The 57,671-nt window shown below is 74.0% G+C and carries 44 protein-coding genes (1 of these 44 running past the window's edge); 22 read left to right on the top strand and 22 right to left on the bottom strand.

All coding sequences use genetic code 11. From position 1 onward, the window contains the following. The 6 genes in view from kdpA to ABZ234_RS20090 are tightly spaced (at most 53 nt apart) and all read left to right on the top strand, a layout consistent with a single transcriptional unit that may run on beyond the window. Window positions 1–1,634, top strand: partial view of a potassium-transporting ATPase subunit KdpA gene (gene kdpA, locus ABZ234_RS20115; protein ID WP_355013084.1) — the 3' portion only. 37 nt of this gene lie to the left of the window's left edge; the window shows 1,634 of its 1,671 coding nt (coding positions 38–1,671); its start codon lies off the left edge, out of view; its stop codon occupies window positions 1,632–1,634. Window positions 1,635–1,640: 6 nt separating this feature from the next. Further along, window positions 1,641–3,803, top strand: a complete 2,163-nt coding sequence (kdpB, locus tag ABZ234_RS20110; protein ID WP_355013083.1) for a potassium-transporting ATPase subunit KdpB — start codon at window positions 1,641–1,643, stop codon at window positions 3,801–3,803. Between the two features lie 24 nt (window positions 3,804–3,827). Continuing rightward, the gene (gene kdpC / locus ABZ234_RS20105; protein ID WP_355013082.1) at window positions 3,828–4,448 is read left to right on the top strand and encodes a potassium-transporting ATPase subunit KdpC; all 621 of its coding nucleotides are present in this window, start codon (window positions 3,828–3,830) and stop codon (window positions 4,446–4,448) included. Beyond that, the gene (locus ABZ234_RS20100) at window positions 4,445–6,946 is read left to right on the top strand and encodes an ATP-binding protein (RefSeq protein ID WP_355013081.1); all 2,502 of its coding nucleotides are present in this window, start codon (window positions 4,445–4,447) and stop codon (window positions 6,944–6,946) included. The genes kdpC and ABZ234_RS20100 overlap by 4 nt, the downstream gene beginning before the upstream one ends. Next, on the top strand, window positions 6,943–7,650 hold the full coding sequence (locus ABZ234_RS20095; RefSeq protein WP_267944574.1) for a response regulator transcription factor: 708 nt from the start codon (window positions 6,943–6,945) through the stop codon (window positions 7,648–7,650). Before ABZ234_RS20100 ends, ABZ234_RS20095 begins: the two co-directional genes overlap by 4 nt. A gap of 53 nt (window positions 7,651–7,703) precedes the next feature. Next, window positions 7,704–9,068, top strand: a complete 1,365-nt coding sequence (locus tag ABZ234_RS20090) for a potassium transporter TrkG (protein WP_355013080.1) — start codon at window positions 7,704–7,706, stop codon at window positions 9,066–9,068. A gap of 119 nt (window positions 9,069–9,187) precedes the next feature. Here ABZ234_RS20090 and ABZ234_RS20085 read toward each other — a convergent pair whose 3' ends face one another. From ABZ234_RS20085 to ABZ234_RS20075, 3 genes are all read right to left on the bottom strand, one after another. Continuing rightward, window positions 9,188–10,546: an FAD-dependent oxidoreductase gene (locus ABZ234_RS20085; RefSeq protein ID WP_355013079.1), complete on the bottom strand. Its 1,359-nt coding sequence runs from the start codon at window positions 10,544–10,546 to the stop codon at window positions 9,188–9,190. A gap of 174 nt (window positions 10,547–10,720) precedes the next feature. Continuing rightward, window positions 10,721–11,776, bottom strand: coding sequence for an aminotransferase class V-fold PLP-dependent enzyme (locus ABZ234_RS20080; RefSeq protein WP_355013078.1), 1,056 nt, complete (start codon window positions 11,774–11,776; stop codon window positions 10,721–10,723). Window positions 11,777–11,890: 114 nt separating this feature from the next. Continuing rightward, window positions 11,891–12,430 (bottom strand): MarR family winged helix-turn-helix transcriptional regulator, encoded by a 540-nt coding sequence (locus ABZ234_RS20075; RefSeq protein WP_267944570.1) that lies wholly within the window; start codon window positions 12,428–12,430, stop codon window positions 11,891–11,893. A gap of 362 nt (window positions 12,431–12,792) precedes the next feature. On the opposite strand from ABZ234_RS20075, the gene ABZ234_RS20070 reads away from it, so the two are divergent. The 5 genes from ABZ234_RS20070 to fahA all read left to right on the top strand — a co-directional run bounded on the left by ABZ234_RS20070 (window position 12,793) and on the right by fahA (window position 19,066). Further along, on the top strand, window positions 12,793–13,755 hold the full coding sequence (locus ABZ234_RS20070; protein WP_267944569.1) for an MBL fold metallo-hydrolase: 963 nt from the start codon (window positions 12,793–12,795) through the stop codon (window positions 13,753–13,755). A 101-nt stretch (window positions 13,756–13,856) separates the two neighbouring features. Beyond that, window positions 13,857–15,554: an FAD-dependent monooxygenase gene (locus ABZ234_RS20065; protein WP_355013077.1), complete on the top strand. Its 1,698-nt coding sequence runs from the start codon at window positions 13,857–13,859 to the stop codon at window positions 15,552–15,554. Between the two features lie 144 nt (window positions 15,555–15,698). Next, the gene (locus tag ABZ234_RS20060; RefSeq protein WP_355013076.1) at window positions 15,699–16,907 is read left to right on the top strand and encodes a cupin domain-containing protein; all 1,209 of its coding nucleotides are present in this window, start codon (window positions 15,699–15,701) and stop codon (window positions 16,905–16,907) included. Then, window positions 16,904–17,773 carry a hypothetical protein gene (locus ABZ234_RS20055; protein ID WP_355013075.1) on the top strand — a complete coding sequence of 290 codons (870 nt, stop codon included), beginning with the start codon at window positions 16,904–16,906 and terminating at the stop codon, window positions 17,771–17,773. Before ABZ234_RS20060 ends, ABZ234_RS20055 begins: the two co-directional genes overlap by 4 nt. Window positions 17,774–17,851: 78 nt before the next feature. Then, on the top strand, window positions 17,852–19,066 hold the full coding sequence (gene fahA / locus ABZ234_RS20050) for a fumarylacetoacetase (protein WP_355013074.1): 1,215 nt from the start codon (window positions 17,852–17,854) through the stop codon (window positions 19,064–19,066). Window positions 19,067–19,129: 63 nt separating this feature from the next. Here the strand turns inward: fahA and ABZ234_RS20045 are convergent, their stop codons facing one another. Then, window positions 19,130–22,372: an NACHT domain-containing protein gene (locus ABZ234_RS20045; protein WP_355013073.1), complete on the bottom strand. Its 3,243-nt coding sequence runs from the start codon at window positions 22,370–22,372 to the stop codon at window positions 19,130–19,132. A 202-nt stretch (window positions 22,373–22,574) separates the two neighbouring features. Between ABZ234_RS20045 and ABZ234_RS20040 the strand changes: the two genes are divergently transcribed. Beyond that, window positions 22,575–23,198 (top strand): HAD-IA family hydrolase, encoded by a 624-nt coding sequence (locus tag ABZ234_RS20040; protein WP_355013072.1) that lies wholly within the window; start codon window positions 22,575–22,577, stop codon window positions 23,196–23,198. Between the two features lie 61 nt (window positions 23,199–23,259). Here the strand turns inward: ABZ234_RS20040 and ABZ234_RS20035 are convergent, their stop codons facing one another. The 5 genes from ABZ234_RS20035 to ABZ234_RS20015 form a co-directional block, all read right to left on the bottom strand. Beyond that, complete coding sequence (locus ABZ234_RS20035) at window positions 23,260–24,597, bottom strand: MFS transporter (RefSeq protein WP_267944562.1); 1,338 nt, start codon at window positions 24,595–24,597, stop codon at window positions 23,260–23,262. 309 nt (window positions 24,598–24,906) lie between these two features. Continuing rightward, complete coding sequence (locus ABZ234_RS20030; RefSeq protein ID WP_267944561.1) at window positions 24,907–25,563, bottom strand: nucleoside/nucleotide kinase family protein; 657 nt, start codon at window positions 25,561–25,563, stop codon at window positions 24,907–24,909. Window positions 25,564–25,623: 60 nt separating this feature from the next. Beyond that, complete coding sequence (locus tag ABZ234_RS20025; protein ID WP_355013071.1) at window positions 25,624–26,241, bottom strand: TetR/AcrR family transcriptional regulator; 618 nt, start codon at window positions 26,239–26,241, stop codon at window positions 25,624–25,626. Beyond that, complete coding sequence (locus ABZ234_RS20020) at window positions 26,204–26,887, bottom strand: hypothetical protein (RefSeq protein WP_344176060.1); 684 nt, start codon at window positions 26,885–26,887, stop codon at window positions 26,204–26,206. Before ABZ234_RS20020 ends, ABZ234_RS20025 begins: the two co-directional genes overlap by 38 nt. A 142-nt stretch (window positions 26,888–27,029) precedes the next feature. After that, window positions 27,030–27,566 carry an NUDIX hydrolase family protein gene (locus ABZ234_RS20015; RefSeq protein WP_267944558.1) on the bottom strand — a complete coding sequence of 179 codons (537 nt, stop codon included), beginning with the start codon at window positions 27,564–27,566 and terminating at the stop codon, window positions 27,030–27,032. 451 nt (window positions 27,567–28,017) lie between these two features. Between ABZ234_RS20015 and ABZ234_RS20010 the strand changes: the two genes are divergently transcribed. Further along, window positions 28,018–28,377, top strand: coding sequence for an STAS domain-containing protein (locus ABZ234_RS20010; RefSeq protein ID WP_267944557.1), 360 nt, complete (start codon window positions 28,018–28,020; stop codon window positions 28,375–28,377). Window positions 28,378–28,431: 54 nt separating this feature from the next. On the opposite strand, the gene ABZ234_RS20005 is transcribed toward ABZ234_RS20010, so the two are convergent. Together ABZ234_RS20005 and ABZ234_RS20000 are read right to left on the bottom strand one after the other, a co-directional pair. Then, a complete protein-coding gene (locus ABZ234_RS20005) occupies window positions 28,432–30,303 on the bottom strand; it encodes a PH domain-containing protein (protein ID WP_355013070.1) in 1,872 nt (623 codons plus the stop codon). Further along, window positions 30,300–30,797: a PH domain-containing protein gene (locus ABZ234_RS20000; RefSeq protein ID WP_267944555.1), complete on the bottom strand. Its 498-nt coding sequence runs from the start codon at window positions 30,795–30,797 to the stop codon at window positions 30,300–30,302. Before ABZ234_RS20000 ends, ABZ234_RS20005 begins: the two co-directional genes overlap by 4 nt. A 105-nt stretch (window positions 30,798–30,902) precedes the next feature. Here ABZ234_RS20000 and ABZ234_RS19995 point away from each other — a divergent pair, with 105 nt between their 5' ends. After that, window positions 30,903–31,811 (top strand): SPFH domain-containing protein, encoded by a 909-nt coding sequence (locus ABZ234_RS19995; RefSeq protein WP_267944554.1) that lies wholly within the window; start codon window positions 30,903–30,905, stop codon window positions 31,809–31,811. Window positions 31,812–31,828: 17 nt separating this feature from the next. Further along, complete coding sequence (locus ABZ234_RS19990) at window positions 31,829–32,089, top strand: hypothetical protein (RefSeq protein ID WP_355013069.1); 261 nt, start codon at window positions 31,829–31,831, stop codon at window positions 32,087–32,089. A gap of 79 nt (window positions 32,090–32,168) precedes the next feature. Here the strand turns inward: ABZ234_RS19990 and ABZ234_RS19985 are convergent, their stop codons facing one another. The 3 genes from ABZ234_RS19985 to ABZ234_RS19975 form a co-directional block, all read right to left on the bottom strand. Next, a complete protein-coding gene (locus ABZ234_RS19985; RefSeq protein WP_355013068.1) occupies window positions 32,169–32,780 on the bottom strand; it encodes a Uma2 family endonuclease in 612 nt (203 codons plus the stop codon). Between the two features lie 168 nt (window positions 32,781–32,948). Continuing rightward, window positions 32,949–34,613, bottom strand: coding sequence for an FAD-binding dehydrogenase (locus ABZ234_RS19980; RefSeq protein ID WP_355013067.1), 1,665 nt, complete (start codon window positions 34,611–34,613; stop codon window positions 32,949–32,951). Between the two features lie 195 nt (window positions 34,614–34,808). Then, window positions 34,809–35,903, bottom strand: a complete 1,095-nt coding sequence (locus ABZ234_RS19975) for a zinc-binding dehydrogenase (RefSeq protein ID WP_344176069.1) — start codon at window positions 35,901–35,903, stop codon at window positions 34,809–34,811. A 205-nt stretch (window positions 35,904–36,108) separates the two neighbouring features. Between ABZ234_RS19975 and ABZ234_RS19970 the strand changes: the two genes are divergently transcribed. The 3 genes from ABZ234_RS19970 (at window position 36,109) to ABZ234_RS19960 (ending at window position 38,984) form a co-directional block, all read left to right on the top strand. Next, the gene (locus ABZ234_RS19970) at window positions 36,109–37,086 is read left to right on the top strand and encodes a Ku protein (RefSeq protein WP_355013066.1); all 978 of its coding nucleotides are present in this window, start codon (window positions 36,109–36,111) and stop codon (window positions 37,084–37,086) included. 229 nt (window positions 37,087–37,315) lie between these two features. Beyond that, the gene (gene ddaH / locus ABZ234_RS19965; protein ID WP_267944548.1) at window positions 37,316–38,152 is read left to right on the top strand and encodes a dimethylargininase; all 837 of its coding nucleotides are present in this window, start codon (window positions 37,316–37,318) and stop codon (window positions 38,150–38,152) included. A gap of 205 nt (window positions 38,153–38,357) precedes the next feature. Beyond that, entirely contained in the window at window positions 38,358–38,984 is a 627-nt protein-coding gene (locus ABZ234_RS19960; protein WP_344176074.1) for a TetR/AcrR family transcriptional regulator, read from the top strand. 45 nt (window positions 38,985–39,029) lie between these two features. On the opposite strand, the gene ABZ234_RS19955 is transcribed toward ABZ234_RS19960, so the two are convergent. From ABZ234_RS19955 to ABZ234_RS19940, 4 genes are all read right to left on the bottom strand, one after another. Continuing rightward, a complete protein-coding gene (locus tag ABZ234_RS19955) occupies window positions 39,030–40,472 on the bottom strand; it encodes an aminobutyraldehyde dehydrogenase (protein ID WP_355013065.1) in 1,443 nt (480 codons plus the stop codon). A gap of 112 nt (window positions 40,473–40,584) precedes the next feature. Next, entirely contained in the window at window positions 40,585–42,210 is a 1,626-nt protein-coding gene (locus ABZ234_RS19950; RefSeq protein WP_355013064.1) for a thiamine pyrophosphate-binding protein, read from the bottom strand. Window positions 42,211–42,214: 4 nt separating this feature from the next. After that, window positions 42,215–43,168 carry an agmatinase gene (gene speB / locus ABZ234_RS19945; protein WP_267944544.1) on the bottom strand — a complete coding sequence of 318 codons (954 nt, stop codon included), beginning with the start codon at window positions 43,166–43,168 and terminating at the stop codon, window positions 42,215–42,217. Window positions 43,169–43,240: 72 nt separating this feature from the next. Next, window positions 43,241–44,749: a sodium:solute symporter gene (locus tag ABZ234_RS19940; RefSeq protein ID WP_352985304.1), complete on the bottom strand. Its 1,509-nt coding sequence runs from the start codon at window positions 44,747–44,749 to the stop codon at window positions 43,241–43,243. 248 nt (window positions 44,750–44,997) lie between these two features. On the opposite strand from ABZ234_RS19940, the gene ABZ234_RS19935 reads away from it, so the two are divergent. Then, window positions 44,998–46,593, top strand: coding sequence for a PucR family transcriptional regulator (locus ABZ234_RS19935; protein ID WP_355013063.1), 1,596 nt, complete (start codon window positions 44,998–45,000; stop codon window positions 46,591–46,593). 367 nt (window positions 46,594–46,960) lie between these two features. Then, window positions 46,961–48,280 (top strand): helix-turn-helix domain-containing protein, encoded by a 1,320-nt coding sequence (locus tag ABZ234_RS19930; RefSeq protein ID WP_267944541.1) that lies wholly within the window; start codon window positions 46,961–46,963, stop codon window positions 48,278–48,280. A gap of 298 nt (window positions 48,281–48,578) precedes the next feature. On the opposite strand, the gene ABZ234_RS19925 is transcribed toward ABZ234_RS19930, so the two are convergent. Continuing rightward, window positions 48,579–49,190: a hypothetical protein gene (locus ABZ234_RS19925; protein WP_355013062.1), complete on the bottom strand. Its 612-nt coding sequence runs from the start codon at window positions 49,188–49,190 to the stop codon at window positions 48,579–48,581. A 560-nt stretch (window positions 49,191–49,750) separates the two neighbouring features. Between ABZ234_RS19925 and ABZ234_RS19920 the strand changes: the two genes are divergently transcribed. Further along, window positions 49,751–50,983, top strand: a complete 1,233-nt coding sequence (locus ABZ234_RS19920) for a PLP-dependent aminotransferase family protein (RefSeq protein WP_267950402.1) — start codon at window positions 49,751–49,753, stop codon at window positions 50,981–50,983. Window positions 50,984–51,039: 56 nt separating this feature from the next. Then, on the top strand, window positions 51,040–51,990 hold the full coding sequence (locus ABZ234_RS19915; protein WP_344176088.1) for a D-alanine--D-alanine ligase: 951 nt from the start codon (window positions 51,040–51,042) through the stop codon (window positions 51,988–51,990). 226 nt (window positions 51,991–52,216) lie between these two features. Here ABZ234_RS19915 and ABZ234_RS19910 read toward each other — a convergent pair whose 3' ends face one another. From ABZ234_RS19910 to ABZ234_RS19900, 3 genes are all read right to left on the bottom strand, one after another. After that, window positions 52,217–53,215 carry an FAD binding domain-containing protein gene (locus tag ABZ234_RS19910; RefSeq protein WP_355013061.1) on the bottom strand — a complete coding sequence of 333 codons (999 nt, stop codon included), beginning with the start codon at window positions 53,213–53,215 and terminating at the stop codon, window positions 52,217–52,219. Next, complete coding sequence (locus ABZ234_RS19905; protein WP_355013060.1) at window positions 53,212–55,863, bottom strand: molybdopterin-dependent oxidoreductase; 2,652 nt, start codon at window positions 55,861–55,863, stop codon at window positions 53,212–53,214. Before ABZ234_RS19905 ends, ABZ234_RS19910 begins: the two co-directional genes overlap by 4 nt. 237 nt (window positions 55,864–56,100) lie before the next feature. Then, on the bottom strand, window positions 56,101–57,543 hold the full coding sequence (locus ABZ234_RS19900; RefSeq protein WP_267944536.1) for an NCS2 family permease: 1,443 nt from the start codon (window positions 57,541–57,543) through the stop codon (window positions 56,101–56,103). Between the last annotated feature and the right edge of the window lie 128 nt (window positions 57,544–57,671).

Genomic DNA, 57,671 nt, shown 5'->3' with positions numbered 1-57,671 from the left:
TCGCGCTGGTCCTCGCCCTGCTGTACCGGCCCCTCGGCGAGTACATGGCGCGCGTCTTCACCTCCCCCCGCGACCTCGCGGTCGAGCGGGGCTTCTACCGGCTCATCGGAGTGGACCCGGCGTCCGGGCAGTCGTGGCAGGCGTACCTGCGCGGGGTGCTCGCCTTCTCCGCGGTCGGCCTGCTGTTCCTGTACCTGCTCCAGCGGCTCCAGGCGTTCCTGCCCCTCTCCCTCGGGCTGCCGCCCGTCTCCGAGGGGCTCGCGTTCAGCACCGCGGCGTCGTTCGTGACGAACACCAACTGGCAGTCGTACTCGCCGGAAGCGACCGTGGGCCACCTCGTGCAGTTCGGCGGGCTGGCCGTCCAGAACTTCGTCTCGGCCGCCGCGGGCCTCGCGGTCGCCGTCGCCCTGGTCCGCGGACTGGCGCGCCGCCGGTCGGGCACGATCGGCAACTTCTGGGTCGACCTCACCCGTGGAACGCTGCGCATCCTCCTGCCGATCTCCCTGGTCGCGGCCGTGGTCCTGATCGCGGGCGGTGTCGTCCAGAACCTCGGCGGCCCCACCGAGGTCCGGACCCTCGCCGGCGCGACGCAGACGATCCCCGGCGGGACGGCGGCCTCCCAGGAGGCGGTCAAGCTCCTGGGCACGAACGGCGGCGGCTACTTCAACGCGAACTCCGCGCACCCGTTCGAGAACCCCTCGCCGTGGACCAACCTGTTCGAGATCGTCCTCATGCTGGCGATCCCGTTCTCGCTGCCGCGCACCTTCGGCCGGATGGTCGGCGACCACCGGCAGGGCTACGCCGTCCTCGCCGCCATGGCGGCGATCTTCGTGGTCTCCCTCACCGCCCTCACCGCCCTGGAGCTGAACGGCGCCGGAGCGGCGCCCGAGGCCGCCGGAGCGGCGCTGGAGGGCAAGGAGCAGCGGTTCGGCGTCATCGCCTCCGCCCTGTTCGGCTCGGCGAGCACCCTGACCTCGACCGGCGCGGTCAACTCGATGTTCGACTCCTACACCGCCCTCGGCGGCATGGTGCCGATGGTCAACATGATGCTCGGCGAGGTCGCGCCCGGCGGTGTCGGCTCCGGCCTCTACGGGATGCTGGTGCTCGCCCTCCTGGCCGTCTTCGTCGGGGGCCTCCTGGTCGGCCGCACCCCGGAGTACCTCGGCAAGAAAATCGGTCCGCGCGAGATCAAGCTCGCCAGCCTGTACATCCTCGTCTCCCCGACCCTGGTCCTCGCGGGGACGGCGCTCAGCTTCGCCGTGCCCGCCGTCCGCGCCGGCGTGGAGGCGACGTCGATCCTCAACCCCGGCCTCCACGGCCTGTCCGAGGTGCTGTACGCGTTCACGTCGGCGTCCAACAACAACGGCTCGGCCTTCGCCGGGCTGACCGCGGACACGCCCTGGTTCAACACCGCGCTGGGCATCGCCATGCTGCTGGGACGGTTCGTCCCGATCGTGTTCGTCCTCGCCCTGGCCGGCGCACTCGCGGCCCAGGACAAGGCGCCCGCGACCGGCGGCACCCTGCCCACCCACAGACCGCAGTTCGTCGGCCTGCTGATCGGCGTCACCGTCGTGGTGACCGCCCTGACCTACTTCCCCGTGCTCGCGCTGGGCCCCCTGGCGGAAGGACTGTAACCGACCATGACCACGACAACCCGCACACCCGTCGCCGAGGCGCCGCCGAGCGCCGACCCCGCGACCGGAGACCGCCGCAGGGCGTTCGGACCGGCCCAGATCGCCGCCGCGCTCCCCGGGGCGCTGCGCAAGCTCGACCCGCGGATCATGTACCGCAACCCCGTCATGTTCGTCGTCGAGGTCGGGGCCGCGCTCACCACGGCCATGGCGGTCGCCGAACCGTTCCTCGGAGGCCCCGAGGCGTCCGGGGGCTCGCCGATCCCGGCGGGCTTCACCTGGGCGATCGCCGGCTGCCTCTGGCTGACCGTGGTCTTCGCCAACCTGGCCGAGTCCGTGGCCGAGGGCAGGGGCAGGGCCCAGGCCGACAGCCTGCGCAGGACCCGGACCAGTACCGCGGCGAACCTGGTGGTCGGCTACGACCCGGAGGCCGACCCCTCCGCGGAGGACACCGGGACACGCCCCGTTTCCTCGGCCGATCTCAGCCCCGGGGACGTCGTGGCCGTCTCGGCGGGAGAACCGGTCCCCGGCGACGGCGACATCGTCTGGGGCATCGCCTCGGTGGACGAGTCGGCGATCACCGGGGAGTCCGCGCCCGTGGTGCGCGAGTCCGGCGGCGACCGCAGCGCCGTCACCGGCGGCACCCGCGTGCTCTCGGACCGGATCGTCGTCCGCATCACGTCCAGGCCGGGGGAGACCTTCGTCGACAGGATGATCGCCCTGGTCGAGGGCGCCGAGCGGCAGAAGACCCCCAACGAGATCGCGCTCAACATCCTGTTGGCGAGCCTGTCGGTCGTCTTCGTGGTCGTCGCCCTCACCCTGCACCCGATCGCCTCCTACGCCGGGGCGCCGGTCAGCGTCCCCGTCCTGGTCGCGCTGCTCGTGTGCCTGATCCCCACCACCATCGGCGCCCTGCTGTCCGCCATCGGCATCGCCGGCATGGACCGCCTCGTGCAGCACAACGTGCTGGCCATGTCCGGCCGCGCCGTCGAGGCCGCCGGCGACGTGACCACCCTGCTGCTGGACAAGACCGGCACCATCACCCACGGCAACCGGCGGGCCAGCGAGTTCGTGCCCCTGGAGGGCGTGCGGAAGCCGGACCTGGTCCGCTCCGCGGCGCTGGCCTCCCTGGCCGACCCCACCCCCGAGGGCACCTCCGTGGTGGAACTCGCCCGCGCCGAGGGGGTGGTGGTGGACGCCGCGTCACCCGGCGAGGTCGTCCCCTTCACCGCCCAGACCCGGATGAGCGGTGTCGACCTGCCCGACGGCACCCTGATCCGCAAGGGCGCGGGCTCGGCGGTGCTCGCCTGGGTCCGGGAGACGGGCCCCGTGGGCCCCGTCGTCCGCACGGAGCTGGAGGACCGGGTCGGACGGATCTCCGACAGCGGGGGCACACCGCTGGTCGTGGCGGTGCGCAGGCCCTCGGGACACACCGCCGTACTGGGCGTGATCCACCTCAAGGACGTGGTCAAGGAGGGCATCGCCGAACGCTTCGCGCAACTCCGTGAGATGGGCATCCGCACCGTGATGGTCACCGGGGACAACCCCCTGACGGCGAAGGCGATCGCCGCCGAGGCCGGGGTGGACGACTTCCTCGCCGAGGCCACCCCGGAGCAGAAACTCGCCCTCATCCGCAGGGAGCAGCAGGGGGGCGGGCTCGTCGCGATGACCGGGGACGGCACCAACGACGCCCCCGCGCTGGCCCAGGCCGACGTCGGCGTGGCGATGAACACCGGCACCTCGGCGGCCAAGGAGGCCGGGAACATGGTGGACCTGGACTCGGACCCCACCAAGCTCATCGACGTGGTCCGTATCGGCAAGCAGCTGCTCATCACCCGGGGGGCGCTGACCACGTTCTCCGTCGCCAACGACATCGCCAAGTACTTCGCGGTCATCCCGGCCATGTTCGCCGGGGTCTTCCCCGGCCTGGGCGCGCTGAACGTCATGGGCCTGGCCTCTCCCGCGTCCGCGATCATGTCGGCGATCGTCTTCAACGCCGTGATCATCGTGGTCCTCATCCCGCTCGCGCTGCGCGGTGTCCGGTACCGGCCCCTGCGCGCGCCGCAGATCCTCAGCCGCAACCTGCTCGTCTACGGGCTCGGCGGAGTGGCGGCCCCCTTCGCCGGCATCAAACTCATCGACCTCGCCGTCAGCCTTCTTCCCGGTTTCTGACGGCTCCCAAGGGAGACATCCACCATGGGTTCCACACGCGTCCTGATCCGCCACCACGGAACCGCCCTCCGGGCGTTCCTGGTCCTCACCGTCGTCCTGGGCCTGGTCTATCCGCTGGCCGTGACCGGCGTCGGCCGGGTGCTCATGCCGGAACGCGCCGACGGCTCGCTCGTCAGGGCGCAGGACGGCACGGTCGTCGGCTCGTCCCTGATCGGGCAGTCCTTCACCGGCGCCGACGGCGCACCGCTCCCCGAGTGGTTCCAGTCCCGGCCCTCCGCCGCCGGCGACGGACACGACGCCGGGGCCTCCGGCGGGAGCAACCTCGGCCCGGAGAACCCCGACCTCGTGGACACGGTCGGGGAACGGCGGGCGGCGGTCGCGGAGTTCGAGGGGGTCGATCCCGGGAGCGTCCCCGCGGACGCCCTGACCGCCTCGGGTTCCGGTCTGGACCCGCACATCAGCCCCGCGTACGCGCTGCTCCAGGCGCCGCGCGTCGCGGAGGCGCGGGGGGTGCCGGCAGCGGACGTCCAGGACCTGGTCCGGCGTAGTATCGAGCCCCGGGACCTGGGGTTCCTGGGCGAGGAGCGGGTCAACGTCCTGAAGCTGAACCTCGCCGTCGACGGGTGGGGGGCGGAAGGCAGATGAGGAGAGGCCGGCTGAGGGTCTTCCTGGGCGCCGCTCCCGGGGTCGGCAAGACCTACACCATGCTCGAGGAGGGGCGGCGCCTGCGCGAGGAGGGCGGGGACGTCGTGGTCGCCGTCGTCGAGACGCACGGCCGCTGCGGCACGGCGGCGATGGCCGAGGGCGTCGAGGCGGTGCCCCGGACGACGGTGTCCCACCGGGGCGTCGGCCTGGCCGAGATGGACCTGGACGCCGTCCTGGCGCGCCGTCCGGGGACGGCGCTGGTCGACGAGTACGCGCACACCAACGCCCCGGGGGCGCGCCACGAGAAGCGCTGGGAGGACGTGTCGGCGCTGCTGGCGGCCGGGATCGACGTCATCACGACCGTCAACATCCAGCACATCGAGTCCCTCAACGACGTCGTCCAGCGGATCACCGGCGTCCCGCAGCGCGAGACCGTCCCGGATCAGGTGCTGCGCGCCGCCGACCAGATCGAACTGGTCGACCTGGCGCCGCAGGCCCTCCGGGACCGCCTGGCGGCGGGGAACGTCTACCCCGCCGAGCGGATCGACGCCGCCCTGTCCAACTACTTCCGCCTGGGCAACCTCACCGCGCTGCGCGAGCTCGCGCTGCTGTGGCTGGCGGACGAGGTGGACAGCGCGCTGAAGGACTACCGGGCCGAGCACCGCATCGACAGCACGTGGGAGGCCCGGGAGCGCGTCGTCGTCGCCCTGACCGGCGGGCCCGAGGGGGAGACCCTGCTCCGCAGGGGGGCGCGCATCGCCGCGCGCTCCTCCGGGGGCGAGCTCCTGGCCGTGCACGTGAGCAGCCAGGAGGGGCTGCGCGAGGGCCGTCCCGGGGCGCTCGCCGCGCAGCGGGCCCTGACCGAGAAGCTCGGCGGCACCTTCCACCAGGTGGTCGGCGACGGCATCCCCGAGTCCCTCGTCGGGTTCGCCCGCGCGGTGAACGCCACCCAGCTGGTCATCGGCATCAGCCGCCGGGGGCGCCTCGCCACCGCCCTGACCGGCCCCGGCATCGGCGCCACCGTCATCCGCGAGTCCGGCGGCATCGACGTCCACATCGTCAACCACGCGGCGGCCGGGGGACGCTTCGCGCTCCCCCGGCCGGGCGGGGCGCTGACCGCCAGGCGCCGCCTCCTGGGCTTCGCCCTCTCGGTGCTCGGCGGCCCCGTCCTGACCTGGCTGCTCGTCGGCCAGCGCGGCGCCGAGTCCATCGTCGTCGAGGTCCTGGCCTACCAGCTGCTGGTCATCGTCGTCGCGCTCGTCGGGGGCATCTGGCCCGCGCTGTACACCGCCGTCCTGTCGGCGGTCACACTGGACTACTTCTTCATCGAACCGGTGCGGACCATCACGGTCGACGAGCCGGTCCACCTGCTCGCCCTGGTCCTCTACGTCGTCAACGCCTCCCTCGTCAGCTACATCGTCGACCAGGCGGCGCGCCGGTCGCGCTCCGCCCTCCGGGCCGGGGCGGAGTCCGAACTCCTCGCCACGGTCGCGGGCAGCGTCCTGCGGGGCCAGGACGCCCTCCAGGCGCTGGTGGACCGCACCAGGGAGGCGTTCGGGCTGGACGCCGTGCGACTGCGCTCGGGGGAGGACGTCCTGTGCGCGTCCGGGCAGCCCCGGGGAGGGGAGGAGCCCGCCGTCGTGCGGGTCGGCGACCGCGCCTCCCTCGAACTCCACGGCGCCGAGCCTGGCGCCTCCGAGAGGCGGCTCCTCGGCGTGATCGCCGCGCAGATCGACGCGGCCCTCGAACACCAGGACCTGAGCGACACGGCCAGCGAGGTCGGCCCGCTCGCCGAGAACGACCAGGTGCGCAGCGCCCTGCTGTCGGCGGTCAGCCACGACCTGCGCAGACCGCTGACGGCGGCGACCACCGCGGTCAGCAGCCTGCGCTCGTCCGAGGTCAGCTGGTCCCCCGCGGACCGCGACGAGCTGCTCGCCACGGCGGAGGAGAGCCTGACCACGCTGACCGGCCTGGTGACCGACCTCCTCGACGTCAGCCGTATCCAGGCCGGAGCCCTCGTGGTCTCGCTCGCCGCCACCGACGTCGACGAGGTGATCCTGCCGTCCCTGGACGAACTGGACCTCGGTCCCGCCGACGTCGACCTGGACCTGGACCCCGACCTGCCGTGCGTGCGCGCGGACGCGGGCCTGCTGCAGCGGGCCATCGTCAACATCCTCGCCAACGCCGTCCGGTTCTCGCCGGGCGACCGCAGCGCGCGCGTGGCCACGAGCGTGTTCGGGGACACCGTGCAGATCCGCGTCATCGACCACGGGGGCGGCGTCCCGCCCGACCGGCGGGAGCAGCTGTTCGTGCCGTTCCAGCGCCTGGGCGACACCGACAACACCACCGGGCTCGGCCTGGGGCTCAGTCTCTCCAAGGGCTTCGTGGAGGGGATGGGGGGCGGGCTCTCCGCCGAGGACACCCCCGGCGGAGGACTGACGATGGTCATCTCCCTGCCCGTCGCGGACGGACAGGCTTCTGGAAGGACGGACCGGTGAAGATCCTCGTCGCCGACGACGACCCGCAGATCCTCCGGGCACTGCGGGTCACCCTGCGCGCACGCGGCTACGACATCGTCGTCGCCACGAACGGCGCCGACGCCCTCAGGGCCGCCGTCGACCAGCGCCCGGACCTGTACCTGATCGACCTGGGCATGCCCCGCCTGGACGGCGTCGGGGTCATCGAGGGCATCCGGGGGTGGACGAGTGCGCCCATCCTCGTCGTCTCCGGGCGCACCGACTCCGTGGACAAGGTCCGGGCCCTGGACTCCGGTGCGGACGACTACATCACCAAGCCCTTCGCCATCGACGAGCTGCTGGCGCGCGTCCGCGCCCTGACCCGCCGGGGCGTCGGCGGCGACTCGGACCCGGTCGTGCGGGTGGGGGACCTGACCGTCGACCTCTCCGCCAGGACGGTGACCCGGCCCGGCCCCTCCGGCGGGGAGCTCGTCCGGCTGACGCCCACCGAGTGGCGCCTCCTGGAGATCCTCGTCCGCCACTCGGGCAAGCTCGTGACGCGGCAGACGCTCCTCTCCGACATCTGGGGGTCCGACCACGTCCACGACACCGGCTACCTGCGCCTGTACGTCTCCCAGATCCGCAAGAAGATCGAACCGGAGCCGAAGTCGCCGCGCTTCCTGATCACCGAGCCCGGCATGGGATACCGGTTCCTGCAGGGCGGCTCCGACGGCGGGGAGGCGTGAACCCGGGCCCCGGGCGAAGACCTGGACCGCCGCGGCGTCGGGGCCGGACCGGCGTGCGCGCCGGACGACGGCTGCGGGACCTCTCGCAGCGGATCAGCCCGCCGCAGCTCACCGTGCTGACGTTCGCGCTCCTCGTGCTCTGCGGGGCGGGTCTGCTGGCGCTCCCCGCCGCCACCGAGAGCGGGGAACGGACGCCGTTCGCCGCCGCCCTGTTCACCTCCACCTCCGCGGCCAGCGTGACCGGCCTCGCGGTGGTCGACACGGGGGGCCACTGGTCCTTCCTGGGCGAGGGCGTGATCCTGGCGCTCATCCAGGTGGGCGGCTTCGGCATCATGGCCCTGGCGACCGTGCTCACCCTCGTGGTGGGCCGCCACCTGGGCCTGCGCATGGCCGTGCGCACAGGCTCGGAGACCAAGACCCTCACCCTGGGGGAGGTGCGCCGGATCGCCGTCGGCATCCTCACGGTGACCCTCGTCTTCGAGGCGGCCGTCATGGCGGTCCTCACGCTGCGCTGGTGGATCGGGTACGACCTCCCCCTCGGCTCCGCGGCCTACCTGGGCCTCTTCCACGCGGTCTCGTCCTTCAACAACGCCGGCTTCTCGCCCTTCGCCGACAGCCTCATGGGGTACGCCACCGACCCGTGGATCACGGTGCCCGTCGCCGTGGGGGTCGTCGCGGGAGGTCTGGGGTTCCCGGTGTGGGTGGAACTGTGGCGGTTCGCGCGACGCAGGGGTGAGCGGCACACCTGGACGATCCACGCCAGGATCACCCTGTCCGTCACGGGGTGCCTGCTGGCGGTGGGCTTCGCGGCCTTCCTGGCCCTGGAGTGGGACAACCCGGCCACGATGGGCGGGCTGGACCTGCGCGGCAAGCTCCTCACCGGGTTCTTCCAGGCGGTCATGCCGCGCACGGCCGGCTTCAACAGCCTGGACTTCGGTGCCATGAACACCCAGACGCTGCTGGTCACCGACCTCCTGATGTTCGTCGGCGGCGGCAGCGCGGGCACCGCCGGCGGCATCAAGGTGACGACGTTCGCGGTCCTGCTGTTCGTGGTCCTGGCCAACGTGCGCGGAGAGCCCACCGTCCACGTCGGCCACCGCCGCCTGGGCGAGGGCGTCGCCTCCCAGGCGGTCACCGTGGTGCTGCTGTCCCTGTCCCTGGTCCTCGCCGGCACGCTCGCGCTGATGACGATGACCACCTTCACCCTGGACGAGATCCTGTTCGAGACGACGTCGGCCTTCGCCACGGTCGGCCTGTCGACCGGCATCACCGCGGACCTCCCGGTCCCGGGGCAGATGGTGCTCGTCTTCCTGATGTTCGTCGGCAGGATCGGCCCGATCGCCCTGGCGTCGGCCCTGGCGCTGCGGCGCCGGGCGCGCGCCTACGAGCTGCCCGAGGAGCGCCCCATCGTGGGCTGAGGGACCTCCGCGCCCCCACGGGCGGGCGCCGCGGTGGCCCCGCCCCGGCCGCAGCGGCGGCCCCTCCCCGCGCGGGGAGGGGGTCTCCGGCCCCGCGCCCCTCCCCGGGCTCCGGACCCTCAAGCTCCGCGGGCTGTCGGGTCCAGGACCTCGTCGGCCGCGCGGTACCCGCTCCTGACGGCGCCGTCGAGGGTCCCGTTGCACGGGAACACCGCGGTCTCCGTCGCGGCCCAGTGGAGCGGCCCCACCGGAGCGCGCAGGAGGGGGCCGAACTCGGTCAGGAACCCCGGAGGCATCGGGGACTGGTAGGCGCGGCTGTAGGGGTCGGCGTCCGGCAGGGGCTGGCGGAGGGAGACCGGATTCGCCGCCAAGGGGCCGAGCACACCGCTCAGGTTCTCCAGCAGCAGGGCCCGGTGGCGTTCCGGGTCGTCGGCGACGCTCTGGTCGGCGCCCAGGGGATCGGCCTCGCCGAACGTGTAGGTGTGGGCCACCAGGCGTCCCTGGGAGGCCCCGGGCGGGCTGTCGTCGACGGTCCACGCGGGGACGCCCTCGTCGAAGTGCATCTCCCCGGACAGGCCGAACCCGCGCCAGAAGGGTCGCCAGTAGACGATCTCGGTGCGGATGACCTCGGCCTGCGGCCACTGCCTCTGGAGCCGGCGGCGGCTCGCCGGGAGCGGGGGCGCCACCTCCAGGCGGCCGGCGTCGGAGGGCGGGCACGCGACGACCACGCGGTCGGCCGACAGCGACCCCCAGTCGCCCGAGAGCCGCACCCTCCCGTCGCCGTGCTCGATGCGGGAGACGTGGTGGCCGGGCCGGACGGCGTCGCCCGCCCGCGCGGCCAGCCTGCGCACCAGGAGGTCGGCGTCCAGGCGCAGGGGCCGTTCGCCCCTGTCCGGCTCCGGCCCCAGGTGGGCGAGCAGCCACAGCATGCTCATGCGGTCGGCGGGCAGGGCCGCGGCCAGGGTCAGCTGCTCCTCGACCAGTTCGAGCAGGTCCGGGTCGGAGGTGTGCGAGCGCAGCCACCCGCGGACGGTCAGGGCGTCCAGGTGCTCGGCGTCGGCCGAGCGCCAGGGCTCGGCGAAGTCGACCCCCTCGGCGAGCCGGGCGACGCGCCCCAGGATCCACTCGTTGCGGAGCAGGGTCCACCAGGAGGCGCCCAGGGGCATGTGCTCGTCGCTGGCCTCGGTCCCGCCGTCGTCGTCGATGCGCAGGTCGCTCAGCCCGGGGTCGTCGGGCAGCTCGTCGACCGGGACGTCCAGGGCCGCCGCCAGCTCCAGCAGGTCCCGGTCCGACCGCCGCGCGTACATGCTCGCCGGGGGCAGGCCGTCCGTCGGCGGGGACACCGCGGCCGCGCGCCCTCCCGGCGCGGCCCGGCCCTCCAGGACCACCACCGAGCGGACGCCGCCCGCCCTCAGCCGCCACGCCGCGGCCAGTCCCGACAGCCCGGCTCCCACGATGACGACATCGCTGTGCTCCACGGCCCACTCTCTCCTCGTCTCCCGCTTCCCTGTGATGGCTCAACGGTCCCAGGTGCGGTGGAGTGCCGGGCGGCGGCCCCGAGCGGGCCGCCGGCGCCGTACGCGACCGGCCCCGTGCGGCGCGGGGAGGGCGGACGCGCGGGACCGGTGCCGGGGGAGCGGGAGCCCGGGGTCTCAGGAGGTCAGGACCTTGACGAGCCGGTCCACCTCCTCCTCGGTGTTGTACAGGTGGAAGGACACCCTGAGCCGTCCGGCGCGGGTGGACGCGGCGATCCCGGCCTCGGCGACCTTCCGGGACAGGTCCTCGGACACGGCCAGGGACACGATCGCCGACCCGGCCGGCGGGAGGTCCAGTGCCGTGAGCAGCCGGTCGCCGAGTCCGGCGTCGTGTTCGCGGACCGTCTCGAGGCCGACCTCCTCGACCAGCTCCAGGGCGGGCGCCAACCCGACCCACGAGAACCACACGGGGGCCAGGTCCAGGCGCCGCGCCCCGCCGGCGAGCTCCAGGGGGCCTCCGTAGAGGGAGTTCCACGGGTCGGCGGCGGCGTACCAGTTCGCGGCCAGGGGGCCGAGCCCGGCCAGCGCCTCCGCGGTCGCGGTGAGGAAGGCCGAGCCGCGCGGCCCCAGCAGCCACTTGTAGGTGCTGCACACGGTGTAGTCGACCCGCTCCAGGGGGAGGGGCAGCCATCCCGCCTGGGTGGTGTCCAGCATCAGCCGCGCCCCGTGGTGGGCGCAGGCCTCCAGGAGGTCCTCCACCGGGGCGACGGCGCCGTCGGAGGACTGCACCGCCGAGACGGCGACCAGGGCGGTGCCCGGGCCGACCTCGTCGGCCAGCCGGTCCAGGGGCACCTCGCGCACCCGGACGCCGTGCGGCTCCCGGGCGAGGAAGGGGTGGACCACGGAGCTGAACTCGCGGGCGGCGGTCAGGACCTCGGAACCGGGCGGCAGGCTCGCGGCGATCGTCCCGACGAACTGGGAGGCGTGGGAGCCGATGGCCACCCGTTCGACGGGAACGCCCGTGAGGCGGGCATAGGCGCCGCGGGCCGCGGCGATGCCGGGGTCCGCCTCCGCGGGGGAGAACCGTCCGGCGCCCACCGAGCGCAGGTGCCGCTCCAGTGCGAGGAGGGCCGTGCGGGGGGTCAGCCCGTGGGTGGCGGTGTTGAGGTAGGTCGTCTCGGGGGAGAACTGGCTCTGCGCGGAGCGGAGGCGGTCGCGGCCTGTGTTGTGCATGGTCCGATGCTCGCCGTTCGCGGGACGGCGCTCAAGGTCCAATCCGGGTCGGAGCGGACTCCGCCTCGGCCGGGGCCCGCCGGCTCCGGGCGGCCCGGGGCGCAGGCGTGCGGGTCAGTTGCGGAACTTGGCCTTGGCCTCGGTGGACCCGGCCATGAGCTTGTTGAGCAGGCGGACCAGCTCGGTACGCTCCTCGGGTTCGAGGGCGGCGGCCCAGGCGGTCTCGCGCCTGTTGTGCGCGCGGAAGCCGCCGAGGATCGCCCCGTACCCGGCCTCGGTGAGGGTGAGCTGGAGGGCGCGCCGGTCGTGGGTGGCGCGTTCGCGGACGATCAGCCCGTCGCGTTCGAGGGTGTTGAGGAGCGCGGACAGGGCCGCCCGGCTCATGCCGGAGATCTCGGCGGTGGTCTTGGCCTCCATGGGGCCGGCCAGCCACAGCGCGAAGATCACCCGGAACCCCGGCCAGGTGAGACCGCGCGGGCGGTGGACGGAGGACTCCAGGTCGTAGACGACCATGCTCGTGGCCCGGTTGAGGGTCAGGACCATGCGCATGGCGTCGGCGTTGACGGAGGGCAGTTCCTGTTCGGCCTTCCGCACCGCGTAGTCGACGAACGACCAGAAGGTGAGATCGCTTGGGGGGGCGGTGTCGTGGGTCACGGCGCCCAGCCTAACCCCTGGTGCGGCGCGTCCGCGGGCCGGGGAACGCACGCTCCGGCCCCGTGTCGCGGCGGGCCGGAGCGGCGCGCGGGCACGCCGGCGCCCCGGCGGGAGCCCGGGGCGGGACCGGGACCGCGATGCTCCTTCGGCGGGGTGCGCGGTGGTCGTGGGGCGGGTGGGACAGGCGAACGAGCTGGTCGGAGTGGTTCCCCGGGTAGCCTTGGTGTGTGACCTGTATCACTCCACTGGTGGCTCCGCGTCTCTTGGTCCTGTGGCGTGGAGCACGTTAGGGTCATGATCATCAAACCTTTGATCAATTGGGTGGCCGCGGCCATCCTGAGCGAGTGAAGGGTCCTCAGACCATGGCAGCCAAGCCGTTCGCCTCCTCCGCCGACACCGAGGCCAAGCCGCAGACACTGGAGGTCCTGGCCGACGGGGTCTACGCGCTGACCGCGGAGGGCGACCCCAACGTCGGCGCCATCGAGGGCGAGGACTTCGTCGTCGCCTTCGAGGCCCTCGCCACCCCCGCCGCCGCACGCGACTGGCTGAAGGTCCTGCGCGAGCAGACCGACAAGCCGGTCCGCTACCTGGTGCTCTCCCACTACCACGCGGTGCGGGTCCTCGGGGCCAGCGCCTTCGACGCCGAGATCATCCTCACCCACGAGAAGACCCACGAACTCATCCGCGAGCGGGGCGAGGAGGACTGGGCCAGCGAGTTCGGCCGCATGCCCCGCCTGGCCAAGGACGCCGACTCCGTCCCCGGCCTCACCTGGCCCACGCAGACCTTCGCCGACCGCACCACCATCGACCTGGGCGGCGACCGCGGAGAACTCGTCCTGCAGTACTTCGGGCGGGGCCACACCGAGGGCGACATCGTCGCCTGGCTGCCCCGGCAGAAGATCCTCTTCGCCGGCGACCTCGTCGAGGCGCAGGCCGCCCTCTACACCGGCGACGCCTTCCACAAGGACTGGGCCGGGCAGACCCTGGACCGGGTCAAGGCGCTCGGTGCCGAGATGCTCGTCGGCGGGCGCGGCGCCGTCAGCAGGGGCCGCGACGAGGTCGACGCCGCCATCGAGCAGACCCGCAACTTCCTCGACGTGATGATCCGCGAGGTCGGGGCCGTCCACGAGCGCGGCGGCACCCTCAAGGAGGCCTTCACCGCCACGCACGCGGCGCTCGAGGGCGACTACGGCCACTGGCCCATCTTCGAGCACTGCCTGCCCTTCGACGTCTCGCGCCTGTGGGACGAGTTCCGCGGTATCGAGCGGCCCGTCATCTGGACGGCCGAGCGCGACCGCGAGGTGTGGGCCCAGCTCCAGGGATGATCCGGCCGGACCCGTCCGGCACGGGTCCGGCGCCGACCGCCTCCCATCCACTCCACTCCACTCCGCGCCCCGCCGGGCGCCCAGACCGAACGGAGCCCGACATGCGACCCCCCGCTCCACGCACCCCCGCCGACCCCGGCGCCGACCCCGTCCTGGTGCTCGGAGCGGGACCGGTCGGCCAGACGGCCGCCCTGCTGCTCGCCCGGCGCGGCGTCCCCGTCCAGCTCCTGGACGGACGCCCCGAACGGGACGCCGTGGGCTCCAAGGCCATCTGCCAGCAGCGCGACGTCCTCGACGTCTGGGACTGGCTGGGCGCGGGCGGCCTCGTGGAGGAGGGCGTCACCTGGGACACGGCCCGCACCTTCTACCGCGAGAACGAGCTGTTCAGCGTCCACCTCGCCGACCCGGGGGCCTCGCCCCTGCCCCCGTTCGTCAACATCTCCCAGTCCCGCACCGAGGAGGTCCTGGACGAGCGCCTGGCCGCGGCGGGGGTGCGGACCCGGTGGAACCACCGGGTCACCGGCATCGCCCAGGACGCGCGCGGCGTCACCGTCGAGTGCGACACCCCCGGGGGGCCCGTCCTGCTGCGCGGCTCCCACGCGCTCTCCTGCCTGGGCGCCCACGGCGGCGTGGTCCGCGACGCGCTCGGGCTGTCCTTCGACGGGACCACCTTCGAGGACCGCTTCCTCATCTGCGACATCCGCGCCGACCTCCCCGGGTGGGAGCGCGAACGCCGCTTCTACTTCGACCCCGCATGGAACCCGGGCCGACAGGTCCTCATCCATCCCTGCCCGGACTCGGTGTACCGCATCGACTGGCAGGTCCCGGCCGACTTCGATCTGGAGGCGGAGGAGTCGGACGGGCGCCTGGACGCGCGCATCCGCCAGATCGTCGGGGACACGCCCTACGAGATCGTCTGGCACTCGGTGTACCGGTTCCACACCCGCGTCGTCGAGCGCATGCGCGAGGGACGCGTCCTGCTCCTCGGCGACAACGCCCACCTGGTCGCGCCCTTCGGCGCCCGCGGGCTCAACTCCGGGGTCCAGGACGCCGAGAACGCCGCCTGGAAGCTCGCCTACGTCCTCGCCGGATGGGCGGGGGAGGACCTCCTGGAGAGCTACCACGCCGAACGCCACGCCGCGGCGCGGGAGAACGCCGAGGTCACCGGTGCGACCATGCGCTTCCTCGTCCCCCACGGGGACGAGGAGCACAGCACCCGCGTCGGCGTGCTCGAACGGGCCCTCACGGACGACTCCGCCCGGGCCCTGGTCGACTCCGGCCGCCTCGCCGAACCCTTCTGGTACACGGAGTCGTCCCTGACCACCCCGTGCCCCGAACGCCCCTTCGGCGGACGGCCGCCGAGGGGCGCGACCCCCTCCCCGTGCCCCGGTGTGATCCTTCCCGACGCCCCGGTCACCGCTCCCGGCGCGGCGGAGCGGATCCGGCCGCTGCTGCGCGAGGGGCTCACCCTCCTCCTGGGCGCCGCCCCCGCCGGCCTCGACCCGGCCTCCTTCCTGGACGGCGCGCGCGGCGCCGCGCAGGAGGCGACCCGGGCCCCCGTCACCGCCCTCTACCTCGACGGGATCGACACCACGGGCGCGCTCGCCGCCGCGCTGGCGCCCGAACCCGGACAGGTGTGGCTGGTGCGCCCCGACGCCCATGTCGCCGCCGTCGTCCCCGGAGCGGACCACGGCGCCGTCCGCACCGCCGTCCGCACCTGCCTCGGCCTCGCCGCGGCGGAGGCCCCCGCGTCCCCCGCGGAGACCGCCCGCCCCGAGCGGTCGGCCCCGACCGCCTGACCCTCCGCCGGCCCCGGTTCCGTGCCCGCCCCCGGGGCGGGCCGGGCCGCCGTCCGCACCGGACCAGGAACCCGAACCACGACAGCCCAGCACGGGTACGACCACGGTCGGCCCGGACCAGCCCACGGTGAGGAGAGAACCGCCATGGCCCACTACCGACGGATCGGCGAGGTGCCCCGCACCCGCCACACCCAGCACCGCAACCCCGAAGGCGGGCTGTACTACGAGGAGCTGATGGGGGAGGAGGGGTTCTCCTCCGACTCCTCGCTCCTCTACCACCGCGCCATCCCCTCGGCCATCGTCGCCGCGGCCGAATGGGAGGTGCCCGCCCAGACCCGCACCCGCAACGCGCCGATGGTCCCGCGCCACCTCCGCCTCCACGACCTGTTCACCGGCGAGGACTGGAAGGCCGCCGACGTCGTCGAGTCGCGCCGCCTCGTCCTGGGCAACGACGACGTGCGCATCTCCTACGTGGTCGCGGGCGCCCCCTCCGAGCTGTACCGCAACGGCATCGGCGACGAGTGCGTGTACGTGGAGTCCGGCAGCGCCCGGGTGGAGACCGTGTTCGGCCTCCTGGAGGTCGGTCAGGGCGACTACGTCATCCTGCCGCGCGCGACCACCCACCGCTGGGTGCCCACCGGCGAGGAGCCGCTCCGCGCGTACGTGGTGGAGGCCAACAGCCACATCGCCCCGCCCAAGCGCTACCTGTCCAGGTACGGCCAGCTCCTGGAGCACTCCCCCTACTGCGAACGCGACCTGCGCGGCCCCTCCGAGCCGCTGCTGGCCGAGGGCGAGGACGTCGACGTACTCATCAAGCACCGGGGCAACGGCCCCGGCGGGATCTCCGGCACCCGGTACACCTACCCCCAGCACCCGTTCGACGTCGTCGGCTGGGACGGCTGCCTGTACCCGTACGCCTTCAACATCGCCGACTTCCAGCCCATCACCGGCCGCGTCCACCAGCCGCCGCCCGTCCACCAGGTGTTCGAGGGCCACAACTTCGTCATCTGCAACTTCGTCCCCCGCAAGGTGGACTACCACCCCGGCGCCATCCCGGTGCCCTACTACCACTCGAACGTGGACTCCGACGAGGTCATGTTCTACTGCGGCGGCGACTACGAGGCCCGCAAGGGCTCCGGCATCGGCCAGGGCTCCGTCTCCCTGCACCCCGGCGGCCACTCCCACGGGCCGCAGCCCGGCGCCTACGAGCGCAGCATCGGCGCCGAGTCCTTCGACGAGCTCGCCGTCATGGTGGACACCTTCCGCCCGCTCGACCTCGGGGAGGGCGGCGTCGCGAGCGACGACGGCGGATACGCGTGGACCTGGGCCGGGGGAAGGGGGAACCGGTCATGAGCGGCGCCCTCTACCGGAAGCTGTTCGACGACGCGGCCCTGTTCCCGCCGGGCAACGCGCCGATGGGCGAGGCGCTGCCCGCCCACCGGGCCCACCTGGCGGGCCCCCGGGCCGGGTACGTGGGCCCCTTCCTGGTCGCCGACGCGCGCGTGGCCGAGCTGCGCGCCGTCCTGGGCAGGGAGCCGGAGGACGACGGCCGCGCCCCCCTGGCGGTGGCCGTCACCGTCCCCGGCGGCGCGGGCACGGTGGGGGCGGCCGTCGACGCGGTCCTCGCCGACCCGGCCCTGCGCCTGGCGGGTGTCGAGGTCGCGGCGGCGCCCGGCTGCGCCCGGGAGGCGGCCGGGGCGCTGGACTCCCACCTGCCGGGGGGCGCCGAGGGCTTCGTGGAGGTCTCCCGCGGGGCAGGCGTGCGCGAGGACCTGGAGGCACTGGCCGGCAGCGGCCACAGCGCCAAGTTCCGCACCGGAGGACTCACCCCGGAGGCACACCCCGGCGAGGACGAGCTCGCGGAGCTCCTGCACGCGGCCGTCGCCCTGGGCCTGCCGTTCAAGTGCACCGCCGGGCTCCACCACGCGGTCCGCCACACGACCCGGGAGGGGTTCGAGCAGCACGGGTTCCTCAACGTGCTCCTCGCGACCGGCGCCCTCCTCGACGGCGGCGGTTCCGGCGACGCCGCCCGGATCCTGGCCGAACGGGACGGCACGACCGTGGCCGGCCTCGCCGCCGGGCTCACCGACGGCGCGGCGGAGGAGGTGCGGGGACGCTTCCGGTCCTTCGGCACGTGCAGCGTCACCGAGCCGCTGGAGGACCTGGTCGTCCTCGGAGCCCTGCCCGCACCCCGGCCCCGGCGGGCCCTGCACCACTGACCGGCTCCGGGGCGGCTCCCCGGCCGGACCGCCCCGGACCCCGGACCACAGAACGCCCACTCCCAGAAAGCACCGCTCATGCCCGACAGCTGGCTCGACCTCGACCCGGACGCCCAGTTCGGCCCGGCCACCCTGCCCTACGGGGTGTTCAGCACCGCCTCCGACCCCGGTCCGCGCGTGGGCGTGGCCATCGGGGAACACGTCCTGGACCTCGGCGGCACGGCCCGCGCACTGGGCGCCCCGTTCGCGGACACCGTCGCCGGGCCCGGCCTGGACGCCCTGCTGGCGGCCGGACGCCCCGTGTGGGAGCAGGTGCGGACCGCCCTCACCGCGTGGCTGACCGACCCCGTCCACGCCGACGCCGTCCGCCCGCACCTGGTGGACCGGTCGTCGGTGCGCCTGCACCTGCCGTTCACCGTGGCCGACTACGTGGACTTCTACGCCTCGGAGCACCACGCCACCAACGTCGGCCGGATCTTCCGCCCCGACCAGGAGCCCCTCACCCCGAACTGGAAGCACCTCCCGATCGGCTACCACGGCCGCTCGGGGACCATCGTGGTGTCGGGCACCGACATCGTGCGCCCCACCGGCCAGCGCAAGCCGCCGACCGAGCCCGCACCGATGTTCGGGCCGTCCGTGCGCCTGGACATCGAGGCCGAGGTCGGGTTCGTCGTGGGCACGCCCAGCCCGATGGGCGAGAGCGTGCCGGTGGACTCCTTCGCCGACCACGTGTTCGGGGTCTTCCTGCTCAACGACTGGTCCTCCCGGGACCTCCAGGCCTGGGAGTACGTGCCGCTGGGCCCGTTCCTGGGCAAGTCGTTCGCCACCTCCGTCTCCCCCTGGGTCGTGCCCGTCGCCGCCCTGGAGGCAGCCCGGGTCGAGCAGCCCGCCCAGGACCCCGAGCCGCTGCCCTACCTGCGGGGCACACGGCCCTGGGGCCTGGACCTGCGCCTGGAGGTACGGCTCAACGGTCACGTGGTGTCGAACCCGCCCTTCGACCAGATGTACTGGACCGCCGCGCAGCAGCTCGCCCACATGACCGTCAACGGGGCCTCCCTGCGCACCGGGGACGTCTTCGCCTCCGGAACAGTCAGCGGCCCGGAGCCGGACCAGCGCGGCTCCCTCCTGGAGCTGACCTGGAGCGGCAAGGAGCCGCTGCGCCTGCCCGACGGCACCGAGCGCGCCTTCCTGGAGGACGGCGACGAGGTGGTCATCACCGCGACCGCGCCGGGGCCGGGCGGGACGGTGGTGCACTTCGGCGAGGTGACAGGCCGGATCCTCCCCGCCAGGTAGCCGGGAGCCGCGGCCGCGCCGACCAGGGGGTCGGCGCGGCCGTTCGCGCGGGGCCGCCCCTTCTCAGGGGAGGGCGGGGACGAACCCCCTTCGCAGGGTCGAGCCCTCACCGAGGAGATCCGCTCCGATCACCCGGGTCCGGGGAAAGACCCTGACGGTGAGATCGCGCGCCCCGGCGAGTGGACGCACGTCCAGGGAGCCCGAGCACGGGAGGCTCAGGGTGTGCAATCCGGGGATGGCCCGGACCCAGGACGGAGCCACAGCGGTCGAGTCGCGGAAATCCAGGGAGAGGAACTTCAGGCGGGGGATCTTGCTGATCCACCTCTGGTTCTCCGTCGCGGTCCGCGCATCCAGGCGCAGGAGCGTGAGGTTTTCGAAGCGGATCAGCTCACGCAGGTCCGGGACCTCCGGTTCCATCCGGGCACGATGACTGAACTGGAGGAGTGATTCCCTCTGGCCCTCCAGGCCGGTGAGGCTCTGGAAGCCGGAGCAGTTCCTGACACCGACCTTCGTGAGCGTCCCTGGAGCGTCGGCCAGGTAGGACAGATCGCCCAACCGCATGTTCGCGCAGGAGAACGATGTCACGCCGGGCGGGCTGATCTCGCTGAGCGGAAGGGCGGGCAGGGCGAGACCGAACTCCAGATGGGCCAATGTCTCAGAGTCGCGCAGCAGCTCCAGGTCGCGGGTGCGGTCGGGATGGCTGAGTGAGAGCCCATGGAGGGGTGCCCGGGCCAGGGGGGCGACCGACCGGACGGAGGCGTCGCCGTCCACGTCGAGGCTTCTCAGCGCCGGGAGTTCCCGGAGCGGCGCGAGGTCGATGCCGTGCCATTCGTGGTGGTCCCGAGCGCGCAGTTCCACGCTGGTCGTACGGGGCAGCCGGACGATACCGCCGATCCCGTCCCCGGTACGTCCCTGGACGCAGACGCGGGCGCGTTCAGGGAGATGGCGGACGAGGAGATCGATATCGTCCGCCGGGACGGGAATGTAGTAGTTCTCTCGACGAGCTCCGGCCTGTGACAGGAACACGTCCGCCAGAGCCTTGTCCTGGTTTTCCCACCATGCCCTCAGCGCGGCGACGAAGACCCGTTCCGAGTCGAAGTCGAGCGCCTTCCCGATGACCGGCACGGTATCCGGCCCGCCGATGGCCGTGGCAGCTTCGATCACCTTCTCCGCCTGCCGGGCGTTGGCGGGCGGTATCTCCCGGAGGAGGGGCAGGGCGAACTCGCCGACCAGTGACAGCGCGTGCACGTGGGCGCGCGTGCGCGGCGGCAGGATCCCCCTGACCCTTTCCCGGATCTCCTCGCCCAGGACCCTCGACAGCTGCGGCGACGTCTCCAGACAGGCGAACGCCACGATCAGCAGCCGGTCCCGGTGGGCGCGGACCCGGTCGGAGCGGTCGAGGAGCCCCCGGATCAGCTCCTCCCGCTGGGCGGGGGTGGCGTGGCCCGCCGCCATCACCACCACCTCGTGCCACTGGTCGTCGTGGGCGTTGCGCACCAGCAGCGGAAAGCTGTCCTCCTCCACCAGCGCCTTGGCGGCCAGGTACTCCTCGAACGTGCGGTGCAGGAAGCTCACCCGGTCGGCGGTGGGCGTGTGCAGCAGGCCGCTGCGCACCACCAGGTGGGTGTAGACCTCCTCCGGCGCCTGCTCGACGCGGTGCATCGAAGCGAGCGACCGGGCGACCTGGCGCCGCACGGTCTCGACGGGCGCGTCGGAGCTGCCGTTGACGACCAGCCACCGGGCGAGTTCCTGAAGCAGCAGGACCAGTTCCCGGCGGGACAGGTCCACGCCCTCGATGCCGCGCTGCTGGTCGCGGTCCTTGAGGAGCATGGCGAGCGCGGCCTCGTACACCTCCATCCGGTCCCGGGGCAGCACCGTGCGCCGGTCCCGGTACAGGGCGCACAGGAGGGCGCAGAGCAAGGGGGTAGACGCGATGGCGCGCAGGTGCCGCTGGCCCGTGACCTTCCTGCCGAGTTCGTGCTCGTGGCGGGTGAGCAGCGCGCGCTCGTCCGCGTCGGCGGTCCCGCCGCGCACCGCCTCGTGCCAGTGGTGGACGAACGCCCGTACGTCCCCGTCCCCGAGCGGCTGGAGGTCGGCGCCGGCGAAGCCCTCGGCGTCCAGCCACCGCGCCCCGGCTGCCCCGGGCCGTGCCGTGACCACGTACCGGCACGACGGAAAGTCCGCCAGGAGGTCCCGCAGCCAGCGCCGCGCGGACTCCCGCTGCCCTCTCGGGAGTTCGTCCACCCCGTCCACCAGGACCACGGCCCGCCCCTCGGCCAGCAGACCGGTGACCCATCCCGGGGGGACCTGGTCGGCGAGGTGCCGTCCCGTGTGGCGGACGAACTCCGCAGGCTCGGGCAGATCGCGTCCGACGTACTCGCGCAGGGGCACGAGGAAGGGCACGAGCCCGTTCCAGGAGGCCATCTCCTCCGGGAAGTCGCCCCTGCTCGCCCTGACCCCGACCCAGCGCAGGAGCGTGGTCTTGCCCGATCCCGCCGGGCCGCGCAGGAACGTGCGCGGATGGGCGGCCAGGACCTGTTCGACGCTGCTGTCCCCTGTCTCGTACCGGTCCCCGGGCTGCGGATGCTCCGGCTCCCGTGACACGCGCAGGCTCAGGTACGCCAGGGACAGCGGGTAGCTGCGGGTGCCGACGTCGGCGCCGAACAGCTCGAGCACGTCCCAGCGCTGTGCCGCCTTGCGCAGGTAGGCGGTGGTGAACGCCGTCCCGGGGTCCTCGGCCCGCCCCTCGGCCCGCACGGGCAGGCGGTCCAGGACCTCCTCCAGGTGCTCGAGGACCAGGGACTCGCGGCGCAGCAGCTCGGTGAAGGCCCCCGCCTGGAAGCGCGGCAGGGCGGAGGCGGTGGCCAGGACGTACGCGCAGGCTTCGGGGAGCACCCGGTCGTACAGGGCGACGGCCGGGCCGCCCAGGTCGCGGGTGGCGCCGGGGCTGCGCTCCCGGACGTACCGCTCCAGGTGGAGCGGGTCCAGGTCCTGCTCGAACAGGGTGCGGTCGGTGAGCCCCGCACGCTCGAACGCGTCGGCCACGGCGAGCACCGCCGCCTCGCGCTCGTTGTCGTCCAGCCCGTGGAACTCGTGCTCGAGCTGTCCGACCACGCGGTCGGCGATGCTCTCCTCGATCTCGGCGAACCGGCGCTCCAGCCTGCGCTGGTCCCGCTTGCCGGCGACCTTGGCCTGGACGAGGTCGACCACGGTCGTGGCGGCGCTCTGCGCCAGGGGGTTGCCGAGCCAGAGGCCGCAGGCGGCCTTGACCACGGCCGCACCGAGTTTGAGGGCTGCGTCGTACACGGGACTCCCGGGGCGGAGGGGGCAGGTGCGCCAGAGCCTACGGCGAAGAGGTCGTCCGGGGGGCGCGTCGGCGCGACCGGAAGCGGCCAGGCGCGGCCCCGCGGCCGTGCCCGGTGGCGTCCGGAGGCCACGCCCGCCGTGACCGCGGGCGGGACCCGGGGACGCTTTGCCCGGGCGCAGCTCCGTCGGGTTCACTGGCGGCATGGTGCATTCCGAACATCCCGGGCAGACCCCCGACATCGTGCTCTTCGACCTCTTCGGCGTCATCGCGTGCCACCAGTCGGAGGAGGGCAGGGACCGGTTGGTGAGAGTCGCGGACGCGCCGGCGCCCGCCTTCTGGAAGGCGTACTGGGACCTGCGCCCCGACTACGACCGGGGCGATGTGGACGGCCCCGGCTACTGGGACAGGATGGGCCGGGCCCTGGGCGCCCGCTTCGACGAGCGCCGGGTCGCGGACCTGGTGGAGGCCGACATCGCCAGCTGGAGCGCCGTCGACGCCGCCATGGTCTCGCTGGTCGCGGAGCTGGCGGACGCGGGGCGGACCGTCGCCCTGCTCTCCAACATCCCGGAGGAGCTGGCCGCCCACTACGAGGCCGAGCATCCCTGGTTCGACCGCTTCCGGGTCCGTGGCCTCTCCTGCCGCATCGGCCACGCCAAGCCCGAGGAGGGTGCCTACCTCTGGTGCCGGGACGCGCTGGGAGCGGACGCGGAGCGCATCCTCTTCGTGGACGACCGGGAGGACAACATCCGCGCGGCGGAGGGGGTCGGCATGCGCGGCCACGTCTTCACGTCCCGCGACCTGCTCGCGGAGGTCCTGGCCGCGTAGCGCCCGTACGAGGACGGGCCGGCCGGCTCCAGCCGGCCGGCCCGTCGGAGGGGCTGGGGTCCTACCGCGCCCGGGCGGGGATGGCGTCCAGGTCGTCGTCCCGGGTCTCGCGGCTGATCAGCAGGGCCACGAGGGTGATCACACTGACGAGCACCAGGTAGCCGCCGACCCACGCCAGACCGAAGGTGCCCGCGAGCCAGGTCGCGATGTAGGGGGCGAACGAGGCTCCGAGCAGGCCCGCCAGGTTGTACGCGACCGAGGCGCCGGTGTAGCGGACGTTGGTCGGGAACAGCTCCGGCAGGACCGCTGCCATGGGGCCGAAGGTCAGGCCCATCAGGGACAGGCCGATGATCAGGAAGGCCATGACCCCGACCGTGCCCCCGCCGGCCATCATCGGCCCCATCGCGACGCCGAAGGCGATGATCGCGACGGTGACCGCGATCAGGGTGGGCTTGCGGCCGAACCGGTCCGCGAGGAGGCCCGAGACCGGGGTGAACAGGGCGAAGAACACCACGCCGATCATGAGGAAGACCAGGAACTGTGAGCGCTCGTAGCCCAAGCCGTCCACGGGGTCGGTGCCGAAGCCCAGCGAGAACACGGTCATCAGGTAGAACAGCACGTAGGTCGCGACCATGATCAGGGTCCCCAGGACGACCGCGCGCCAGCTGGTGCGGAACACCTCGACCATGGGGGTCTTGACCCGCTCCCCGGAGGCGACGACCTTGGCGAACGCGGGGGTCTCGTGCAGGGTCAGCCGGACCCAGAGGCCGACGACGATCAGCAGGGTCGAGAGCAGGAACGGCACCCGCCAGCCCCAGGCCAGGAAGGTCTCGTCGCTCATGGTCTGGGTCAGGGCCAGGAACACGCCGTTGGCGAGGAAGAACCCGATCGGGGCGCCCAGCTGCGGGAACGTGCCGTAGAAGCCGCGCTTCCCGGCGGGGGCGTTCTCGGTCGCCAGCAGCGCCGCGCCGCCCCACTCGCCGCCCAGGCCGAGGCCCTGGCCGAACCGGCAGACCGCCAGCAGGACGGGGGCGAGGACGCCCACCTGCGCGTAGGTCGGCAGCACGCCGATGCCGACGGTCGCGATGCCCATGGTGAGCAGGGAGGCGACCAGCGTGGCCTTGCGGCCGATCCGGTCGCCGAAGTGCCCGAACACCCAGGAGCCGATGGGGCGGGCGACGAACGCGATCGCGAAGGTGGCGAGCGACTGGAGCCGCGCCGCCAGCATGTCGCCCTCGGGGAAGAACAGCAGCGGGAAGACCAGGACCGCGGCGGTGGCGTAGATGTAGAAGTCGTAGAACTCGATGGACGTGCCCACGAGGCTGGCCGTGAGGACCTTGCGCCTGGGGTTGGTCGGTGGCTCTGCCACATCCGGTGAGCGTGGGGCGACGTCCGTCATGGGACTTCTTTCCAGGTCAGTGCTGTGATGATGGCTGGATGCTAGCCCCGGTGGACACTATGTGAAACATTTGTCTCGCTATATGGACGCCTGGGGTGCTCGTGTCCGTCTGGTGTCCCCCGGGCGGAACGCGGGGAAGCCGTTCGTTCCAGGCGTTCCCGTCCCTGGGCGTGAGACCCGTCACGCGGGGCGGGTGCGGCCCCGGGACGCGCGCGGCGGACCGGGGAGCGCCGGGGGCGCGGTGCCGGGTCGGGGCGCTCCCGCGGCCCCGGCCCCTTCCCGCGGACGCCCCGGGCGGAGGGGCCGGACTCACCTCCGGGGCACGGTCCCCGTCGTCACCACCCGCGTGCAGTTCGCACGGAACCGTTTGACCAGCTCGCCGTTGGGGCGGTCGCTGCGCTCCACCCAGTCCCGGGCCGCCTCCTCGCTCGCCCCGCCCGACACCTGCCGCCGGTGCAGCCTGCGCTCCCGCAGCCCGTCGTCGGCCTCCACGTACCAGAGCCCGGCGAACAGGCCCCGCAGCCCCGCCCAGGGCTCGTCGTCGCTCGCGAGGTAGTTGCCCTCGGTCACGACCAGCCGCGTGTGCGGATCGATCACGTGCCGCGCCGCCACCGGCTCGTGCAGGGTCCGGTCGTAGTCGGGGACGTAGACGGGGTGGTCCGCCTCGGTCAGCAGGCGGCGTACGAGCGCCGCGTACCCGTGCGCGTCGAAGGTGTCCGGCGCGCCCTTGCGGTCGAGCCTGCCCAGCCGGTCGAGCTGGGCGTTGGACAGGTGGAAGCCGTCCATGGGCAGGTAGCCGGCGGCCCCGGGCCCCAGCACCCGGCAGACCTCGGCCACCAGGTGGCGGGCGAGGGTCGACTTCCCCGCGGCGGGAGGGCCGGTCAGGCCGAGCACGGCCCTGCGGGCCCCGCTCCCGGCGGCCTCCCGGGCCAGGGCGAGGGCGTCGGGGACAAGCGGTTCGGGCATGGGTCCGAGCTTATGCGCCGGGGGCTCCCCGCGTCCTCCCCCTGGCCCGCCGGAGGGCGGTCACGGCCCGGTCGGCCCGCCCTCGGCGCGCAGGCCCGACAGGCAGACCTCGACCACGGTGCCGGCGAGCCCGTCCAGCCGTACGCCGGGGTCCATCAGCCACTGGACGAGGCAGCCCTCGATCGCTCCGACCACCACGGTGGCCTCGGGTTCGCCGACACCGGGGCGCAGGTCGCCCTCGTCGGCCGCGCGGCGGAGGAGGTCGGCGACCGCGCCCCGGTACTCGCGGTAGACCGAGGCCATGTCGAGGGGGGCGGCGGCCCCGCCGTGGCGGCCGGCCGCCCACAGGTCGACCATCACACGCGTGAGGTCGGGTTCGTCGGCGAGCATGGCCACGGCCGCCCGCACGAGCGAGGCGAGCCGTTCGACCGCCGGGGCCCCCTGCGCGGAGGCCTGTGCCAGCACGCCCGCGGAGCGCTCGGCCAACCGCGCGAACGCGGCGGCCAGCAGTTCGTCGCGACTGCCGAAGGAGAGGTAGACACTGCCCTTGGCGATACCGGCCTCGGCGGCGACGTCCTCGATCCTCGTGGCGGCGAACCCCCGGCGCGCGAACACGCGTACGGCGGCCGAGAGGATCTCCTCACGCCTCGCCTCCCGGTCGACCCTCTTCGGTGCCATGGGCTCCCCTCTCCGCCGCTCCCCGTGCCGCTCCGGGGAGCATATGGCCCAGGAGGAGTTTGACGAGCATGACCGGGGCCAGCCAGGACAGGGCGTCGGGCACCGGCAGGAGCAGCAGGGCGGCGGCGGAGCCGGTCGCCGTGGCGCAGAACGCGACGGGCGGGCGCAGGGGGAGCGGGGCCAGGCCCACGGCCGCCGCGCTCCCCAGGGCGAGCAGGTACAGGGCGGTGGCGGTCCACCAGTCGAAGCCGGGCACGAACAGGGCCAGGGCGAAGGGCTGGACGTGGAGGGCCACGAACCCCAGGTGGTGGCGGAGGGTGCGGCCCGGCGCGTGGTAGCGCCGTTCGGCCGCCGCCGTCGAGGTGGCCGCGGCGCCGCCGAAGAAGTCGAGGGCGACGACCCCGGTGACCGCGGTCGCCGCGGCCGGCAGGCCCGCGGCCAGACAGGCCCCGACGGCGAGTGCGGTGCCCGCCGCGGCGGAGACCAGGGTGGCCGCGGTCTCGCCGGGGGAGGGGTCGGGGCCGACCAGGACCGTGGCGAGACCGCGCAGGGTGCGTGCGAGGGGACCGGTGCGCGGTGCGGGCGGGCCCGTGCGCGGTCCGCGCGCGGCGGCGGGACCGGAGGCCGGTGGGCGGGTGTGGTTCACGGTGGCGCCGCTCCTTAAATGACTGACTGGTCAGTCATAATAAGGGACGGAACAGGGGTGGGAAAAGGGGTCGGCGCCGGAGAAGCTCCGGCGCCGACCCCTCAACGGTCGTGCGGGGCCGCCGCGGCCCGCGCGGCGGGTCTCAGGGCGCGTGGCCCACGTAGGCCAGCGCCTGGCGCAGCAGCACCCCCTGGCCGCCCGTCATCTCCTCGCGCAGTTGCGGGCTGGCCGCCTCCTCCGGGGTGAACCACACCAGGTCCAGCGCGTCCTGGCGGGGCTGGCAGTCGCCCGAGACGGGGACGATGTAGGCCAGCGCCACCGCGTGCTGGCGGGCGTCGTGGAACGGGGTGACGCCCGGGGTGGGAAAGTACTCGGCGACCGTGAACGGCTGCGGGGAGCCGGGGATGCGCGGCAGGGCCACCGGGCCCAGGTCCTTCTCCAGGTGACGGAGCAGGGCGTCGCGCACCCGCTCGTGGTAGAGCACGCGGCCCGAGACCACCGAGCGCTGGAAACTGCCGTCCGGGGTGGCGCGCAGGAGCAGGCCGATGTGGGTCACCTGCCCCGCCTCGTCCACCCGGACGGGTACCGCCTGGACGTAGAGGACGGGCATCCGGCCCCGGACGCTCTCCAGTTCCTCGGGGGCGAGCCAGCCGGGCTGTGTGTCGGCGGTTTCGGTCATCGGGTGCGCGGTGGGTGCCCCCGGTCTGACGGCCGGACGCGGTCACCGCTCCCTCCCTTCGTCTTGCTGTCCCTGAGGTCGGCCCGGGGGTCCGGCCCGGAGGCGCGGACACCTGCGGGTGTCACATGTACTGCTTCTACCGCATTCACGACCGTAAAGCACGGCGCGGCCGGGGGTTCGGGAGTGTCCGAGAGAGATGAGGAGGGGTCCGGAGCCGCGGACCCGCAGCCGTGTGTCCCGGCATCCCCGGACAGGGTGACACCAACCTGACCGGGTGGCCATATCAGCGAGATTTCGCGGGTTTTTCTCACGGAAAGCCTCCCAGGGGTTCTCTGTAGAGGCTACGATCTCGTACGCGGTTGCGTAGTGGAAAGGTTACGTCCGGTGAGAGGTGGCCCGAGTGGTGATGGATGCCCGGTTCTCTGCCCAGGAGCGTTTCCGCTGTACAGGTGTGACGGTCGTGCCCGTCCACGGCGAGGTGGACCTCGCCACCGCCGACCGCATGCGCGATCGGCTGCTCCAGGCCGCGCACGCCTCACGGTGCGACTGCCTGGTCGTGGACATGTCGGGGCTCGACTTCTTCGACGCGAGCGGGGTGAGCGCCCTCGTGTCGGTCTTCAGGACCCTCACCGCTGAGGGGCGCCACGTGGTGCTCGCCGAACCCGCGCCCATCGCCGCGCGCGTGCTCGACGCACTCGGCATGGGGCGCCTGTTCGAGATCTACCCGATCCTGGAGATGGCACTGACCCACACCAGCGGACTGCGGGTCAACGGCGACCCGATCGGCGACACGGTCCCCGGCGGACCGTGAGCCGACGCCGGCCCCGGGCCCCCGCACCAGGGGCCCGGGGCCGGGACGCGGCCCTCAGCGCGGGTCGGGGACCCCGGGACCGCCCGCCGGCCCCCCGCCGCCGCGCACCAGGAACGGCTCCAGCAGTTCGGGCACCGCCTCGTCGGCCCAGGCCAGCCCTTCGCCCAGCCCCACGTCCGCCGCCGCGTACATCCCCTCGCCCGCGGCCGTGGTCGCCGCCACGTCCGCCAGGCCCAGCCGCCGCTGGAACGGCGACCTGGTGATCCGCCAGCCGATCACCGCGGCCCTCTCCAGGGTCACCGTCCTGCGCACCGCCATCCCCCGCCGGACCACCAGGTAGCGCGGGTGCAGCCCGTGGCCGAGCCCCCGGTAGGAGCCGACCGCGTACCAGAACGCCGCCGCGCCGAGCAGCACGGCGACCACCGCCCACCCCCAGCCCGGAGCGGACTCCACGGCCCGGACCGTCAGCGGAACGGGCATGATGTACTCCTCGACCTCGTGCGCGGCCTCCCACCACGCCTCGGACGCCAGCGTGTGGAGCCAGGCCAGGACCCCTGCCAGCACCAGGGCCAGCACCGTGGCGTACCCCGCGCGGGTGAGCCGGCGGCGCAGCGCCGCCCGCGGGTGGGGGGCCAGGGGCACGTCCAGGGGCGAGTCCTGCGTCCGCATCAGGTCGGCGGCCAGCCCCCGCGCCAGCTCCCGGGGCATCGCCGGGGACAGGCGGCTCTTGGCGCTGGCCTTCTGGTCGTCGGCCGCGCCCAGGCCGGTCGCGACCGCCCGCACGTCCGCGCCGCCCGCGGACCTGAGCAGGAACGGCTCGTGCAGGGTCACGCCGTTCAGACGGCGCCCCTCCACCGACAGCGACACGCTGGTGAGCAGGCCTCGGCGCAGGCGCACGGTGCCGTCCGCCTCCCGCGTGAGCCGGTAGTCCCACCAGGTCTCCACCGCCACGGCCGTCACGACGAGTACGCCGGAGACCAGCAGGCCGAGCAGGGTCAGGGGCGCCACGAGCAGTATCTGGCCCACGACGAAGGAGGCCATCTCCTCGCCGCTGGGCAGGTTCGCCCGGTCGGAGATCCACCGCCACGGGGCGCCGTTGCCCTGGGCGTTCGCCCCCAGGAGCGTGGCGATGACACCGAGGCCCACGCCCACCGTGGCGGTGGTCACGGGGGCGAAGGCGAACCAGCGCCGGTCCAGCCGGGCCAGTTCGACCTCGATCCCCCCGTCGTCGCCGGGGGTCGGGCCCTCCCCGGCGGCGGTGGCCCCGGCGGTCCGGGGGGCGCCCCGGTGGAGGAGTTCGCGGCGCAGCCATTCGCCCTGCTCCGCGGTGACGTAGAGCAGCTGGAGCTGCTCGGACCCCGCGCCGACCTGCTCGCCGGTGCCGACCGTCACCGAGCACAGGCCGAAGACCCGGGCGTAGAGGGGGGCGGCGACGTCCACGCTGCGCACGCGCTCGCGCGGGATGGAGCGGTACGACTTGGCGATGATCCCGGACCGCACCTCCATGCGCTCGACGGTGACCCGGTAGCGGGTGGCCCGCAGCCGCAGCAGGTCGAGGTACGTCATGAGCGCGAGGAAGGCGAGTGCGCCGGGAACGGGGGCGAGGGCCCACAGGGGCTGGCCCGCGACCACCAGGACCACGGTGGCGACGATCGCCCCGGGAACGAGGAACGCGCCCGCCACGAGGGTGCTCGCCCACACGCTCAACGGGTGCAGCCGCCGCCAGCCATCGTCCTCGGTGGCAGCGGTGCCCGCGCCGGGGGTGTTCCCCGCCTCCGGGCCGTCCGCCCCGACGGGGTCGTGGGCGTCCGCGCCGCCGGTCGGCGGCGGGAGGGGGGAGCCGCCGGCCGTGAGGCCCTCCGGCCCGTCCGGGCGGACCGGTCCGCCCTCGCCCGGGGGCTGCCTGTGCTCGTCGGGGGTGCTCATGTCGCGTCTCCCGGGGTCGCCTGGGTGGTCTCGGTGAGCTGCTCCGCGACCTCGGTGGCCCGGACGTGGTCCAGGCCCGCGATCTCGATCGGTCCCGCCGCCGAGGCGGTGGTCACGGTCACGCTGGACAGGCCGAACATCCTCTGGAGCGGGCCCCGCGCGGTGTCGACGGTCTGGATGCGCGACATCGGGGCCACGCGCCACTCCTGCCAGATCCATCCGCTGGACGTGTACACGGCTGTGTCGGTGACCTCCCACCGGTGGACGCGGTAGCGCCACTGCGGCATGAGGACGGTGATCAGGAGTCCGACCCCGCCGACCACGGCGGTGGCGAGCAGGAACCAGGCGCGCGGCGGTTCCCAGATGATCGCCGGGACGAGGGGGATCGCCGTGAGGACGACGGTCACGGCCAGCGACCGTGTCGTCCACCACCGGATCGCCCGTCGGTCCACGCGGTGGTGGGGCGGGCGCAGGCGCGGCGCGTCTGTGGTCATCGCTTCCACGTCTCCTCTCTTCGGGGCCCTGTGGGCCGTTCGCTATTAAAAGTGATATCACAATGCTATGCTCGAGTCATCACCTTGAAGAGAACGGAAGAAGCGATGGCCGAAACCAGCCAGCCCACCACACCGGCGCCCGAGTACAGGGAGCACACGGCGAAGAGCCACGACGGCATCCTGTTCGCCGTGATCAGCCTCGTGCTGGTCCTGGGCGGCGTGGGCACCGCCCTGCTGCCGATACTCGGACTGCCGCCCCTCCTGATCGGCGTCGGCATCGTCGTCGGACTGGTCGGACTGGGGCTCTCGTTCGGGCTGACGATGGTCGCGCCCAACGAGGCCCAGGTCGTCCAGCTGTTCGGCCGCTACGTCGGCAGCGTCCGCACCGACGGCCTGCGCTGGGTCAACCCCTTCACGCTCCGCAAGGGGATCTCCACCCGCATCCGCAACCACGAGACCTCCGTCATGAAGGTCAACGACGCCTCCGGCAGCCCCATCGAGATCGCCGCCGTCATCGTCTGGCAGGTCGAGGACACCGCCCGCGCCTCCTTCGAGGTGGACGACTTCGTCGAGTTCGTGTCCATCCAGACCGAGGCGGCGGTCCGCCACATCGCGGGCTACTACCCCTACGACTCCTACGACGCCGACACCAGCCGGTCCCTGCGCGGCAGCGCCGACCTCATCACGGAGGAACTCTCCAGGGAGGTCGGCGAGCGGGTCCAGGCCGCGGGCGTCAAGATCGTGGAGTCCCGGTTCACCCACCTGGCCTACGCGTCGGAGATCGCCCAGGCCATGCTCCAGCGCCAGCAGGCCAGCGCCCTGATCGCCGCCCGTCAGGAGATCGTCGAGGGGGCCGTCGGCATGGTGGACCGCGCGCTCACCCGCCTGTCGGCGGAGAACGTGGTCGAGCTCGACGAGGAGCGCAAGGCCGCGATGGTCAGCAACCTGCTCGTGGTGCTGTGCTCCGACCGGCCCGCCAGCCCCGTCGTCAACACCGGGACCCTGTACCAGTAAAACGGGGGGAGGCGGCCGTGCCCGATCGCAAGAAGGTGCTGCTGCGGCTCGACCCCGCCGTCCACGACGCGCTCGCGCGGTGGGCCGGGCAGGAGCTGCGCAGCACCAACGCACAGATCGAGTTCCTCCTGCGCCGGGCGCTGGACGACGCGGGGCGGATGCCGAAGGAGGCCGGGGTCATCCCCCGCCGGGGCAGACCGCGCAGATCCGCGCCGGAGCAGGACGCGCCCGTGGAGGAGCCCCGGGGCGAGGAGTCCCCGGAACCGACCGAGGAGTGACACCCCCGCCCACGACGGCGCCGGGCACCCGAAGGTGCCCGGCGCCGTTCGCCGTGTGCGCCTAGTCCTCGGCCGCGGACTAGGCGGTCTCCTCGGGTCCTCCGATGCACGCGCGCCAGTCGCCGGGCGCTGTCAGCCATTGCGGAACGATCCGGACCGGGAAGGGGGCGTCGGTCTCGAAGACCTCCTCCCCGAACGCGGCCGAGACCTCTGCGTACTCGCCGTCCTCCAGCCGCAGTTCGATGATGCTCGACTTGTCCCGGTCGGGGGTGATGACCCAGTACGAGGGGATGCCGAACTCCGCGTACTCGCGGCGCTTGGTGTGGTGGTCGCGGAAGACGCTCTCGGGGGAGACCACTTCGACCGCGAGGAGCGGAGGCCTGGTCAGGTAAGGGCTCTCTTCGTCCTCCGCGCGGATCACCACCAGGTCGGGGATGCGGTGATGGCTCCGATCGGAGTTGAAGTTGATTCCGGGACTCGTGACGACCTCGCACTCGTCGGGTGCGAGGACGCCGAGATGGATGGCGAGTCGGGACTCGACACGGCTGTGCAGGAAGACCGGTGCGGGAGCCACGTCAAGCCGCCCGTCGACCAGCTCGTAGCGCCGTCCGTCGTCCGGCGTGTGCTGAAGGTCGTCCACTGTGAGCGGCCCCGGTTTCGGGACGGTCCTGCCGCTAGCCACAACTGCCATCATGCCTCCTCATATGCATGAGGACCAGGATTGTGGAGGAGGGGCGGTCGTGGGCCGGAATCGACAAACTCGTGAATAAACGACCTCCCCTCTCATCTTGGGCGGTCGGCCGTAACCCGGGTCGGGGGCGGGATCCCCGCCCCAGACCCCCGACCCCGACGCGCGACGCTAGCCGACGGCGGACGCGGCGGCCCGGCCCGCGATGCGGCCCGAGAAGAGGCACCCGCCCAGGAACGTCCCCTCCAGGGCCCGGTAGCCGTGCACGCCCCCGCCGCCGAAGCCGGCGACCTCGCCCGCCGCGTACAGGCCCGGCACCGGGGCGCCGTCGGCCCCCAGCACACGCGCGTCCAGGTCGGTGTGCAGGCCGCCCAGGGTCTTGCGGGTGAGGATGTGCAGCCGCACGGCGATCAGGGGACCGGCCTTCGGGTCCAGGATCCGGTGCGGCCTGGCCACCCGCACCAGCCTGTCGCCCCGGTAGGTGCGGGCCGAGTGGATGCTCATGACCTGGAGGTCCTTGGTGAAGGTGTTGGCCATCTCGCGGTCGCGGGCCACCACCTCGCGGGTGACGGTGTCGGCGTCGAGCACCCCGTCCCCGGCGATCTCCTGCATCTTCCGGATGAGCGCGGGCAGCCTGTCGGCGACGACGAAGTCCGCGCCGCGCTCCTTGAACGCCTCCACGGGGTCCGGGGCGCCGGGGAGGACGCGCTGGAGGAGGAGTCTGAGGTCCTTGCCGGTCAGGTCGGGGTTCTGCTCCGAGCCCGACAGGGTGAACTCCTTCTCGATGATCTTCTGGGAGAGCACGAACCACGTGTACTCGTGGCCGCTCCGCATGATGTGGTCGAGTGTGCCGAGGGTGTCGAACCCGGGGAAGCAGGGCGCGGGCAGCCGCTTGCCTGTCGCGTCCAGCCACAGGGAGGACGGGCCCGGCAGGATGCGGATGCCGTGCCCGGCCCAGACGGGGTTCCAGTTCCGGATGCCCTCGGTGTAGTGCCACATGCGGTCCGGGTTGACGATCCGCCCGCCCGCCCGCTCGGTGATGCCGAGCATCCGCCCGTCCACGTGCTCCGGCACACCCGACAGCATGTGCTTCGGAGGGGTGCCCAGGCGCTCGGGCCAGCTCTTGCGGACCAGGTCGTGGTTGGCGCCGATCCCCCCGGAGGTGACCACGACCGCCTGCGCGGCCATCTCGAAGTCGCCGACCACGTCGCGGTTGCTGGCCTGGCCGCGGGAGATGCCACTGGGGGCCAGGACGGCGCCGCGCACCCCGGTGACGGTCCCGTCGGTCACGACCAGTTCGTCCACCCTGTGCCGGAAGCGCAGCGTGACCAGGCCCCGTTCGACCGCCGCGCGCACCCGGCGCTCGAAGGGCGCGACCACGCCGGGACCGGTGCCCCAGGTGATGTGGAAGCGGGGGACGGAGTTCCCGTGTCCGCCGGCCAGGTGGCCGCCGCGCTCGGCCCAGCCCACGACGGGGAAGATCCGCAGTCCCTGGGCGTGCAGCCAGGAGCGCTTCTCGCCGGCGGCGAAGTCCACGTAGGCCTCGGCCCACCGGCGCGGCCACTCGTCCTCGGGGCGGTCGAAGGCCGCGGTGCCCATCCAGTCCTGGAGGGCGAGTTCGCGGGAGTCCCTGACACCCATGCGCCGCTGCTCGGGGGAGTCCACGAGGAAGAGGCCGCCGAACGACCAGAACGCCTGGCCGCCGAGGGACTGCTCGGGCTCCTGGTCGAGCAGGACCACCCTCTTTCCCGCGTCGGCCAGCTCGGCGGCCGCGACCAGCCCCGCCAGTCCGGCTCCGACGACGATCGCGTCGGCTCGGTCGGCTCCGCTGCTCATCTGGTTCCTTCCCCTCGGATGGTCCGCGCCCGGAGGGCACGGTGTGCGCGATGGTGACGACTGTGCCGCGCCGTGCCCCCGCCGACAAGGGTGTCGTGTGTCCTGCGCCACATCATTTGTCACACCGTGACAAACGAGGCGGGTGTTCCGCGGCCGGCGCCGTGCCGTGGGGAGGAGGCGGCGCCGACCGCGGGCTCAGGCGCCGAAACGCACGAGGGACCGCCCGCCCAGGCCCCGGCGCATGCGCTCGAAGGCCTCCGGCAACCCCTCCAGGGAGATCTCGTCGGTGACCATCGCGGCGAGCTTCAGCCCGCCGGAGCGTACGTGCGCGGCGATCACCGGGATGTCGCGCTCGGGGTCGCTGGAGCCGTAGACGCACCCGCGCAGGGTGCGTCCCTGGTGGAAGAGCTCCAGGGCGTTGAACGAGACCTCGTCGTCGAGTGCCCCCACGCCCACCACCGTGACCGTCCCGCCGCGCCGTGTGGCGTCCCAGGCCGAGCGCACCACCCGGGCGGAGCCGACCACCTCGAACGCGTGGTCCGCCCCCCGGCGCCCGGTCAGCCCGCGCACGGACCGGGTCAGCGTCTCGTCGGCGATCAGGAAGTCGGTCGCCCCCAGGGACCGGGCCAGCTCCTCCTTGTCGGGGGACACGTCCACGGCGATCACCTGGTCGGCGCCGGCGAGGCGGGCGGCCTGCACCACCGACAGCCCGACCCCGCCCAGGCCGAGCACCACGGCCGTCTGCCCCGCGCGCACGGCCGCCGAGTTGTTGACGGCGCCCCAGCCGGTGAGCACCGCGCAGCCCAGCACGGCGGCGACGGAGGGGTCGATCCCGTCGGGCAGGGGCACGACGGCGCGGGCGGGGACGACGGTGGCCTCGGCGAAGGCCCCGCAGCCCAGGCCCGGGTGGACGGGGGTGCCGTCGGCCAGCTCGGCGTACGGTCGGGCCGCGCCGTCGAGGGCGTGCTCGCACAGGTGGGGCTCGCCCTGGAGGCAGAACCAGCACTCCCGGCAGGCCGGGGCCCAGTTGAGGATGACGTACTGTCCGGGCACCACGCCGGTGACGCCCTCGCCCACGGCCTCGACGGTCCCCGCGCCCTCGTGGCCGAGCACCGCGGGCCACTTCTGCGCCAGGGTCCCGTTGGACAGGGAGAGGTCGGAGTGGCACACGCCGGCCGCGGCGATGCGCACCCGGACCTGTCCGGGGCCGGGGTCGGGCAGGACCAGGTCGCGGATCTCGGGGGGCGCGCCCTGCTCGGAGAAGACGGCGGCCTTGACGGTCGTACTCATGGGAGCAACTCCAATCGGGGATTGCCGCGACAGTAGCAATACCGACCGGTCGGTCCGATCCCGGGTCGCTCCCTCCCGCCCCGGCGCGCCGCGGGGCCGCGGTGGCCCGGGACGGCCGCCGTCCGGTGGACCTGACCTCCCCTTTGCCCTCCGTGGGCGGAGTCCTGCCCGGTGGGAGTGATGATGGGAGGCAGAGGGAGGGATCATGGTCAATCCGGTTTGGGTGGGAACCCTGATGTTCGGTCGGGTGCCGATCGGCGTGCGCCTCTACAGCGCCCGGGAACGCAGGGGCCCCGTGCTGCACCAGTTCCAGCGGGGCACCGCGGACCGCATCCGCTACGTGCGCGTCAACGAGCGCACCGGGGAGGAGGTCGCCCCCGAGGAGGTCGTGCGCGGGGCGCGCACCGGTGTCGAGGACGAGTACGTGGTCCTCGAACCCGAGGAGCTGGAGGACATCCTGCCGGCGGGCTCGCGCACCATGCAGATGCACGGCTTCCTGCCGGAGGGGGCCGTCGACCCGCTCTGGTACGCGTCCACCTACTACGTGTCCCCCCGGGGCCCCGCCGACACCGAGGCCTACCGCCTCCTCCACGCGGCCCTGGACCGGACCCGCCGGGTGGGCGCGGCCACCGTCGTCCTGCGGGAGCGCGAGTACCCGGTCCTGGTCCAGCCGCACCGGGGGGTGCTGGCGGCCTCCACCCTGTGGTGGCCGGACGAGGTCCGCGACCCGGACGACGTGATGCCGCCCGTCACGGGCGCCGAGCCCGGCAAGGGCGAGCTGGAACTGGCCCAGGAGCTCGTCAGGGCACTGTCCGTGGAGTGGGACCCCGGGGACTACGAGGACAGCTACGGCAGGCGGCTCACCGAACTGGTGCGGGCCAAGGCCCGGGGGAGCACGTTCTCCCACCGCCCCGACCGCTCGGAGGGGGGAGGGGAGGTCGGCGCGATCGGCGAGGCGCTCCGGCAGAGCCTGCCCAACCGCCCGCACAAGCGGGGGCGCGCCCCCGTGCCGCGCAGGCCCGCCACCGTCCGCGCCGAGGCGAGGGGCGCAGCCGAGGGCCGCCGGACCAAGCGCGAACTCCTCCGGCAGGCCTCGGAGCTGGAGGTCCCGGGCCGCTCGAGGATGAGCAGGGACGAACTGGAGGAGGCGGTCGGCCGGGCGGGCGCGGGCCGCCGCCGGTGACCGGCGCCCGCCGGGCGGGGCGCGGCGCCCTCCTCGGACCGGCGCCGCGCCCTGTTCCGGACCGGGGCCGGGGGAGGGGCGGGGCCCGGGGGGCAATTCTGGAAAAACGGTCTGTTGCCGGAACTCCGGGGGAGGGTATCTCCTCTTCATCCGTGCGGGAACCACGATGTGGTAAATGCGTGTACCACCGAGGGCTGAACAGCGTTCCGCGCGTCTCACGGGAGGTCCCATGGCTCGTCCGGCTGCATCGGCACCGGCAGCGCGGCACTACCTGATGTGTCGGCCGACCTATTTCGCGATCGAATACGCCATCAACCCCTGGATGGACCCGGCGGCGGGAGTGGACAGGGAAAGGGCGATCCGGCAATGGGAGGGGCTGCGCGACCTCTACCTCCGCCTCGGGCACCGGGTCAGCGAGATCGAGCCCGTCGACGGCCTGCCGGACATGGTCTTCGCGGCCAACGGCGCCCTGGTCGTGGACGGCCGGGTCTACGGCGCGCGCTTCGCCAGCGCCGAGCGCACCCCCGAGGGCCCGGCCTACCTGGACTGGTTCCGCAAGGCGGGCTACACCGAGACCCGTGAGCCCAAGCACGTCAACGAGGGGGAGGGGGACTTCGTCACCCTGGACGACGTGGTCCTGGCCGCCACCGGGTTCCGTACCGAGGCCGCCGCGCACCAGGAGGCCGAGCGCTTCCTCGGACGCCCCGTCGTCACCCTGCAACTGGTCGACCCGCGCTTCTACCACCTGGACACCGCGCTGTTCGCGCTCTCGGGCCGAGAGGTCGCCTACTACCCGGGGGCCTTCTCCGAGGGGAGCCGCCAGGTGCTGCGCGCGCTCTACCCGGACGCGCTGCTGGCCACGGAGGAGGACGCGGCGGTGCTCGGCCTCAACGCCGTCTGCGCGGGGAACGACATCGTCGTCGCCGCGGAGGCGACGGCCCTCGCCGACCGCCTGAGGGAGCTCGGCCGGACCGTCCACCCGGTCGAGATGGACGAGCTGCGCAAGGCCGGGGGCGGAGCCAAGTGCTGCACCCTGGAACTGCGCGACACGCCCGACCCGGTGTGACGGGAGGCGGCCGGGTCCCGCGCACCCGTGCGCGGCGCCCGGCCGCCCGCACCGGCCCGGTGTGGGAAATACCACCGCGGGCCGACGGCGGTCCGCCCGTCGCCACAGGTCACGCATGCGCGGGCCGCCGGCGCCCCGCGGGGCGGGCGGCGCGTGTGACAAGCGGCCCTGGACCCGCGCCCCCGCCGCAATAAAGTCTGGGGTCGTGAAGACCACACAGCGCAGACTTCCGCGACGGATCAGGGAACAGCAGATGATCGACGCCGCGGTGACGGCGTTCTCCCGTGGCGACTACCACTCCGTCAGGGTGGAGGAGATCGCCGAGGCGGCCGGCACCTCCAAGCCCACGGTGTACCACTATTTGGGCTCGAAGGAGGGGATCTTCACGGCCTGCGTGCACAGGGAGGGCGAGCGGCTCATCGCCGCGATCCGGGAGGCGGTCCACGACCCCCGGGCCCGCTCCGGGGAGGACCCCCTGCGCCGGGGCATGCACGCCTTCTTCACCTTCGTGACCGGGAACCGTGAGAGCTGGACCGTCCTGTACCGGCGCGCCGCCGTCCAGGGGGAGCCGTTCGCCGCGGAGGCCACGCGCATGAGGGACCGGGTCATGGACGAGGTCGCCGGCCTCATCACCAGCTGCACCGGAGGCCTCCTGGACGAGCACGGCGCCAAGGACGCGCAGCTCCTGGCCCGCATCGCCGTCAGCACGGCCGACGCCTACGCCGACTGGCTCCTGGACCACCCGGAGGAGAGCCCCGACGCCATGGCCGGGCACGTCACCGAGCTCACCTGGTCGCACCTGCGTGCCCGGCGCGCGGCCCCCGCACTCTGAGGGAGGCCCCGAGCCCCGTCCGGGCCCGGGACCGTCCGCCCGCGGTCAGCGCAGCGCGCTCATCACGTGCTTGACCCGGGTGTAGTCCTCCAGGCTGTACGCCGACAGGTCCTTGCCGTAGCCCGAGTGCTTGAACCCGCCGTGGGGCATCTCCGACACCAGCTCCCCGTGGCTGTTGATCCACACCGCGCCGAAGTCCAGCTCACCGCTGACGCGCAGGGCGCGCCCGTGGTCGGCGGTCCACACGGACGAGGCCAGCCCCTGCTCCACGCCGTTGGCCAGTCCGACCGCCTCCTCCTCGGTGGCGAACCGCTGGACGGTGACGACGGGGCCGAAGACCTCCTCGCGCACGATCTCGTCGTCGGCCCGGAGCCCGGACACGACGGTGGGCGCCAGGAAGAACCCCTCCCCGCCCACGCGGTGCCCGCCGGTCTCCACGACCGCGTGCCCGGGCAGCCGTTCCAGGAGCCCGGTGACCCGGGCGAACTGGTCGGCGTTGTTGAGCGGGCCGAAGTCGGAGGGCTGGTCCGAGGGGCGCCCCGTGACCTGTGCGGCAGCCCGTGCGGTCAGTTCGGCGACGAACGCGTCGTGGACGCCCTCGTGCACCAGGACCCGGGTGGCGGCGGTGCAGTCCTGGCCCGCGTTGAGGAAGGCCCCCGCCACCACCCCCGCGGCGGCGCCGGCCGGGTCGGCGTCGTCGAAGACCAGGACCGGGGCGTTGCCGCCCAGCTCCAGGTGCAGCAGCTTCAGGTCGGCGGAGGCCGCCCGTGCCACCTGCACGCCCGCGCGGGTGGAGCCGGTGATCGACACCAGCCGCGCCGCCGGGTGCTCCACCAGCAGGCGGCCGGTGTCGCGGTCGCCCACGACCGCGTTGAGCACGCCCGGGGGCAGGACCTCCGCGGCGGCCTCGGCGAGCATGACGGTGGTGGTCGGCGTGGTCTCGGCGGGCTTGAGCACCACGGTGTTCCCGGCGGCCAGGGCCGGCCCGATCTTCCACACCGCCATCATCAGGGGGTAGTTCCACGGGGTGATGCCCACGCACACGCCCACGGGCTCGCGGCGGATCCACGAGGTGTGCCCCTCCAGGTACTCGGCCGCCGCCCGCCCCTCCAGGTGGCGCGCGGCCCCGGCGAAGAACCGCAGGGTGTCCACGCAGAACGGGATCTCCTCGTCGAGCACGGACGCGCGGGGTTTGCCGGTCTCACGGCACTCGGCGTCGGCGAACTCCCCGGCCCGGGCCGCCAGGGCGTCGGCGAGGGCCAGGAGGGCGTCCTGGCGGCGGGCGGGGGTACCGCCCCGGCGCCAGAGCCGGAAGGCCCGGGCGGAGGAGGACACGGCGGCCTCCACCTCCCCGGCGCCGAAGACCCCGGACCTGCCCGCGACCCCTCCCGTCACGGGGTCGACCAGCTCCTGGACGCGCCCGTCCGCGGGCGCCAGGGGTTCTCCGTCGACGAAGCCGGGCAGTGTGTCGAACTCGTGGATGCGCATGGTGTCCTCGCGTCGGTTGCGGTGGTGTCGGGAGGCCGGGAGCCGGGCCGACCGGTGGCGGCGCGCCGTCCGGCCGGCCCGCCCGGCGGGCCGGGACAGGGCGGCGGAGGCCCTACCCGTCCAGGTGGGTGGGGGCGAACAGCCCCAGCACCATGGGCAGCACGACCACGTTCGGGCCGGGCCGGGACAGGGCGGCGGACAGGTCCTCGCGCAGCCGCTCCGGGGAGGTCCGGGTGGCGGGCACCCCGAACGCCCCGGCCAGGGCCACGAAGTCCGGTCGGGCCAGCTCGGTGTGGGTGGCCTCCCCGAACGACGACTCCATGTACTCGCGCAGGATGCCGTAGCCGCCGTCGTCCACGACCAGCCACGTCACGTCCAGGTCGTGCTGGCGGGCCGTGGCCAGCTCGGCGACCGAGTACATCGCGCCCCCGTCCCCGGAGACTGCCAGAACCGGGCCGCGCCCGGCCGCCGCGGCGCCCAGGGCGGCGGGGAACCCGTACCCCAGGCCCCCCGACCCCTGCGCGGAGTACGCACCGCCCCCGCGCGGGTCCCACGCGGACCACGCCCAGTAGGCCAGCATCGTCATGTCCCAGAAGCTGGGCGCCCCGTCGGGCAGGGCCTCCCGCACGGCCGCCAGCACGGCGCGCTCCGCCGCCAGGTCCTGCGCGTCCAGGCGGGCGGCCACAGCGGCCTTCACGGACGCCACCTCCCCTTCCACGGCCGGGTCGGCGGGACGGCGGGTCACCGCCTCCGCGAGGCCGGCGAGGGTCGAGGCCGCGTCGCCGTGCACACCGAGCGCGGGGTGGTTGGACTCCAGCTTGCCCAGGTCGGCCTCGACCTGGACCACGCGGCCCCGGGGCGCGAACGTGTGGTAGTTGCTGGACAGCTCGCCCAGCCCCGAACCCACCACGAGCAGGACGTCGGCCCCCTCCAGGTAGTCGGTGGTGTGCCGGTCCTCGATCCACGACTGGAGGGAGAGCGGGTGGTCCCAGGGGAAGGCGTCCTTGCCCCCGAAGGTGGTGGCCACCGGAGCCCGGAGGGCCTCGGCCAGGGCGACCAGCGCGTCCCGTCCCCCGGAGCGGCTCACCCCGCCCCCGGCCAGGACCCTCGGGCGCCGGGCCCCGTCCAGCAGGCGGGCCGCCTCGGCCACCAGTTCGGCGCGCGGCGTGAGCGGGACCGGGGCCGGGTCCACGTCCTCCACCGGGGGTACCACGGTCGGCTCCAGCAGCACGTCCTGCGGGATCTCCACCAGGACGGGACCGGCCGGGGCGCTCGCCGCGGCCCGCCAGGCCCCGGCCAGGGCCGAGGGGATCTGCGAGGCGTGCCGCACCGTGAACGCCGTCTTGGTGACGTTGGCGAAGCTCGCGGACTGCTCGGGCAGCTCGTGCAGGTACCCGTGGCGCCCGCCCCCCAGGCCCGCGCGCGGGACCTGGCTGCTGATCACCAGGACCGGGGCGCTGGACGCCCGGGACTCCTGGAGGGAGGCCAGCGTGAGCAGCGCCCCGGGCCCGGTGGAGACCAGCAGCGGTGTCACCTCGCCGGTGAGCCGGGCGTGCCCGTCGGCGGCGAAGGCGGCGTTGTTCTCGACCCGGCTGGAGACGAACCTCAGCCCCGGGGCCCGGCGCAGCGCGTCGAACAGCCCCAGCGCGTGCTGGCCGGGGATGCCGAAGGCCACCCGCGCGCCGAGCGCGGTGAGCGTCTCGGTGACCAGGTCCCCGCCGTTGCGCGGAGCTCCCATGGGCTCAGGCTCCCGTCGTGTGGTGGAGGGCCAGGACGCTGACCAGGTCGTAGGCCACGTGCGAGGCCGCGGTGGCGGTGATCTGCGCGTGGTCGTAGGCGGGGGCGACCTCCACCACGTCCGCGCCCACCAGGTTGCAGGCGGCCAGGCCGCGCAGGATCTCCAGCAGTTCGCGGCTGGTCAGGCCGCCCGCCTCCGGGGTGCCGGTGCCGGGCGCGTGCGCGGGGTCGAGCACGTCGATGTCCACCGACACGTACAGGGGGCGGTTGCCGATGCGCTGGCGCAGCGCGTCGGCGATCTCGTCCACGCCCTTGCGCATCACGTCGGCCGAGGTGACGATGCCGAACCCGAACCGGCGGTCGTCCTCCAGGTCCTTCTTGCCGTAGAGGGGGCCGCGGGTTCCCACGTGGCAGATGGCCTCGGTGTCGAGGATGCCCTCCTCCACGGCGCGGCGGAACGGGGTGCCGTGGGTGTAGGGCTCGCCGAAGTAGGTGTCCCAGGTGTCCAGGTGGGCGTCGAAGTGCACCATCGCGATCGGCCCGTGCACGCGGTGCAGCGAGCGCAGCAGGGGCAGGGCGATGGTGTGGTCGCCGCCCAGGGTGACCAGGCGCGTGCCCTCCCGCACGAACCGGGAGGCGCCCTCGTCCAGGGTCTCCACGGCGTCGCCGATGGAGAACGGGTTGACCGCGATGTCCCCGGCGTCGACGACCTGCGCGTGCGCGAACGGGGACACGTCCAGGCCCGGGTTGTAGGGGCGCAGCAGGCGGCTGGCCTCACGGATGGCGGAGGGGCCGAAGCGGGCGCCGGGGCGGTAGGAGACCCCGGTGTCGAAGGGGACGCCGACCACGGCGATGTCGGCCTTCTCGACCTGGTCGATGCGGGGGAGGCGGGCGAAGGTCGCCGGCCCGGCGAAGCGCGGTACGAGGCTGGAGTCGGTGGGTCCGATCGGTGCGTTCATCGCGTGGTCCTGTCCTTCTCGTCGTCGGTGCGGCCGGTGGGGGCCGCGGTCGGTGCGGTCGGTCGGTGCGGGTCAGCCGTCCCGGGGCGCGGGCGCGTCCACGGGGTCCACGGCGGCCGGTGCGGCCCCGGCCCCCTCCGGTGCGTCGTCGCCGCGCAGGCGGCTCTGCCAGGCGGCCAGGACGGCCGGGTCCGTCGGCGGGGTCAGCAGGCTCACGGCCACGTACACCACCAGGGCGGTGCCGAGCCCCACGTAGATCGGTTCGTTGGCGAGCATCCCGGTCAGGGCCATGGTGACGATGACGGCCACCGACCCGGTGAGCATGGAGGCCAGGGCGCCCGCGCGGGTGCCGCGCTTCCACACCAGGCCGCCCAGGATGGCGACCAGCAGGCCGCCCACGAGCACGTTGTAGGCCAGGGTCAGCGCCGCGACGACGTCGTCGACGGCCAGGGAGACGCCGATGGTCGCGGCGCCCAGGACCAGGGTGAAGACGCGGTTGGAGGCGACCTCGTCGCGGTTCCCGCCCCCGTGGGAGGCCCCGCCGCGCCCGAACAGGCGGCGGACCTGGGGCCACAGGTCGGTGGACGTCACCGTGGAGCAGGCGATGAGGGCGCCGCTGGCGGTGGACATCACGGCCGACAGCGCGGCGGCGATCACCAGGCCGGCGAGGCCCACGGGCAGGGTCGCGTCGACCATCAGGGTGAACGCGTCGTCGGGGTTGGCCAGGTTCGGGAAGAGAACGGCCGCCGCGGTGCCGATGAGGGCCCCGCACACGCCGTAGACCAGGCAGTAGACACCCGCGCCGATGCCGCCGACCCTGGCGACCCGGTCGTCGCGGCCGGTGAACACGCGCTGCCAGATGTCCTGGCCGATGAGCAGGCCGAGCGAGTAGATGACGAAGTAGGTCAGGATCGTCTCCCCGCCGATGGCGGTGGGACTGAAGTAGGAGGGGTCCAGGGACTCGCGCATCCCGGAGAAGCCGCCCGCCGACCAGATCGCCACCGGCGTCAGGATGAGGACGAGCCCGATGGTCTTGATGGCGAACTGGGCCATGTCGGTCATGGTCACCGACCACATGCCGCCCATCGTGGAGTACAGGACCACGATGGAGCCGCCCAGGATGATCGCCACCGCGCGCGGGAGCTCGAAGAGGCCGCTGAAGATGGTGGAGAACGCCAGGGTGGAGGGCACCGTCAGCATGAAGGTGTAACCCCACATGACCAGGCCCGACACCACCCGCGAGTTGCCGCCGTAGCGCAGGTCCAGCATCTCGGAGACGGTGAAGACCCGCAGCCGCGAGATGCGCTTGGCGAAGAACAGGTGCAGCGCGAGGATGCCGACGCCGATGGCGACGACCAGCCAGGCGCCGGAGACGCCGTAGGTGTATCCCAGGCCGATGCCGCCGACGGTGGAGGCGCCGCCGAGCACGACCGCGGCCATGGTGCCCGCGTACATCAGCGGACCCAGGCGGCGTCCGGCGACCAGGTAGTCGGACTTGCTGGTGGCGCGGCGCATGCCCCACCAGCCGAGGGCGACCATACCCAGGAGATAGGCGGCGATCACCGCGAGGTCGACGGTCATGGCACTCCAAATGTGGACGCGGGGGTACGGGGGAGTGAACAGCGGCGGCATTGACGCAGGTCACACGGACTTCGGACAGACTAGGCAGCGTCTCGACTACGCTCCAGTGGACGAACCGCACCGTCAAACCTCCTTGGATGTGCGAACCATCCAGAAAGTGCGGTCGGCGCACCCCTGTGCGCAACACGGGGGACACGAGGCACCCGGCGCCGGAACCTGCGGCGCGGGGCGGGGAGAAGGGGAACGCCGTGGCAGACCGGGCCCGACGCACCGACGTCCACACCGTGCCGCTGAGCGTGGTCACGGGCCGCCGCGACCTGGCGCTGGCCACCGTCGTCGAGGCGGGCGACCCGGGGATCGCCTGGGCCGTGGTCAGCGAGCTGACGGACCCCTCCGCCTACCTGCGCGGCGGCGAACTCCTGCTCACGGCGGGGGTCAACCTGCCCCGAACCGCCGCCGGCCTGCGCGCCTACGTCGACGCCGTGGTCGGCGCCGGGGTCAGCGCGGTCGGCTTCGGAGTCACCCCCGTCCACGACACCGTCCCCGCGGGCCTGGTCGAGCAGTGCCACGCGCGCGGACTGCCGCTGGTCGCGGTCCCCCGCCCCACCCCGTTCGCCGCCGTCAGCCAGGCCGTCGGCGCGGAGCTGGAGGAGCGGCGGCTGCGCGACCTGCGCCGCCTCGGGGAGGCGCACCAGGCACTGGCCCTGGCCGTCACCGCCGACGCGCCGGTGGACCGCGTCCTGAGGGTGCTCGCCGAGGCCCTCGGAGGGTGGGCGCTGCTCGCCCGCGTCCCGCCCGGGGCCCCGGACGCCGGGACCCCGGCCCCGTCCGGGGAGGCCGCACCGGCGCGGACGGGGGCCGCAGCCGGTGGACGGCACGCGACGCCGGGCGCGCCCCGGGACCTGGACCCCGACCTCCACGGGCTCGTCGCCCGGCTCACCCTCCCGCACGGTCCCCGCAGCGCCAAGGCGCGGTACGGCGCGGACGAGGTCTTCCTGCACACCGTCGGCTCGCCCCCCGACGACCACGGGGTGGTCCTGGTGGGGCGCCCAGACCCCCTCGGCATCACCGACCGAGCGGTCCTGCGCACCGCGACCGCGCTGCTCGACCTCCTCGCGCGCACCGACCGGGGCGCCCCACCGGCCCCGGGCCGCCTCCTCACCGCCCTGCTGCTGGACGGAGGGGTCGCCGAGGAGGCCCTGCCCCTGCTCGCCGGGCTCACCGGGGGCGGGGACGGCCACGCCGGCGCCTACCGCGTCCTGCACGCCCTTCCCGCCGACCGGGGGCGGCACACCGCTCCCGTCGGCCTGCCCCTGGACACCCGGGTCCTGGACGCCGCCCCCGGCCCGCCGGGACTGCTGCGCGCCGTCCTCGCGGACCGCGGCGACGCCGCGCACCGGGAAGGGCTGGACCTGCTCCTGCTCCACGGGTGGATCGGCGTGCTGAGCGGCCCGGTCTCCCCCGAGGAGCTGTCCTCCGCCGACCGCGCGGCGGCCTCCCTCCTCCCCCGCGCCCGCGCGGCCGGGGGCCCGCTGCTGTGGGAGGAGGACACCGACCCCTTCGAGGCCCTCCTGGACCCGCTGGGCGCGGACGCGCTCGCACGCGGCGTCCTGGGGCCGCTCGCCGAGGACACCGCTCCCGCGGGGCTCCTGCGCGCGACCCTGCGGGCCTGGCTCACCCGCCACGGCAACTGGGACCGGGCCGCGGCCGACCTCGGAGCCCACCGCAACAGCGTCCGCTACCGGATCGGCAGGATCGAGCGGGACCTGGGAGTGGACCTGGCCGACGCCGAGCAGCGCATGCGCCTGTGGTTCGCGCTCACCCGGTGGCGGCCCGGCCCCTGACCGCGCTCCCGGGACCTCCGCCGCGCTCGGGCCCGGGCCCGAGCGCACGTGCGGGTGTGCAACGCGCACGCACGTGCACGGGCCCGGACCGGCCCCTCCCACCTGCCCTCGCCCGTGCGGGCGTGGCCGCTTCCGGCCAATTCCCCGATTCGGGGTGCGCGGTGCCCGATCCTGGTCGCGCACATCGTCGTCCCGGCGGGGGCAGCGGCTGCCATGTGCGGCGTACGGACCCGGTTTTCGCTCGGAAAGCGGAAGTTGTGCGCCGACCACGGTTCCGAATCGTGCGCGTGTTCCGGTTCCCTCACCCTGTCGGGGCTCAGCCTGGACACTTGGTATCTCCGTAGCGAACCCGAAGTCAGGGGGCCACATGTCGTTTCCTCCGCTGGACACGGCCCTGCCCGCCGGGGCCGATGCCCGCGAGCACGCGCTCATGCTCAGACGGGTGCACGAGGCCTCGCTCACCGGGCGTCCCGCGCCCGCGCCGCTGCGCCCCGTGATCGAGGACTCCTGGGGAAGGATGCGCGGCTTCGGCATCGACCCCGACAGCGCGCCGCCCCCGCGGGTGGCGCGTGTGGACGAGCTCCAGCGCAACCGCGACGCCTCCCCGATCGCGGCGGTCCTCCCGCTGATCCGCCGGTCCCTCGTCTCGGTCGCGGACGAGGCCGACCACATCATGCTGGTCGCCGACTCCGCCGGGCAGGTCCTGTGGCGCGAGGGGTCGCACCGCATGCGGTCGGTCGGCGACAGGGTGGGGCTGGTCGAGGGCGCGTACTGGAACGAGGGCAGCACGGGCACCAACGCCATCGGCACGGCCCTGGTCGTGGGACGTCCCGTCCAGGTCTACTCGGCCGAACACTTCGTCCGGAGCCTGCACACCCTCACCTGTGCCTGCGCCCCGATCCACGACCCCCGCGACGGGCGCCTGCTCGGCGCCATCGACGTGACCGGTCCCGTCTCCACCATCCACCCCGCGACGCTGGCGCTGGTCAGCGCGGTCGCCCAGCTCGCCGAGGCCCACCTCCAGGGGATCCACCACACGCATCTGGAGCGGCTGCGCTCGGTGGCGGCGCCCCTGCTGGCCGGGATGAGCGAGCGCGCCCTGGTCGTGGACGACGCCGGGTGGACGGCCGCTGCCGTCCACATGGAGCCGGTCCGCAGGGTCCTGCTGCCCACGCAGCGGGACACGGGGACGGCCTGGCTCCCCGCACTGGGGGAGTGCGCGCTGGAGCCCCTGCCCGGGGGCTGGCTGGTGCGCCCCCGGCCGGAGCGGGAGAGCGGCGGCGCCACGGTCACCCTGGACCTGACCCGTTCCGCCCCCACGGTGGCGGTCGCCGGGGCCAGCGGGGAGTGGACGCACCGGCTGACGCCGCGCCACGCGGAACTGCTCCTGCTGCTGGCCGGCCACCGCGAGGGGCGTACGGGCGCACAGCTGTCGCAGGCCGTGTTCGGCGCGGGCGGCCACGTCGTGACCGTGCGGGCCGAGCTGTCGCGCCTGCGCCGGCACCTGGGCGGCATCATCGAGAGCCGCCCCTACCGGTTCAGCGAGGAGGTCCTGGTACGGGTCGTCGCCCCGCCCGCCCCGACCGACCTGCTGCCCGGGTCGGTGGCGCCCGGCGTCCGGGACCTCCGCGAGGCACTGAGGTCGGGCGACCGCTCGGTTGCTCTGCGCGATCTTCTCGCAACCTAGTGCAACCGTTGCGCCCCGTTCCCGGGTGCGGTGGACTGTGCTTGCGCGGCCCCGGCCGGGGCGGTCGCCGGGCCGGAGAGGGCACGGCGACCGGAGTACCGGTCCACCGGCGCGTTCACGACCTTCGGGCCTTGAGGGGGGCCACGGGGAGGGACGTACGCGCCGCGGGGCCCAGGCGGTCGTTCGGGGTATCGGGGGAGAGCCCGAGGCCGCCGCGCGACGCGGCGGGACGTCTCCCGAGGTGGTCTCCTCCGGGACGTCCCGCCGCGCACCACGGGGGCGCGGGCGCGCCGGAGCCCTAGTCGAGGGCCTCCTCGACGTTCTCCGCCTTCTCCGTCCCGGGTTCCTCGCCGCTGGGCTCCCGTTCCCCGGCGTCCTCGGCCGCGGGGGAGCACTGGAAGCAGTCCATGGTGAAGACCTGCTCGCCGTCGACGCTCCCGGTGAAGCTCCCGGGAAGGCTGTCGTCGCCCGCCTCCCGCTCGGCCAGCGCCTCGCGCAGGAGGCGCCCCTCGAACACCGCCCGCGCGCCGTCCTCGGTCTCGCCGGTGCAGTGGACCTCCAGCCGGCCGCCGCGGGGTTCGGGGGAGGCGGACGCCTCGTACCCCTCCGTGCCGGCGGTCCGGTTCGGGCCCGGGGCCACGGAGGCGGCCGGGGAGGCGGCCGGGTCTCCCTGCGGGCGGCTGCCGCAGATCAGGCCCCCCGGGACGGGGTGTCCCTCGCGGGCGAAGGCGCGCTCGGCTCCCGGCCGCAGTGCCGTCGCGGACAGGGCGTCGGCCGCCTGCTCCAGTTCGACCCGCGCCGTGTCGGCCTCCGCGTCGTGCGCCCCGCCGGGGGAGCAGGACGTGGCGAGCACCCCGCCCAGGACGAGGACGGCCAGCGGGACGAGGACGGTGGTCGAGCGGACTCTCATGGCTTCCCCCTGGAATGTCGGGTGGGACGGCGGCCCCACGGACCCGCGTGCCCCATGCGACCAATGTCGCTGATGGGAAAGATGGGGCCTATGTCCGACTCGGAGGAGAAGCGTGAACACTTCCTCATATTCTCGTCATCCCCCTGTGAGTCGACCGCGGGGGATGGGTAGCCACGATGAGGACGATTCGGGATGAAGGAGACGGGGGTGGTCGGTGTGGCGAACAGCACGGAAGGCCCTTCCCCCCGGACCCGGGGCCGTGGGCTGGGCTACACTCAGCACATTTACCGAACCGTGCTCACCCACGGCTCGATCGACCCGACCGTTTCACCCGACCCCCGCGGCCCAGCCGCCACAGGGGCACCGTGTGAACCATGGGGGCACGACGGGCGTCGTACCGGAAGACCGCACCCGGGTCCCGGCCGACACCCTGCCGGCCCCTCAGACCGTCCTTCCTTCGGAGGTGGACCGTGTCCGCTGACCACCGAGAGCAGCAGCCCGCGCAACAGGGCTCGCGCATCGACCCCCACGTCGGCCGCTACGCACGTCGAGCACAGGGAATGGTCGCATCGGAGGTCCGGGCACTCTTCGCGGTGGCCTCCAGGCCGGAGGTGGTCTCCCTCGCCGGGGGAATGCCCAACGTCTCCGCCCTCCCCCTCGACCAGATCGGAGAGCTCGTCAAGGACGTCGTCTCCGAGGAGGGCACGGCCGCACTCCAGTACGGATCGGCCCAGGGCGACCCCGTCCTGCGCGAGCAGCTCTGCGAGTACATGGCCCTGGAGGGCGTCACCGCCAGCCCCGAGAACGTCATCGTCACCGTCGGCTCCCAGCAGGCCCTCGACCTCCTCACCCGCGTGTTCGTCGACCCGGGCGACATCGTCCTCACCGAGGCCCCCACCTACGTCACCGCGATCAACACCTTCGCCGCCTTCCAGGCCGACATCCGGCACGTGGCGATGGACGACCAGGGCGTCATCCCCTCCGACCTGGAGGAGGCGCTCGTCCGGGCCGAGCTGGACGGCCGCCCGGTCAAGTTCTTCTACACCGTCCCCAACTTCCAGAACCCGGCCGGGATCACCATGAGCGCCGAGCGGCGCGCCCAGGTGGTCGCGGCCTGCGAGCGCCACGACGTGCTCATCGTCGAGGACAACCCCTACGGCCTCCTCCGCTACGACGGCGAACCCGAGCCCACCCTGTACTCGCAGAGCGAGGGCAACGTCGTCTACCTCGGATCGCTCTCCAAGACCTTCTCCCCGGGACTGCGCATCGGCTGGGCGCTCGCGCCCGCCGCCGTGCGCGCCAAGCTCGTCCTGGCCGCGGAGTCGGCGATGCTCAGCCACTCGACGTTCAACCAGCTGGTCGTGCGCCGCTACCTCAACACCTTCCCGTGGCGCGAGCAGATCAAGGCGTTCAACTCCATGTACGGCGAGCGCCGCGACGCGATGCTCAACGCGCTGACCGCGATGATGCCCGCCGGGTGCACCTGGACCAGGCCCGAGGGCGGGTTCTTCGTGTGGGCCACCCTGCCCGAGGGCATCGACGCCAAGGCGATGCTGCCCCGCGCCGTCGCCGAGCGGGTCGCCTACGTCCCCGGCACCGGCTTCTACGCAGACGGCCGCGGGCGCGACAGCATGCGCCTCAGCTTCTGCTACCCCACGCCCGAGCAGATCCGGGAGGGCGTGCGACGCCTCGTCGGCGCCATCGAGGGGGAGGTCGACCTGCGTGATACGTTCGGCACCACCCTGGCCCCGAGCACCGAGGGCCACCAGTCGCCGGCCCCCGACCTGCCCTGACACCCCCGAGCAAGGCACCAAGCACCATGACCGCAGCACAGAAGGAGGTTGGCGCCGTGGCCGACCTTGACCGGGTCCTCGTTCTCGCCGGGGGCCTGTCCCCCGAACACGAGGTGAGCGTCCACTCCGGGCGCAGCGTCGCCGAGGCGCTCCGCCGACTGGACGTGGAGGTCCAGGTCGCCGACGTCGACTCCACCCTGCTCGACCGGCTCTCCGACGACCCGCCGCAGGTCGTCTTCCCCGTCCTGCACGGGTCCGCCGGCGAGGACGGCGCCATCCGGGAGGTCCTGGAACTGGTCGGGGTGCCCTACGTGGGCGCCCGGCCCTCCGCCTGCCGCCTGGCCTACTCCAAGCCCGCGGCCAAGGCCCTGCTCGCCGAGCAGGGCGTGCGGGTGCCGCGCGGCGCGGCGCTGCCCAAGTCGGCGTTCCACGACCTGGGGGCCCCGGCCCTGCTCGACCGGCTCGCCGAGCGCCTGGGCCTGCCGCTGTTCGTCAAGCCGGACAGGGGCGGGTCGGCCTTCGGCGCCGCCCCGGTGACGTCGGTGCAGGGCCTGTCCACCGCCCTGGTCTCCTGCTTCGCCTACAGCGACTCGGCCCTGGTCGAGGAGCAGGTCCAGGGCACCGAGCTCGCCGTGGGGGTCCTGGACACGGGCGACGGCCCGGTGGCCCTGCCGCCGGTGGAGATCGTGCCGGACGGCGGGGTCTACGACTACGCCGCCCGCTACACCGCCGGCCGCACGGAGTTCTTCTGCCCGGCCCGCCTGGACGCGGAAGCCCTGGCCGCGGCCGCGGAGGTGGCGCTGACCGCGCACCGCGTCCTGGGGCTGCGGGACTTCTCCCGCACCGACCTCATCGTGGGGGCGGACGGCCGGGCCACCTTCCTGGAGACCAACGTCGCCCCGGGGCTGACCGAGACCTCCACGTTCCCGATGGCGGCGGCCGCCGCCGGGCTGGACTTCGCGGTCGTGTGCCGCGAACTCGCCCACCGGGCGCTGCTGCGGCACTGACCGGAGCCGCCCGGCGGACGCGGGGCGCCCTTGCGGCGCCCGAACCCGCCGACCCGCTCGGAACAGCACGCCCGAACGCCCGGCCGGGGCACCCCGGCCGGGCGTTTCGCGTGCGCGGCCGCCGGGCGGCACGGCCTCCGTCCCGCACCCGGGCCGCCGGTCCGGGGCCCGTGGGCGCGGACCGGCGCCGTCACGCCGCCCCGCGCCCGGCGGGGTCTCCCGCGCCTCAGGAGCGGGGGACCCCCAGAGCCCGTTCGAGCACGTCGCGCACGGTGGCGCGAAGCAGGTCCACCTTGTACCCGGTGGAGGGGAGCGGGGAGCACAGCGAGGCCAGGTCCGCGAGGGCGTCCTCCGCCTCCGGGCCCGGCGCGCGCCCCGGAAGGGCGCCGACCAGGGCGGACTCCACGCCTGGCAGCCTCAGCGGGGTGCGTGCCACCCCGCCGACGGCCACGGCCGCCCGGGTCACCGGTCCGGCGCCGTCCACGCCGCAGTCCAGCCGCGCCACCGCCTCCACCAGCGGCCACTCCGAGCGGGAGCGTCCCGTCGCCCTCCTGTGGGAGGAGCGCTCGCCCCGCACCGGAACCGGCAGGGAGACCGACACCAGCACCCGGCCCGGCGCCAGCACGTGGTCCCGGGCGGGGTCCGCCCCGTCGTACAGGTCGGCCACCGGCCTCTCCTCCGGCTGCGCGGCGCCGGCCCCCGCGACCAGCACCGTCGCGTCGTGCGCCAGCAGGGCGACCGCCAGCGACGAGGGGTGCGGGGCCACGCACGGCCCCTGGTCCACGACCACCCCGTACAGGTGGTCGCCCGAACGGGCGGGGCAGGAGTCACCGCCCGTCTGGAAGCAGTCGAAGGCCGGGTTGCGCAGGTACCAGCAGCGGTTGCGCTGCAACAGGTTCCCGCCCAGGGTCGCCGCGTCGCGTACCTGCGGGGTGGCCAGGACCCGCGCCACGGCGGCCAGCGCCGGGTAGGCGTCGGCCAGCCCCGGGTCCCCGGCCAGTTCGCCGACGCCCGTCAGGGCGCCCACCCGGGCCGATCCGTCGGGGAGCCAGTCCACCCCGCGCAGCTCGCCGACGCCGGACAGGTCGACCACCGGCGCGGAGCTGATGACCCCCGATCCCAGGCAGGCGGTCAGGTCGGTTCCCCCGGCGCGCGGGAGCGCGCCCGTGCCGTCCAGTCCGGACAGCGCCTCGTCCAGGGTCGCGGGTCGTGTGACGGTGATCATCGCAGTCCTTCGATCAGTCGGTCCGGACGGACGGGCAGCTCGTGCGGCCGCCAGCCGGTGGCGTCGTGCACGGCGTTGGCCAGGGCTGCGGCGACGCCGACGACCGACACCTCTCCCAGGCCGATCCCGCCGCCGGGGACGTGCTCGAACCCCTCCTCGTGGAAGTACACCTCGGTCTCGGGCACGTCCCCCGGACCCGGGATCCGGTAGTCCTCCATGTTGTCGGTGAGCGTCACCCCTGTGGCGGGGTCGTGGCGCCGCTCCTCGAACAGCGCGTACCCGACCCCCTGGACGACCGCGCCCTCGCACTGGTTGCGGGCCAGCCGTTCGGCGTAGACGCGGCCGGCGGCGATCCCGGCCCAGCAGCGGGTGGGCTGCACCCGGCCCAGCAGGGTGTCCACCTCCACCTCCATGACGTGCACCGCGCCGCTGAGGCCCCGGCCCAGGGCCAGGTCGTCGGCCATGTTCGGGGAGAGCTGGCCCCAGCGGTCCAGGCCGCGCCCGCCCTCCACGCGCACGCCCTCGGCCGCGGTGAGGGCCTCCTTGAACGCGTGCTCGGGGACCGGGCCGACGGCGGGGACCGAGGGGGAGCGCTCCCGCAGGGCGTCGCGCAGCCGGTCGGCGGCCTGCACAGCGGCGGGCCCCATCGACGTGGTGGTGCGCGAACCGTACGACCCGGTGCCGTGCACCGGCCCGCTGCGCCCGATCTCCACCCGCAGGTCCGAGGCGGGCACGCCCAGCCTGTCGGCGACGGCCCCGGCGAGCACCGTGCGGATCCCGGTGCCGATGTCCTGGGTGGACGATCGCACCACCACCGAGCCGTCCTCCACCGAGAGCTCGACCCTGGCCTGCGGTCCGAGGAGGTAGAGCCAGCTCGCGGCGGCCACCCCCACTCCGCGCCGGAAGCGGCCGGAGCGGGGGCCGCGCGGCCGGTCCCGCCACAGGTCCAGTTCCGCGGCCCGCGCGTACAGGGCGCGCCGCTTGGGGTTGCCGTCCCAGCGGGCGCGCAGCGCCAGCGGGTCCCCGCCCAACCGGTGCGCCATCATGTCGACGGCCTGCTCCAGCGCCCACGCCATGGGCGGTCCGCCGGGGCCGCGCATGGGCATGCCGGGGGGCAGGTTGGTGACCACGTCGAAGTCGCGGACCCGCCGGGGCGAGCGGCCGTACATCATGAAGGCGAGCGCGGCGGCGGAGGAGCCGACCGACACCCCTCCCTCGCCACGGGAGTCCACGCTCATCGCGGCCAGGCCCCCGTTCCGGTCGGCGAGCAGCGCCACCCGGGTGCGGGCCGCGGGCCGGTGCCCGGCGTCGGTCAGCTCCTCCGCGCGGTCGAACGCGACCCGTACCGGCGCGCGGGCGGCCCTGGCCAGCTCCACCGACGCCACGATGTCGGCGGAGAGGGCGTTCTTGGCGCCGAACCCGCCGCCGACGTACTCGCTGACGACGTGCACCCGGTCCAGGGGCAGGCCCCAGTGCTTCGCGGCGCGTTCCGCGGTCTTGGCCACGGCCTGTGTGGACACGCGCAGGTACAGGTCGCCCCCCGGCTCCCAGGAGGCCACGCACACGTGCGGTTCCAGGGGGTTGTGCGCCTGCGAGGCGGTCGTGAACTCCCCGGAGACCAGGAGCGGGTCACCTGCCCGCGCGGCCCGGCGCAGCCTGCGCACGGCGGTGGGGCCGCGCCAGCTCAGGGTGCCGGGACCGCGCAGGTTGCCCTCCCACCGGGCCGGAGGGGTCGGGGCCTCGCCGTAGCTGGGGGCGGCGGCCCGCTCGGCCCGGGTCGGGTAGAGGACCGGGGCCCCGGGCGCCCGGGCGGCCTCGGCGTCGAGCACGGCCGGGAGCGGGTCGTAGTCGACCCGGACGGCGGCCGCGGCCGCCCGGGCGCCGGCGGAGGTCGGCGCGGCGACGGCGGCGATCGGCTGGCCGACGTAGCGGACGGTGCGGTCCTCCCCGAGCAGGTCGGTGAACACGGGTGCGGTTCCGGGGGCTGCGGCGGTGTCCTCCGGGGCGTCCCCGGTGCGCGCGGCGCCCGGGTCGACGGCGCGCACGCGGGCGTGGGCGTGGGTCGAGCGGACGATCACCCCCTCCCAGTGGCCGTGCGGGGCCAGGTCGGCGCTGAACCGCGCCCGGCCGGTCACCTTGTCGACGGCGTCGCGGCGGGGGGGCTCCCGGTCCGGCCGGGAGTCGAACTCCCCGGCGCAGGCGGCGGCGACGGCGGCGAAGATCCCCTCGTAGGCGCCGCAGCGGCACAGGTGGCCGGACAGCGCTTCGGCGATCGTGTCGCGGTCGGGCCGGGTGTCGCCGTGGTCCGCCCGCCAGGTGTCGACGAAGACCGAGGCGGAGACGACGAACCCCGGGGTGCAGTATCCGCACTGGAGCGCGTCGTGCGCCGCGAAGGCGTACTGGACGGGGTGGGTGCCGCCGAGGCCCTCGACCGTCGTGACGGTGCGGCCCGCCAGGCGGTCGGAGGGCAGGAGGCAGGAGACGGTGGGGGAGCCGTCGACGAGGATCGTGCAGGCGCCGCACACTCCGCCGCCGCAGGCGATCTTGGTGCCGGTGAGGCCGAGGCGGTCGCGCACGTGCTCGGCGGTGCTGGTCTCGGGGTCGACGGGTGCGGGATGCCGTGCGCCGTTGACCGTGACGTGGTCCATGGGTGTCCGTCCCTGGTGCGCATGAAAGTTGTCAATGTCAACTTAGGGTGGCTCCGCCGGGCTGTCAACGCCCTTCGGACACCGGCCGCGGACGCTTCCGCCGGGGCGCAGGTCAGCGTTGCGCGGTCCGCTCCGGGGGCGCCGCCGACCCGCCGCGTGCCGGCGGCGCCCGTGCCCCCACGACGGCGGGGCCGGTGCGCGCCGAGGTGCGCACCGGCCCCGCGGGGGCGTGCCGGGTCAGAGCCCCAGGGCGTGCATCGAGAAGTGGAACACGAACACGGCGCTGAGCAGCCACATCAGCCAGCCCACCTCGCGGAACCGGCCCTGTGCCGACCTCAGGACCGTGGAGGCGATGATCCCGATGCCGATACCGCTCGCGATGTCGTAGGCGAACGGCATGACCGCGATCGTCAGGAACGCCGGGATCGCGACGGACATGTCGTCCCAGGCGATGCCGCGCACCTGCGTCATCATCAGGGCCCCCACCAGCACCATCGCCACCGATGCCGCCTGGGCCGGGACGATCGCGAACACCGGGGCGAACACGATGGCGGTGAGGAAGAGCAGGCCCGTGACCACGCTGGCCAGCCCGGTCCGGGCGCCCTCGCCCACCCCCGCCGTGGACTCCACGAACACCAGGGTGGCCGACGAGCTGGTCAGGCCGCCGACCACGGCCCCGGTCCCGTCCGTGGCCAGGATCTGGTTGACCCGGGGCATGTTCCCGGCGGAGTCGGCGATGTTCGCCTTGGCTCCGATGGCCAGGATGGTGCCGACGGCGTCGAAGAACCCGGCCAGGACGAGGGTGAACAGGATGACCCCCGCGGCCGTGGGCCCCGCCGTGGTCCAGGCCCCGAACATGTCCACCTGGAACAGGAGCCCGAAGTCGGGCACGGCGACCGGGCTCGCGGGCAGCTGGGGCGCGCCGCCGCCCCAGTCCTCCGGCGTCAGGCCCAGGGCGTAGTGCACCGCGACGGCCATCACCGTGGCGCCGACGATGCCGTAGAAGATGGCGCCGGGGACGCCGCGCGCCAGGAGCGCGCCGGCCAGCACCAGTCCGCACACGAACACCAGCAGCGGCCAGCCCAGGAGGTGCCCGCCGTCGCCGGAGGCGCCGATCTGGAGCAGGCCGTCACCGTCGCCCTTGCTGACGAAACCGGCGTTGGCCAGGCCGATCAGCGACACGAACAGGCCGATGCCCACGCCGATCGCGAGCTTGAGGTCGTGCGGCAGCGCGTTCATCACGGCGGTGCGGACACCGGTGACGACCATCGCGACGATGGCGACGCCCTGCCACACGACCAGGCCCATCGCCTCGGGCCAGGACATGACGGGGGCGGCCTGGTAGGCGACGACCGCCATCACCCCGAGGGCGGCGGCGCAGGCGATCGGCGCGCGGCCGACCACCCCCATCATGATCGTGACCAGGCCCGCGGCCAGGGCCGTCATGGTGGTCAGCTGTGCGGCCGACAGGGTGTCCCCGTTCACGTCGGCGACGCCGCTCAGGACGATCGGGTTCAGGACGATGATGTAGGCCATCGCCATGAACGTGGTGAGACCGCCCCGGACCTCGCGGGCGATGCCGGAGCCGCGCTCACCGATGAAGAAGAAGCGGTCGAGCCAGGATCGACCTGTGGCGGACGCGGGCTGTTCGCGCCTACGGGCGCGCTCACTTCGGGTCATGTCCCCTCCTGGAGGGAAACGGGGCGGCATGGAGCCACCATAGGTGAGGGGGGCGCTACTGTGCGTAGTCACCAGGCCGCCCGGCGTCCACCGGCTCGCCGTCAACGCCTTCCTCGACGACCTCCACC

Origin of the sequence: Nocardiopsis sp. NPDC006198 (genome assembly GCF_040613895.1) — a bacterium.
Taxonomy (GTDB): Bacteria; Actinomycetota; Actinomycetes; order Streptosporangiales; family Streptosporangiaceae; genus Nocardiopsis; species Nocardiopsis tropica.
Note: the sequence above shows the minus strand (reverse complement) of the source record. Positions and strands in the feature narration are given on the sequence as shown.

Coding starts and splice junctions, on each gene's coding strand:
- kdpB (WP_355013083.1), top strand. CDS start 1,641: ATGACCACGACAACCCGCACACCCGTCGCCGAGGCGCCGCCGAGCGCC.
- kdpC (WP_355013082.1), top strand. CDS start 3,828: ATGGGTTCCACACGCGTCCTGATCCGCCACCACGGAACCGCCCTCCGG.
- ABZ234_RS20100 (WP_355013081.1), top strand. CDS start 4,445: ATGAGGAGAGGCCGGCTGAGGGTCTTCCTGGGCGCCGCTCCCGGGGTC.
- ABZ234_RS20080 (WP_355013078.1), bottom strand. CDS start 11,776: ATGCACAACACAGGCCGCGACCGCCTCCGCTCCGCGCAGAGCCAGTTC.
- ABZ234_RS20070 (WP_267944569.1), top strand. CDS start 12,793: ATGGCAGCCAAGCCGTTCGCCTCCTCCGCCGACACCGAGGCCAAGCCG.
- ABZ234_RS20065 (WP_355013077.1), top strand. CDS start 13,857: ATGCGACCCCCCGCTCCACGCACCCCCGCCGACCCCGGCGCCGACCCC.
- ABZ234_RS20060 (WP_355013076.1), top strand. CDS start 15,699: ATGGCCCACTACCGACGGATCGGCGAGGTGCCCCGCACCCGCCACACC.
- ABZ234_RS20055 (WP_355013075.1), top strand. CDS start 16,904: ATGAGCGGCGCCCTCTACCGGAAGCTGTTCGACGACGCGGCCCTGTTC.
- fahA (WP_355013074.1), top strand. CDS start 17,852: ATGCCCGACAGCTGGCTCGACCTCGACCCGGACGCCCAGTTCGGCCCG.
- ABZ234_RS20040 (WP_355013072.1), top strand. CDS start 22,575: ATGGTGCATTCCGAACATCCCGGGCAGACCCCCGACATCGTGCTCTTC.
- ABZ234_RS20035 (WP_267944562.1), bottom strand. CDS start 24,597: ATGACGGACGTCGCCCCACGCTCACCGGATGTGGCAGAGCCACCGACC.
- ABZ234_RS20030 (WP_267944561.1), bottom strand. CDS start 25,563: ATGCCCGAACCGCTTGTCCCCGACGCCCTCGCCCTGGCCCGGGAGGCC.
- ABZ234_RS20025 (WP_355013071.1), bottom strand. CDS start 26,241: ATGGCACCGAAGAGGGTCGACCGGGAGGCGAGGCGTGAGGAGATCCTC.
- ABZ234_RS20015 (WP_267944558.1), bottom strand. CDS start 27,566: ATGACCGAAACCGCCGACACACAGCCCGGCTGGCTCGCCCCCGAGGAA.
- ABZ234_RS20005 (WP_355013070.1), bottom strand. CDS start 30,303: ATGAGCACCCCCGACGAGCACAGGCAGCCCCCGGGCGAGGGCGGACCG.
- ABZ234_RS20000 (WP_267944555.1), bottom strand. CDS start 30,797: ATGACCACAGACGCGCCGCGCCTGCGCCCGCCCCACCACCGCGTGGAC.
- ABZ234_RS19995 (WP_267944554.1), top strand. CDS start 30,903: ATGGCCGAAACCAGCCAGCCCACCACACCGGCGCCCGAGTACAGGGAG.
- ABZ234_RS19985 (WP_355013068.1), bottom strand. CDS start 32,780: ATGGCAGTTGTGGCTAGCGGCAGGACCGTCCCGAAACCGGGGCCGCTC.
- ABZ234_RS19980 (WP_355013067.1), bottom strand. CDS start 34,613: ATGAGCAGCGGAGCCGACCGAGCCGACGCGATCGTCGTCGGAGCCGGA.
- ABZ234_RS19975 (WP_344176069.1), bottom strand. CDS start 35,903: ATGAGTACGACCGTCAAGGCCGCCGTCTTCTCCGAGCAGGGCGCGCCC.
- ABZ234_RS19970 (WP_355013066.1), top strand. CDS start 36,109: ATGGTCAATCCGGTTTGGGTGGGAACCCTGATGTTCGGTCGGGTGCCG.
- ddaH (WP_267944548.1), top strand. CDS start 37,316: ATGGCTCGTCCGGCTGCATCGGCACCGGCAGCGCGGCACTACCTGATG.
- ABZ234_RS19955 (WP_355013065.1), bottom strand. CDS start 40,472: ATGCGCATCCACGAGTTCGACACACTGCCCGGCTTCGTCGACGGAGAA.
- ABZ234_RS19950 (WP_355013064.1), bottom strand. CDS start 42,210: ATGGGAGCTCCGCGCAACGGCGGGGACCTGGTCACCGAGACGCTCACC.
- speB (WP_267944544.1), bottom strand. CDS start 43,168: ATGAACGCACCGATCGGACCCACCGACTCCAGCCTCGTACCGCGCTTC.
- ABZ234_RS19940 (WP_352985304.1), bottom strand. CDS start 44,749: ATGACCGTCGACCTCGCGGTGATCGCCGCCTATCTCCTGGGTATGGTC.
- ABZ234_RS19930 (WP_267944541.1), top strand. CDS start 46,961: ATGTCGTTTCCTCCGCTGGACACGGCCCTGCCCGCCGGGGCCGATGCC.
- ABZ234_RS19925 (WP_355013062.1), bottom strand. CDS start 49,190: ATGAGAGTCCGCTCGACCACCGTCCTCGTCCCGCTGGCCGTCCTCGTC.
- ABZ234_RS19920 (WP_267950402.1), top strand. CDS start 49,751: ATGGTCGCATCGGAGGTCCGGGCACTCTTCGCGGTGGCCTCCAGGCCG.
- ABZ234_RS19910 (WP_355013061.1), bottom strand. CDS start 53,215: ATGATCACCGTCACACGACCCGCGACCCTGGACGAGGCGCTGTCCGGA.
- ABZ234_RS19905 (WP_355013060.1), bottom strand. CDS start 55,863: ATGGACCACGTCACGGTCAACGGCGCACGGCATCCCGCACCCGTCGAC.
- ABZ234_RS19900 (WP_267944536.1), bottom strand. CDS start 57,543: ATGACCCGAAGTGAGCGCGCCCGTAGGCGCGAACAGCCCGCGTCCGCC.